This window comes from Deinococcus koreensis (assembly GCF_002901445.1).
GTDB classification, from domain to species: Bacteria; Deinococcota; Deinococci; order Deinococcales; family Deinococcaceae; genus Deinococcus; species Deinococcus koreensis.
In genome coordinates this window covers 1-43,937 of the sequence record NZ_PPPD01000006.1, presented here as the reverse complement: position 1 = coordinate 43,937, position 43,937 = coordinate 1, and the positions used below count along the sequence as shown (strand labels likewise).

The following is a 43,937-nucleotide window of genomic DNA, read 5'->3' as shown; positions in this document are numbered from 1 at the left end:
GGCACACCAAGCGCCCTGCGCTCAGCTGCCGCGTCGTCGATCCAGACCTGGGCCTGAGCCAGCGTGCGCTGCCGGGTGGCCACGGCCTGGGCCTGCTGGACTCGAAGCTGCGCGGCGGCTGAGCGCAGGTCACGCTCTGCGGCTTCCAGTGCGGGAGCATCCACCGACCACCGTTCGGAGGACAGCGGCGTGAGCTTCTGGAGTCGGAAGGCGTCCTGGGCAGTGGTGCGCCAGTCCGCACTCCAGAACTCAACGCTGGCCAGGGCCCCCCTGTATCGGCCATCGCCCGTTCCAGCGCGGCCGTGTCAAAGCCGGTGACCTGGCTCAGGTCGTAGCCGGTGAGTTGGGACAGGTCATAGCCCTGCACGGACTGCACGTCGTAGCAGTCCTCGGCCTCGGCGGCGTTCTTGAGTAGGGTCTGGTGGTCTATGTACAGGGCGGCCAAGTCTTGTTCGAAAAGGGCCGCCGCCGACTGCAGGTCGCGCACGGCCCGCTGGGTCAGCTCCCGCCACACCGTCTGGGCGCGCCGGAGCAACTCGGCGGCGGCCGCGTTGATCTCCCGAACGGCGCTGGTCTGGGCGTCCACCTGGGCCTGGAGCTCCGCCACCGCCGCGTTGTACGCCTCGACAGTGCTCTTGGTCAGGGTAACGCGCTCTATGCCGGTGCTCAGCGGGCGGTTGAGCGTGAGGTTCGACCCCGCCAGGGTGCCCGTCCACACGGCTGTGTCGGTGCTGCCGAACACCGTGGTGGAAAACCACAGGGTAACCGTGGAGCCCTGCCGCGTGCCACTGAACGTCGCGTTGCGGCTGGCAATCTTTTGAAGGGTTTCGCCAGCTAACACGACCTGGTAGGTGCCGCTGAGCCGCCCGTTCGTGTCTGTCCACTGCACGATCTCCGTGCCGTTGCTGTAGAGCTTGACGTGGGCCACCGGGGCGGCGAGGGCGGACGGGGACAGCAGCAGGCTCTGAACAAGGAGACGGGGCACGGGTGTGAGTTTAGGCCAGGGGTCTGGTCTTCCAGACCGCAGGTGCCTGATGCCCCGGTACGAGAGCGAGCACAAGATAGTTGCTTAAACTATTTTATATTTTTATAAATAGTCACTGAGTTTTCAAGAAAATCGAAGCTGACTTTTTTGAACCCTCCTTCATTTTTCGTAAATGCAACAAATTCAATGTAATTGGTTTTTGTCGGCAGAGTAAAAGGATGGTACTCTTCTTTGTAAAAGTAGGCGTGATACTTTGTCTCATCATTTATACGGTAACCTATAGCATCATCTGAAAACAACTCTAGAGCCTTGTCTTTAAATGGGTAAAGCAGATCCTCAAACGCATTATCATATATGCTGTAAGATAGTTGAATTTTCGCGTTTAAATCTACACCGTCTTCGGAAAACTTTCTTGAAATCATGGGTATTTCAATATATTTCCTATTGCCAAGTACAGCTTTCATAACATCAATGATTTTATTGCCCTTAATTTTGATTGCGTTTCCATCAAACAGGATGTTCAAGTTGCATGCAGAGATGTTGAAACTCCTATCGAGATTAATCACGCGTTTTGAAAAATCTAAACCATCTAAGTCTTCATCTATAAGTATGCCGGAGTCTTTCAAATCTTGTCCAAGAGATACAGTCACTCTTTCACAGGCCGCACTTGCCTCACCTAAACTTGAAAGAATAACCAAATCAATCAAAACAATTTTGAGATTGTATCTCATGTTCTCCTTTAAGGCCGCCACAGACGCAGAGATCAGCGTTCAGTGCTGTTCGCCTCCTGTGCATATCAGACGCAAGGAGCCGTAGCAACGTCAATCCACCCTACCAGAGCAGACGCTGGTCAAGGGCGGAATACGAGGCGGCCGACCACATCAGGGCGGCGCAGAGCGCCCCGTGGAACATGGCTGACCCTCGACCCACCCAATCCGGGTTCACAACCACCAGCACAGGTGTCCTGCGGGCACCAAAGACGTCACCAGGAAACACTCTTAAAACATTTAGGCTGAAAAAATTATTTGATGTTTTCATGTTTATATGAAAGACTGAATTCATCAGATGAAGGTGCGGAAAGCGTCCATGAAGAAGTACGTAAGAGTGAGAGACCGCGCCACCGGACGGGTGCAACTTGCTCACCGCGTAGTGGCGGCCGCGATGCTCGGCCGACCCCTACTGCCCGGTGAAGTGGTACACCACCGCGACGGCGACAGCACCAACAACGTGGCGGCCAACCTGCTGGTGTTGCCGAGCCAGCGGCTGCACGCGCACCTGGAACACCGGCTGCGCCGCGAGCGGCAGGGCATGCCGTACCTCTTTCCTGAGCTCTTGACCGGCGTTCACGAGAACCGGCAAGGCACACTATTTGAAGGGGTATGGTAGGGCCGCCGAACCCCTGAGGCCTCCAGTGGTGAACCGCCCGCTGCGGCCTGCCAAGAGCCGCCCGCACCCGCGCTTGACACCTCGGTGCCAAAAGTCGAAAATACGACTATGCCGCCGACGGCCCAGCTCAACCGCAACGCCATCCGGGTGATGGCGCTGCTATACCACGGCACCGCCGGGCAGCACTACGGCCTGAGTATTGGCCGCGCGCTGGAGATGGGTAACGGCACCCTGTATCCGATCTTGGACAAACTTGAGACCTGGGGGCTGATCGGGGCGCAGCTGGAGGCGCTGGAAGGGGAGGGGCGCCGGCCCCGGTGGTACTACCACCTCACGGCCGCCGGGATGCGCCGCTATGAGGAGGAGCGCCACGTGCTGTTTCCAGGTGGGGCCGAGGTGCGCCGTGCGTGAGGTCAATTGGCCGGAACTCCTGATCGCCTGGGTGCTTGGTATGGTCGCCGTGGAACTTGGGGGGTGGCTGCCCCGGGTCGCTGCCTGGATCGTTCGCCGGCTGGCCCGGAACCTTCCGGCGCGGGCGTCGCGGCGGGAGGCCGAGTGGCTGGACGCCGTCGAGGAGACGCCAGGCCAATGGAGCAAGGTCATCCGGGCGCTGGGGTTCGTGCCGGCGGCCATCGCCATCCAGCGCGCCGCGCCGCGGTCCCTGGCCCCGGTGCCGGGGGGGTCACGGGGGATGCGGTTGCTCTTGCGTCTGACCCGGGCTCAGGCAATGCTCGTGTTCGTCCTCGTGGGGTTCCTTGACGTGTCCTGGGTGCTTGTCGGCGCCCTGAGCACGTCGCCGGTGCCGCTCGGCGGGCTTCTGGGGCTGCATCTGCTTGCTGCCTTCCTGTACGCCCTGAACTGGCGGGGCCTCGGCGTGGACTGGCCCTGGCTGCGCACGTCGCCGCAGGGGGCGGCCCTCATGCTCGCGCTCGCCTTGTGGCCGTTCATATACGTGCCGTTGGTGGGCGAAGCGCCGCCAACGTGGGCCGGCGCGGCCTGGTTCGCGACGCTGCATGTCCTGTGGGCCTGGGAGGGGTACTGGGACGGCAGGCGGCCCCTGGTCAAGCGGGGCGTCTTGGGCTGGAAGAGCAATTCGGCCGGGGGGTAGGGGCCACCGCCGACGCGTCATGGGCCACCACGTGTACGAGAACCGCCTGGCCGGCATCCCATGGGTCAACGCCTGACTTCAAGGCCAGAGGCAAAGCCCGGCAGGAAGCGGGCCAACAACCTGGAACCCCGCCGAACCACACAGGGCCTTGACTATTTCCTATATAGGAAATAGTTTAAGGCTGTGGCACGCGCAACAACAACCTCGGACGTGTACAACGCGGTAGCGGAGCCCCAGCGGCGGCGCATCCTCGCGCTGCTGCGCACCGGGCAGAAGGCGGCCTCCGAGATCGCCGACGCGCTCGCGCTCGCGCCGTCGCCCACCTCCAAGCACCTGCGGGTCTTGCGCCAGGTGGGCCTGGTGAGCGTGCGGGAGGATGGGCGCCACCGCCACTACACGCTCAACGCGCAGCCGCTGCGGGAGGTGCACGCCTGGACGGGGGGCTTCGAGCAGTTCTGGAGCGAGAATTTCGATCGGCTCGAAGCGTACGTGGAGGAACTTGGACACCTGGAGGACGACCATGCAACCGACTGACGCCGCAGAACCCGAGCAAAGCCGCCAGATCGAGACCACCCGCCTGATCCGTGGCCCGAGATCCCTGGTCTTCCGGGCATGGACCGAGGCGCGCCACCTCGACCGTTGGTTCGGGCCGCGCGGGTTTACGACCACCACGCACGCGCTCGAGTTTCGCGTTGGCGGCGTCTGGGCCTTCGACATGCGCGGGCCGGACGGCACGGTCTACCCCAACCACATCGAATGGCGGGAGATCGTGCCAGTGCAGCGGATCGCATTCCGGCACGGCGCCCACGCGCACGACCAGGCCGCGTTCGACGTAACTGTCCGGTTCGTAGACCGGGGGGAGCAGACCGAACTCACCCTGCGTACCGTTTTTCGCAGCACGGCAGAGCGCGACGCGGCGGTGGATCGCCACGGCGCGGCCGAAGGTGCCCAGCAGACTCTGGAGCGCCTGGAACGCTTTGTCGATGAGTTTCAGGCCCCCTCTACGTGAGCGCGAGCGACAGTCCGCACCCATGCCTATGCCCGGCCGCCCCACTTGAAGCTCCACGGGTGGTGCTCGCCGCAACCGGACCATCAGCCCATTCAATAAAGGAAGACCCATGAGAAAAGTCGTCTTATTCGTACACGCGTCGCTGGATGGCAAGGTGCAGGGCCCCGCACCGTGGGATCTCGGCTGGATCCGTTACGGGCCCGACCTCGAGCACTTTGCGTCGCAGACGCTTGCCGATACCAGCACGGTGATCTGGGGCCGTGTGACGTACGAAGGCATGCTGAACCACTGGCCGAAGGTCGCGGCCAATCCCGGTAGTTCCGATTACGAGCGCCAACACGCTGCCTGGCTGGACGCAACCGAGAAGGTTGTGGTGTCCACCACTACAGACCGCAGCGACTGGAGCAACACACGCTTTGTCGCGCGTGACGTTCCAGAAGAAGTATTGAAACTCAAACAAGAGGAGGGCGGCGACATCACGGTGGTGGGTAGTCCGAGTGTTGCGCACCTGTTGATGCGCCGCGACCTCATCGACGAGTACCGCCTGACCGTGAGCCCCATGGTGCTGGGCCGGGGCACCGACCTGGCCGCGCCGGAGATGGATCGACAGAACCTCCAGCTCGCCGGATCCGAGGCGTTTCCTTCGGGCCTCCTCGGGCTGACGTATCGCCGCGGGCGGTAATGCCCGCAGGGTCTGGAACCCTGACGCCCACGCCTGTCCTGGAAGCGCTTCGCCGCAGCCGCGAAGGGCCGCACATGAAATTCCCCGAGCGTCCGGCCATGCACCCACACGTTTTCGCGTTCCGGCCGGCTCACATCCACAGGAGGTCAAGATGTCCACATCTGTGCTCTACATGTCCATGTCGCTCGACGGCTACATCTCCGGATCCAACGACGCACCGGGCAACCCCGGCGGCGACGGCTTCATGCGGCTGCACGATTGGTACGAGATGCGCTGGGACGGATCGCCTGTACCGACCACGCGGATGCCGACCGCGCATTCCACTCTCGGCAAGCAGTTCATGGAAGAGACCAACGCCACGGGTGCAGTGCTGGTGGGTCGTCGCACCGCGGAACAGGTGGATCATTGGAGCGGCGACCACCACGGTGTCCCGATCTTCGTTCCCAGCCACCGGCCTCCCGGCCCATCCGTCGCACAGTACCCGCTGGTAACGTATGTCCTGGACGGCATCGAGAGTGCGATGGCACAGGCGAAAGCTGCCGCCGGTTCTCGGAACGTGATGGTGCATGGCGCGTACACGGCACAAAAAGCGCTTGAGGCTGGGGTGCTGGACGAGGTGCAAATTCACCAGATTCCAGTGCTGTTTGGCGGTGGCCGTCGGCTGTTTGAGGTGCTGCCCTCACGCCTCGAGCTGGAGGTGGTTCAGGTCATCGACACCCCCGAAGCCACGCATATTCGCTACCGCATACGCCGCTGAAATTCCACCGGACGGGCCGCGCCGGACATAGATCGCCACGATGTCCAGCCCACCCGTTCGGTGGCGGCTCCTTCCGGTGTTGAACCGCTTCACAGAACCCCAACCAGCCCACGAGGTCATCCTCAAGGTCATCGACCGCCAGCGCCGCGTAGTCCTTGCGCGTGGTGTCCACACGCTCGTGCCCGAGGTGCACCGCGACCCGCCCGATGTCCTTGACCTGCTCCAGCAGCCGTATCCCTGTGTCCGTGCGCTCTTGGATGGAAGCCCCAGAAGGTGACGCCTGCCTCCAGGAGCGCTTTTTTCAAAGCGAGCACGCACGTCCCGGATGGGACGTGCTGGAGGCCAGGCCACCGTACCACTGGCACACCGTGAAGGGTGGCAAGACGTCGCGCTGGCTGGTCATACGGGCACGCATCGCCAACGGTGTCGAGGACGCGCGTGGACGCCATCTCCCAGGCAAACTGGTGTGGATGGTTGGGAGAAACGCCGAGCGGGAGAGATCAAGTACGACGCCACCAACTACCCGGCAAGCACGTCAAAAGCGCAGATCGTCGGCGGTATCAAGTCGCGCTGGTCGTGCGGGACGGTGCACGCGCAGGCCAAGGAGGAATGGGGGCTCGATCATTGCGAAGGGCGGCTATGGCGAGGTTTGACTCATCACGTGAGGTTGGTGATGTTGACGATGCTGTTCCCGCAGACCGTCCGGGCAGCGATCAGCGCTATGGGACGGCTCATGACCCTGCCGCAGGCCCGACGAGAGGCGAGCCGAATCCTTTCTGGGATTCGGCTCGGTCGGTGTCCACGCTGCGGGGAATCCGTGCGAGGCGCATCTCCATGAGCCGGACGAAAAGTGACAAAGTCCTGCTAGCGGACGGTTAAGAACCTGTCCCTTCTTCGCGACTGTGGCTAGTTGGTGTCGTCTCAGGCGCCCACGCCACCGCTAAGGTACGTACTTGATCCTCAGCGAACGCGGCGTACGCATGCACCTCCACCTCGTGCCGCTTCCAGCCGACGAACAGCAGCGCCGTGTCGTCCTCGACCAGGAGACCCGCGCGCGCCTGCTCGATCAGGGGCTGTTGGGTCGCCCGGTCGGCCGCCAGGGTATCCGGGAAGCTGAGCCAGGTGCCCACCCAGTCGATCGACGGCCCATGCACGGTGCGCAGGGCGTCCGTCCACCCCAGGACGTACCCCGGATCCAGCGTGAACGGCTGGGTCGCATCGTGATCCGTCCAGCGCAGGTAACCGGCGGGGGCCGCGTAGGCCACGTGCAGGATGCCGTCGTCCCGGTGGCCGAACAGTGGCCCACTGCGGAAGGCGCCGGGCACAGACAGCTGGCTGTGGAGGCACTGGGCCGCCTGCACGCTCAGTCTCACGGCGTCGATGGGCATGACGCTGTTCTCCAGGTCGGGCGACCATTCCCCGGCCAAACCCAGGAAGCGGCGGTGGGCGCGGCCCAGCCGGAAGAGCATGGACACCCCGGCCTACCGGACGCGGGGGAAGCGGCGGTCGAGCTGGTTCAAGAGGGCCTGCGCGCTCACCTCGTAGGATTTGCTGTACGTCCCGGTCAGGGTCGTCGTGCCCGCCGAGCTGATGACGGTGAACAGCATCTCGTACGGCAGGGTGCGGACTGTGCTGCCAAACGAGAAGGTATTGACGGTCTCGGCCCGTGAGCGCAGCACGACCTGATTTCTCTCGATCTCCTCCGCCTTCCAGGGCATTCGACCGGGCAGGGTGGGAATGGTCGGCGCGGTGGCCACCACCGCCGCGAGCACCGGGTTGTCGTCACCCGCCGCCACGACTCCGGTGCGGTAGGTGACGACGGTGGTAACGCGGGTAGGCGACGGCAGGCCCGTCGTGGGGGCACAGGCGGCCAGGGCGGGCACGAGCAGCAGGGACAGGCGCAGTGGGTTCATCGGGGGCCTCCAGGGGCGTCAGGGCTGGGTCTTGTAGTTCTTGACATTGACCGGCAGGGTGGCGATCACCGTGAACTCTTTGCCGTAGTCGTCCGGCTGCATGCTGGTGCGGAGGAGCAGCCCCGGCCTGGCCTTGAGATCGTCGGTGAAGCCGCCCTCCGGCACCCCGTCCATCCGGAAGGTCAGGCGGGCAGCGCGTGCCGGGGTGCCGGGGATGATGTACGGCACGTCCGCGTCAGCCGTGATCGGCTGGGCGTCCGGGACGGCCTCCACCTTGAGGAGGGTCGGGGTGCCGAAACAGAAGTTCTTGAGCGCCCCCTCTCCCAGCCAGTTCTTCTCGTATGGCGAAATAGGCGTCAGGACGACCTTCTCCTGGCCGGATGACGTGGCCGAGCGGGTAAGTCGGGCGAGGCGATGCTTGTCTACAAAGTCCACCAGCGTCTTGGAGTCACCGAACAGGCCACCCAGCAGCGTGTTCTCGAGGTTCAGGGCCCGCAGACAGGGGCGGGTGTACGGCCGTGCCTGGGTGCTCACGACGGTCAGGCCGCCGTTGTCGAGGAAGAACTGGGCGGAGGCGTCGAGGTTCACTGCACCCGGCCCACTTTTGCAAGCCGTGAGGATGAGGGCGCTGCACATGACGAGCAGGCGAAGGGTCATCGGTCGCTCCTGGGCAGCCACTGGTCGAGCAGCACGGTGAACTGGTGGTAGAGGGCGAAGCTGGCGTCTGAACGGGTGACGACGCCGATCCGCACGGTGGACGGGTTGACTTGGAAGTCGAAGGTCTGGTCGAGGTACGGAAGGCCACTGAGGTCGGGGTCGCAGGGCAGGCGCAGGAAGAGCGTGTCGCTGGTGTGCCCGTCGATATGCCAGTGGTGTCCATGAACTGGCGGGAGTTGCTGGAGGACACGGTCGGCGGCGAGTAGAAACAGGGTCAGGGACGTGGCGTAGGTGGCGGTGTCATGGAGGGAAGGCAGGGCAGTGGGCGGGCGGAAACGCCAGGGTGCTTCCGTGGAGTGCTGGAGGGAGGAGGCGGTGGGCGGACTTGGGGTTGGGGGCATGGCGCTCCAGACGGGTCAGGGCCGTGGGTGCGTGGGGCGGCACGACGAGAGAACGGGGCGGAGGCATCAGCGTGTGCATGGAAGGAACGGTCATCACGATAACATGGCTTTAATCGATATGGCTTTAATTGCATGGCCTGACTCTGGGAGCGTCGCCACGCTACACGGGTGGCGAAAACGCAGAAAGACCCCACCGAGTCGCGCTTGACGTTCGGGAGGCGCCTTCGGGAGGAGCGTCAGAAGCGGGGCATGACGCTGGAGGATCTGGCGGAGGCGAGCGGCATCACGTGGTCGTACATCGCTCAGGTCGAGGTCGGGCGGCGCAACATCTCGGTGGACAACATGCATCTCCTGGCAGCGGGCGTCGGTGTGGCTCTTAGGGAGCTGTTGTAGATGATGTGTGGCGTCAACTCTGCGTTTGCTTGGCTATGGGCGTACAAGCTACGTAGGGAGCGGTTGCGAGCCAAGCGACGGCCAGGAAGATATTGGAGACGCTATTGCCTGAACCTGGGTCACGGTGATGGAGCGGAACATCGGCATCGACAACATGGCGGCTCTGGCAGACGCGTTTGGGCTTTTCCTTGTCTCACTTCTTACGTTAGGGCGTATTCCTCAGCATGGCGCCAGATTTTGTACCTGGCAAAGCTCCAGTGTCGTCTATCAGGGTGCTTGAAACTCGTCACGGCAATTGCAACAGCAGCATGGAGATCAGCGACGCTGGCTTGGGACAAGGCATTGAAAGAAGCGGAGTTGATTGACGAAACCATCGTGGCTGTAAACAAAGTGTCATCCAATCAATGGATGCAAGATTGCAAACAATACTACCAATACTTTTCCCAACTGTATATCAGGCAGTTTTCTCACCAGCCATATGGGGTGGGGAGCCCTCCAGGCACAACGATACAGAGGAAGAAGCAGACGACTAGGAAGGCCAAGAAGCCTGCCAGGCTCCTGCGCGAGGTTCTCGGCGCGAACTCGCGCCTAGTAAAGATTGGCAAGGACTTGTCCATCAACGATGCTGCTGCGAAGGCAAACATAGACTGGTCTTATTTTGCGCAGATAGAGCGTGGCGAGCGGAGCGTCGGCCTGGATGTCATGGATGCGCTCGCACAAGCAGACGGCGTACTACTATTTGAATTGCTGGATCCTAGCTTTCAAAAATTGAACGAGTTGGAACAGTGACCAAGCGAAATCGTTCTGCCCGAAGTCGGCTTGGGCTAACAACAGAGAACGTCACCGGGCAGAATATTCGCCGATTGAGGAAGGAAATATTAGGATATTTAAGCGATAGGGAGTTTTGTGAGTATTTTTTCTCAAAGACTCATATGAAACTATCTAAAGTGACTCTTTCCCGAATTGAAACGGGAAAGAGAGCTGTGTTTGATTATGAAGTTGTTAGATTTGCTGATGTAATTGGAGTAAGTATTGAAGAGATCTTCAGGCCTTAATGGACGTTCGCCGCTTATCCATAAGCCTTCTAATTCTAAGATTAATATTGTTCCTTACATAATGATCTCGCACGGTTGATGCACTATCGACAAGCCTCACTTCGGCTTCTTCTGGATTACCGTCATTAATACATTGGGTTGCAATTAGCTTACGGAACATGTGTGGCTTCATAGGTGGTAGGCCGGGGATCCTACTAGGGTAGATCGAATCTGATGATAAATACTTTTTTGTCCAAGCCTCGGTTAAATTCTGAATATATGTCGTGGATGGTTGGAGACCTGTGGTTGTTGGAAACACGTATACGGTGTTGGTAAGTAGAGGACGATAGATCTTCAAATACTCTACGATTGTGTCCTTGTATGAAGATGCTCTCTCATCGGATGTTAGTGGGAAAATTATTTCTTCCTCGTCTGCAAGCGCTTTGCTGTTACGCCTGTTTTTCATTTCGTGAACAGGGATATGTAAACTAATTTCACCTGATGCATCAACCCGGATGTGCTTCCTATTGAGCGCTTGGCTGCATGTCATAAGTGAGAGATTTATACTTCTCAGAGGAAAGGATGCAAGTATTACAATTAGTATTATAGGTTCCAGCTCCCTCGCGTAAGCGATAGGATTGCTCCTAAGCGATTGTATGTCTTGATAAGCCACTGCAATTGCGTTCCATACAGGTTCAATAGGATTATCGAGCTTTAATATCGTACTATATTTCTCCTTATGATTGGTTATAGCTCTTTTATTCCGCCTGATTTGTTTTCTTAGATAACCGCTGTATCGTTCCAGTGATAAATCCAAATACTTATCCCATCCCCCAACAGATTCTATCTCATCTTTCACGTGTTCTGGCAATATAGAGTAGGATAATTCACTGTTGCGCAACCATCCTACTTCTTTGCGGCATAGAGATAAGGCGAAACGCAGTACACCATCAACGCCTTGACCTGCGCCGCCTGTAATTGCAATTCTCTTATCAATATATTTCAATAGGTAAGCTGGGACGCCAAATAGAGCTAAACTAAGATTTTTGTCATCAATTATGAGGCCTTCGTGAATTAGATACTTATAGTACGCTGAACACATTGAACGATAACTCAACAGTGTATTCCTCTTTCTATCTTTTCTATCCCCCCAGCCATCTCTAGGCTGTTGCTCTCCAATACCGTCTTTGTATTCTGACATATGATTAAAGTCGTAAAACACACTATCAGATAGAGAAATTTTAGAAATTCCCTCCTCATTGAAGAATTTCCTCCATCGACCACTTTTTAGAATATATGAATCATTTGAAATAACATCTTCACAGATGGAAAGAAATAATTGTTTTGGATCTAAATCGCTGCGTTCAAATACTTCTCCCTCCCATTTATATCTGATTGACTCTCTGACTGTTTGCCAGTAGGGAGACGAGTCGGGAATTTCGTCAGGCCACCAGTCTGCTCCAATAGCAATTTGTATCCCCTGACTAATATTGAGATTACTCAGGCATCCTTTAGGCAACTGGAAATACGTTTCAATGTCTCGAGTGGTTATACGTCCCTCTCCCAAAGCGGCATATATGGACTCTGAAGACGCGAAAGGAGGAATGTTTTCGTCGTTATGAGCTATTCTATATAGCTCGTCAATGACTAATATCGGATTTTGCATAAGATTTTCTATATTGTACTTGAAATACTCACCATAAAAGTACTTAACTGCACTGATTTGACTACCATTAAGTTTGTCATCCCGCAATATCTCACCAAAATGCGAGCTCGAAATAGCATCTTGAATGGATATATTCTGACTTTTTAGGGCATTTAACATGTAAGATGCGTACACTCGAGAAGATTTAGACTTCTGGGCTTTCAAGCGGTGTAGTTGAGTCAAGTATGAAGTCATGGAATTAAAAACCTCATTTGGGAGGGGAGTTCGGAAAACCAGGTTATGCCGTCTAGATCGAGAAATTTCTTATTTTAATCCATATACCTCCTGCGATAAAAACGAGGGCACGCGCATCCCGCGCTGACAGGGACTGCATATACATCTGTTGACTATTTATCAACAGGATATCATAGTAAACTATGGGTAGTTTACAGGTCATATTTTTAAACATCCTGTATTCACGCTGGTTTACTACAGCAAGAATCTATTCCTATTGTTGTATATTTGCATGAAAAGTCACCTCCCTATGATTTGAGGCTTATCGTCTCCGCATCATGTAGATTCCGCTATAATGTAAAAACCCTAAGCGTTAGCGCTTAGGGTTATTTATGTGTTTTTCACCGCCGCTTGTAGCGGAGTTTTTAACTTATATATGATCCAGAGTGGTATTTCAAGTTCATACTGCACCCGCTCACCAAGCAGTTTGGCGGAAGCGCGAGGCCGCTGGCAGGGCGGGGCGCTCCTCGGCACGTACGTGGGAACGGAACTCCGGGTCTCGCTCGTCTTACCCACTGCCTGCCAGGCCCATCTCTATCCCCCCTGGACATCTGCCTGCCCTACCTCATTGGGATCGGGGACGCCCTCTCCAGCGTGCATTCCGACGCCGACTGGACTGGAACGTGGATCGCCGCCCCAGACGGCCGCCTGCCGAGTCAGCGCGACGACCTCTTGTGGCTCCGGCTGGGGGGCCGGCGCGGCCTGTTCAGCGACCGCCACCCCCTGGTCGTGGCTGGAGTCGAAGACGGCTACCTGGGGGCCCGCGCCTACCTCTGGGACGAAGGCGAATCGCTGGAGATCGACGTCAGGGTCGGCCCGCCGGGTGACAGCTAGCATCTGTTTGCCGATCTCCTCCAGAGCGTGGATGACCACCCAGGTTCAGCCTCAGCGTGCCCGATTCTTCGCCCAACGGCTGTCGCGAAAGATCGAGCAAGTGCCGCGCCGCTGTTCTGGGCGCCCGCTGCCCTGCGAAGGCGAGATCACGCTCCTAAGGTCAAGCGCCGACGAAATTCGCCAGTGGAAGCGGCTGCAACATCAGCGCTGATGTAGCGCCCCAGCCAGGACAGCCTCTTTCTGACCAGGACGGGCAATTGAGCGCGCTCTTATCTTGCCCTCTTCGCCACCCTCACCCTGGAGCGTGCCGGGACTGCCTTCCTGGGACGCCAGCGAAGAGGGAATAGGGACGAGGATTTGAATCCCGCCCGCCTGAACTGGGCACACTGGTGTATGAACCTGATGCTGGAGAATGCCTACTGGCCAACGCACCTGCCTGTCCCTCAGCGCTGGCTGTGGCAGTCGATGTTCGACCTGGGCGTCACAGCTGCCTGGGAGGATCCCTATAGCCTTGCCGTCAATGCGCTCAGCCAACGATTGGGTACAGAGTCCCGCACCATGTTCGTCGTCCGGTGGCAAGGCAGAGAACTTTGGCGTGGGATGCGCACCGGTCAGGTTCGCACCTGATGGAGCAGGCGGCCGTAGTTACCTCGGCGCTCAAGCTCGAGCAGCGGCATGGCTTCAGGGGCCTGCTGCGCTTCTGCTGACCCCCCAGAGGTTCACCTTTAGGCACACTCCCAGTCTCCAATACCTATAGAGGCCCCTCGCTTTTCACCGTCAGATTTGCCCTCGTGCGAGGCGTGCCACGTCCGTCCAGACTTTCCCGCACCATGGGCACATGACGAACCCAAGTGTCGAACTGCCACGCTCTGGCCGGTGCATTCAGCCGGGCGACCTGCTTTCCGAGTCCGAGGCACGTGATCTTGTGATCGTGCAGAGAGGTGAGCACCCACTGATGCTCGCTGTGATGGAACCCCGGAGGCTGGGCGGCGTATGCATGTACCGTGTCGAACTCCCAACACCGGTCAACGTTCTTGATGGGCTGATGACAGGGACACGCCGACCGGACTTCACCGTCGATGAACTCGAAGCGGCGGGCAGGTGTGAAGTTGAACTTTACGTCACGGTCTTCGTCCCGATTGGAAGCGGCCAGATGGTTGCACGCCCACTGGTGGAGGCGACGCCCAGCGATTTCACGGCCTACTGGGCCTGGCGCAGTGCCATGGCCAGGATGAACTGATGACAGTGCTGGAGCAGCAGGACGTCCAACCAGCCCACTGGACGCCAGCACAGCGCACCCGCAACGAGCGCATGAGTGCCTTCCTGCGGGCGCTGCATGTCGAAGGGATGCTGACGGCGGCCTGTGCGGCCAGCGGGGTCAGCCTGCCGTCGGTACGGCGCTGGCGAAACGACTTTCCCTCCTTCGACGAAGCGGTCACGGAGTTCCTTACCAGGATCCGGCTGTCAGCCGTCGAGGACAACATGTACCGCATCGCCACCAGCACCGACCCTAAGATAGCCAACGCTACGGTGAAGGCCGGCGAATTCCTGGCCCGCGCGTGGGATCGGGAACAGTACGGGGAAAGACAGCGCATCGACCAGACCATCACCGTCAACGGTCAGGTACAGATCGTCCACGAGGCCAGAGACACCATCCGCCAAGAGCTGCGAGCCAGCCGGCAGCAACGCCTGCTGGCCCTGCAGACGATCGACGCTCCACCCAGCAGTGGCGACCGTGGATCCTGAAGAGGTCACCCGGCGCGCCCTCGACCTCCGGGTTCCCCGCCTCACGCCAGTCACCAACCACCCGCGCCACCTGGCCTCGCCTGCCCGCCTCATCAGGTGCCCTGGGCCTACGCGGCGGCAGATGCAGCAGTGACTCAGGGACGGCCGTTGGGCGAGGCGATCGCCAACCTGCTGGACTACCTCAAAAAGCACTCAATGCACACTGAGGCGGGGGCGTGGGCTGTCCTGACGGCCCAGCTCTGAGACCGGGGGCCGAAAGCTTTGAATGGGAGAACGCGCAGGGGGGCAGAGCTAACCTGTAGCTTGGGCAGATGCGCGCTTTTCACCTCATTCTCCTGGGAGCCGTCGTCGCTGCAGTTGGTGCAGTGCTGGGAGCTGTGAACCCAGTGCTCGGTGCTGTTTTGGGCGTTGGTGGGGCACTCACATCAATCGCAGCTGCAGTGAAACAGGAGAAAGAGTCTGTGGCTTACATACGTGACTTCTCCACTGCCGATTGGTATTCGCGGCCAGAAGGAGATTACGAGTTAGCTATACCTCGCATCACACACCAGAAGGCACATCCTCAAACTGTTTTTATGCTGCCAGATGGTGAAGGGGGTTTTGAAGCGGCGCTGACCGACATCGTTGTGAAACAGGATGGTGCCGTAGTGGTAAGAGTTGCACAACCAATGGAGGGCCGAGTACAGATCAAGTAGTGATTTGCCGGCCCTACCCTCTTCACCCTCACACGCCCCCGCGCGACCTCAGCCCTCTCAAAAGCCTGACTCCAGGCTTTGAATGCGGTTCTCCAGGCTATCTAGATCGACGTAGGCCAGCCCTGAGGTCACTACGCTGCTCTCTGTCTCAAACAGTCGGTCGGCCATGTCGGAGATTTCACTCTCGATAGCGTCCAGCCGGCTTTCGATGTCGCTGAGGTCGGTCGCCTCAGGCATGCTACGCACCGCGTTCACTGCGATGGCCCTGGCCTCGCGGACGTCCAGGGTCAGCTTGACATTCCAGAGGGCCAGGGCCACGAGGGCCACGCTCAGCAGGATGGTGGGGGTGCGCATGCTGCTGCTCAGGCTACCTGTGCGGTGGAGCCGGTGGGAAAGATGTATGGCGCCCTTCAGGCCTGCAACTGGATTTGGGAATTCCTGCGGGGCCTGACGACCTTCACCGGCACCCCGTGCATCAGCAGAGCGATCAGAGCGGCTACCTCCTGTTGCCCGCGGGAACCGACACCACCCTGCAGCTTGGTCACGACATGCTGCACGACCGAACCCTGGTGGGTTGCGTAGGGAGCCAGGAATGCGCCGGCGTGCCTGAGCACCGTATTGACAGCTTCACTAACCTCGGCGCCCTCATCCAGGTAGCCGAGCTCGGCGGCGCCAATACCGGCGTGCAGGTGGCGACTGGCGTCGATCAGGCAGATCTGATGCCCGGGTGTGCAAGGCGCGCCGTCGGCGAGTTCTTGGGTGTGGTTGCGGGTGACCTCGATGTCCTGACGCCGGGGCGCACTCTCCCCTTCAGGGGAGGCGAGGAAGTGGGCGTAAAACGCCAGCAGTTCGGCGTACAGGTGGTGGAGGTAAGCGTCGGCGGGAGACTTCGACATGGATTCCACCCTGGGATTGAGAGCGGTGCGGATGGCGTGCTCAGTCGGCTCATCAAATCCTGTGCGAGTGCAAGACTGGTTGAAGTGATGTTGCCACATCGGATTAAGCCCAGTTCAGTGGCCATGACCAAGGCCTCTCCCTGTGACGTGGCGCCCTCCCATCTGGCGTTCGCCGCGAGACTGCACGCCTGACAGTACTCCGGGCTGTCACGAAGCAGACTACGAGCTTAGGCATTGAGGACGGCCCAAATCACGCCATTGGTGGCGAAGCTGAAAGGTGGTTCCTCCGTACTGATCGGTATATTTGTGTCCATATCCCATGGTGCAGGAAAGTCAGATCGGACATAGCACGGTTCAGAAGGTGAGATGAATTGCGCCTATACCGCAGTTCTTTGCCGTGTAACTTGATCTATGACTGTTACTGACTGGCTTGCGATCGCTGCCATTCTCTCCTCCCTAGCTGGGTGGTTCGCGGCGTCGCGCTCTGCGGGAGCAGCGGTTCAAAGTGCTGAGGAGGCTAAACGCAGTGCTGATGCTGCAGTCATGCAGGCAATCACCGCGGATTCGCAGCTCAGGCTCATGCAGGAACAATGGGATGAAGAGAGACGAGGTCGAGAGGAGGCAGAGAAACCCAGGATCGACCTTTTGGTGCAGAGCCTACACTACGGCTCCTTCGTAACACTGTTCAACAGGGGAACTCAGGTAGTCGTCCTGAGGCGTGTTTGCATGAACGAAGAACCCATCGACATCCAGGAGTTTCGTTGGGATAAAGTTGGCACTCCGAAGTTGCTGTCAATTCCTCCTGAAAAGGAGTCGTTTCTATTTCACGGCGTCTCAGATAAAGTGTCTTTCAACGGAACTAGGTTCGTCGCCTTCCCCGAGATGGACATTGAGATCGAATTCAACTACGGCAAAGAGACGTGGCGCTGGGCGGGAAAAATCTCCTTGGATACTGATGGAATTTTTCATCTGAGTGGGCGACTCGCAGGTCTTGTCGAGGGGTCATAACCACTCACAGCTGGTTCGTCGGCGCATCTGACGCCGACTACCGACGGCCGAATCCTGGCCCAAGGCATCTGGATCAAGCGCTTGCACCAGCTCGAAGGTGCCGCGTGTTGGAAACCACTTCACGACCCATTGCCGGGGAGCCTCACCCTCGCGGTTCTTCGTCAGATCGTTTAACCCCGCTCGGAGCCAGCGCTCTGCGAAGGATGGGACACGGAGTATTTCTGCACCGCCTGCCGGATGGACGGCCCGCTATGATGGTGTTACCGCAGTCCAGGGACGAAGCCGTACACCCCGTGGAAAGTCTTGATCTGAGCCTTACCTTCGACAGTTGTCCAGAGGTCGTGCCCAGCTTCTTGGAACGGGAGCTGGAAGAACATCTACTTGAGGTTCAGGAGCTAGAACAAGTCGAACTTGCTGGAGGAGACCTTTGCGCCGCAGCGCCTCCGAGACCTGACCCCTAAGCAGTGCCAGACCTTTTTTGCAGGCCCTGGCTAGGGATGAGCTGGATGCCATGACGCGCCGCGACCAGGAGGAATGCTGAGGTTCCGTGCGCTGCCACAGGAGCTCTTTCACCTCGGTGTGTTGACGCTGCCCGCCTTTGATGACCTGCCTCGCCAAGTGCATAAATCGGACGGCAGAACTGGCCCCATGCGCGCCGGCGCGCAACTGCTGATGACGCTCGACTCCGTACAATGGCGGCATGCCCCGGCAAAAAATGCCAGCCGCCGCGGAGATGGCGCTCCTCGTGCAGGCGTCCTCCAGCCGTTTCGGCCGGGAGATCAACCTGCCACATCCCCTGCCAGAGCGGGGGCCAGCCTTCGAGCAGCTCAAGGCCCTGTACCAGGGCTGGGCGGCCGTGAAGTGGGTGGAGGAGCACGGAGAACGCGTCGATGACATCGCCCCCCTCCTGGACGGGAGCAAGGTTCGCGCGGGGAACAGCCTCGATAAACGCTTGTGGCGCGAACGCATCCTCTACGTGACGCCGCTGAATGGCCACTATCGACTGCCGACCCGCCTCTGGCAGTGGGTGCTGCGGGCCGGCGTGGCTGCCGGGCATTTCCCAGCGGTGGTCGCGCCGGAAGCGGCGACACCCCTGGCCGAGCCGGCGGCCCACCCCTACCTCATCACCCTGGCGAACAAACCCAGCGTACTGATCGACCGGGCGACACGCGGCCCCGATGGCTGGAACGACGCGACCCTGCAATACCGTGAGGTCTTCGAGGAAGGCCTCGTCCTGAATTACTTCGAGGAGAATGCCGGCAAGGACGCCTTACGTCAGCAGCTGATGACCCTGGATCCGCGCACCTCCGACGTGTGGCGCCTCCTGACGGCTAAGGCGCTCGAACACGAGCAGGATGACCTGTTCACGCCCATCACCATCAAACCGGGCGAACTCGCCAAGGCCCTGGGTCTGAAACCACACCCGAACGGCAGCGTCCGTCCCAAGGATCTGCTGCGCTGCACGCAGAGCCTGTTCCACCTCGAGCGTCTCTGGCTCACCCTGCCCGACGCCGGCCCGGACGATGACGAGGGTACGCGTCAACGCGTGCTGGCCGTCATGGCCCGGGGCCGCTCCCGCAAGATCGACGGGCAGTCTGTGCCCAGTTCCTGGACGATCGTGCTGGGTGACTGGGCGAAGTACTTCCCACGCTCCTTCGCGCCCATCTTCCGGGGTCTGGTGGAACTTCCCGCCAACTCCGCCACGAACCTCTGGGCCAAACAGATCGGGACGGAACTGTCGTACTGGCTCCGCGAGACCGCCAGTGACGCCACGACCACCCGCTTCATTCCCGTCAAGACGCTGCTCCTACGGGCCAGCCTGATGCAGGACGTGCTCGATCTGCGCGAGCACAAGAACCAGAACCGGGCCATCGAACGCTTCGAGGCAACGCTCGAACTGCTGGGCACCCTCGGATTACATGAGCGCTGGTCGTATGAAGCGCGCAGCTCTGCTGCCATGGACGCCGTGGTCGGCAGGCCGGAGTTCTTCGAGACGTGGTTGGGGAGTCTGGTCGAGTTGCAGGTGCCAGAGCCTTTCCTGCGATCCATCGCGGAACTGGCGAAAACGGAGCAGGCGCCGGGACGTTCTGCGAATCGACACCTGACTGCCGAACGTTGGACGTAAAAACCACTGTTTGCGCGGAAGTCAGCTGTGTGGCGTCGTTTCTCCGACACCTGAGTGCCGAAGGCACTCCGATAGAGCTGATGCGTTTTCCGACACCTGGATGCCGAACGCCGGGCGTTTGGCGACACCTGACTGCCGAAGTGAGAGCGTTATTCCGACACCTGACTGCCGTTCGCTGACGTTTCGGCCGACACCTGACTGCCGAAGTGAGAGCGTTACTCCGACACCTGACTGCCGAAGCAAGAGAAGAAGCAGCGGACGGAAGCTATGTGCAGCACGTCGAATGAGCTTTCGCGGCGCACAGAGCATCTGGGCTCTCGATACGGTCAGGTCGCCTCCCGGAAACGAAAAAGCGCACGGTACTGTGGTCAGCGACCCCCTCGCATCCAGTACATGTGTCCGCTCCGGGGGTGGAGGTTGATCGGTTTCATCCAGAGCCCACGCGAGCCCCAGTTCCAGAACTGAAAAATCCCGCTGGCGGCGGGATGTTCAGAATTCACTCTGTAGGCGACCAGCACCCGGAAGTGCGGTCAGTCTACCGAGGGCCCTCCTGTGTTGCAAGTGGAGCGTGCATGACTGCGCCGACGAGTTTCTCCCCTCCCCGATCGTTTTCCGAACTGGAGCTGGCGCTTCGACAGCAGGCACAGCAGCAGCTGGTGCAGAAGCGTCTGAATGCCCAGCAGCTCTCCGCTCCCTCCTTCCGGGCCGCTCTTAGGAGCAATGAGCAGCCCCGCCTCCTCGAGGCCGTGCCGCGACCCACCGATGACGTTGATCCCGCTCCGGTACGCCCTGCCCCCGCAGAGGTCATCCCTGCCTCCCTGGAGGCCACGCTGGAACGCATCCGCCATCCCAGGCCAGGCACGCCAGCCGCGAGGGCTGTGGAGGCCATAGAGCGTGTCCGTCCTGCGATCGAGGCGCACATCAAACGTCGGGACGCCCGACACAACGCCCTGATGGTCATGCGCGTGCTCACCCAGGCGGCATACACCCTGATCGAGCTGCGTGGTCAGAGCAGTCAGCACACCACCACGTACACCTTCTTCACGGTGCTTGACCTGCTGCCGGTCGTGACGGGTCTCTCCAGCGATCAGTGCGAGCGGGCGACCCGGAAGCTCCAGGAGCTGGGCCTCATCCACAAAAGCTCTGGCGCCCTGCCCACACGCACGCGGATCACCACGAAGGACACCAAGGGGCGAGAGTGCGAGCGGCAGGTCTACCGGGGCGGCACCTGGACGACCACGACGTTCCTGCACGCCGAGACGGGGGAGCGCACCGAAGCCCGGGTCTGCGCCGGCACCTGGGTGGCTGTGGTGCTGCGGCCGGCGCCGGGGCTCGCCGCTCGGGTCATCGCCCACGAGCTGCCCCCCTGTCCACGGGATCTCACAGCAGATCGCAAGCGGGGACGCACGGCGTGGCAGGCCAGACAGGAGTCCGCTCTGAAAGTGCGGGAGTCATTCCTCCTTTCAGGAGATAAGTTTGAAATTACATCCCTTATAAGCTGGTCGTTACCTGAAGAACAGAAGAAATCCCTGGGTACTGTAGATACCCGCAGTTCGCTGTTCTCCGATACCACGACCCCTCAGGAACTGGTTTGGAGCCTGAGCCGGATCGTCAGCACCCACCCGCAACACCGCCGCGAGGCTGTGCAGCAAGGGGCAGTCGAACTGATGAAGCTGCTCAAGGACGAGGGTTGGGAGCGCCACTACTACCGAATCCTCTGGCGGGCGACCGATGCCGAATTCCGGGGCGTGCCTGCCTACGCCCAGCTGGCGAGCGCGTTGGAACGCACCCTGATCGCTGTCCGCGAACTTGGCCTTGCCCGACCTGGGGCGTGGTTGAGTCGCCAACTTACGGATTGCGGCTGGATGGAGGCGGTTTACCATCTAAAGAGTGCTGACTCTGCTAAAGCATGATCGGTACCCTGGTGCGCCGGGTATCACGCTGCGTAGGCAACCACATCCTCACCGACCTGTCGGGCCTGTCCCATGATGACCAGCATCTCCAGCACCTCATCGACGGTGGCCGCCCGCACTCCTGTAAATGACCTTGCCACCTGCTCAGCGGACAGCGGCCGATCCGCGAGCAGCAGCACCTGCCGCACCGCCGTGGCGCGCTCTGCGAGCCGCTCCGGGCATGCCGGTTTCGCTGCCACGGCCACCGTCGGCGCCGCCACGTCCAGGCCCAGGTCGGCCATGACCGCGCCCTTCGGGTCTTGATAGGCCGGGCGCTGGAAATCTACCAGCATCCGTCGTTGGACGCCGTGGATGCTGCCTACCAACAAGCTGCCCAGTTCATTAACCTCTAGCCCCCGGAATGTGGTGCCCTCCATTGCGGGAAATACGTGCTGGGCGCATCCCCATGAGCCTGACGGGAGGTGACCAAGTCCCAGTAGGCTATGTTGCTTCGCCTAACTCTTCTTGAAAGGCGCTGCGAAACGATGCGGCAAGCTCCAAAAATGCCTCGAGATATTGAATTCGCTTTTCGATTGCCTTTTTAGACAAATCATCTGGAAAAGAGTCAACCGATTCTTGGCTGTCATTCTCGACACTATGATTACTTCGTTCATCATCCAGGTCAAGATTCCCAACCAATTTCATAATGACTTGAACATCAAAATCTCGAGAAGGATCGGGGGTGCGCTCAAGCCAAGCCTGGACATCTGAATCCGTAACACACAGGGCAGCTTGTCGCAAAGTAGTTTCGATTAAAACCCTGGCTGTTCTATCGATGCTGAGCGCCATTCGCAGCCAGGATTTCGCGTCGCCCGAATCTGACGGGTTTTCATCGTCTAGGTTGTCCCAATGGTATTTCCACCCAATGTAAAAGGATTTTTGGTTTTCCGGGTTCAATCGCTGAAGGGTTTCAAAAATCGACGCGAAGTCCTTGAACGGACTGCGTTCGTTTGGCAGCGCGTACCGACGCTGCCAAAGCTGCATGATACTGTCGAAGCAGCGTTCCTCTGCCTTGGCTTTTTCTTCGCCCGTCGCACTCTCGGCAATGGCAATTTGCTCGGTGATGTAGTGCGCGATCCACCGCGAGAGCGTGTCAACGCCCGGCTCGAGATTAAGTTCCTGCACCAACGCTTTCCCTAAGTTGATAGCCCGTTGATGTCGTTCGGAGTGTTCCGTCTGCTGAAAGGAGATAAATCCTGTTGGCTGGTGATCTGTACCCATCGTGATCCTCCCTCCGGCGGTAAGAAGATCGCAGGAACGTCCGCTGAATTTGAACTTCGAAGATCAGAACACGGTCGAGCGTCTGGCACAGCGTTTTGAGGAACGCCAGTGAAGCGAGCATGCGCGACCCTTTGCGCTCACGAATGTCTTGCTCGCTGCCGTGCTGACTCTTGTACTCACCCCAGAGCTCGCAGACGACCGCCTCGGAGCCATCGCTCGAGATCCACACCCGGTTTTCTTGATCGGCGACTATTCCGCATCGATCCAGGATTTCGCTGGCAACAGTATAGGGCGGATAGTCAATGTTCCCCGCGTGCGGGTCGAAGTCGTCCAGTTTGTTGGATGTGTGGTGCCTTGTGATCCAACCTTGGAGTTCAAACGGGGGTGATTTGAATTCCAGCCGGTCTTCGTCGAGGGCTGGGAGTTTGAAGTCGTGTGGATCAAGGCAAGTACTCAGGGCGTTGAGCAGCGATTGAGCGGTGGATGGGGCGACCAGCGCGCTGGCGACCCGAAAGGTCTCGTTGCGCTCGCGGTCGCCATCCTCCCAGCGGCCGTCGGTACAGAGCCAGGCGCGGCCATTTCGCCCCGTCAGTAGCCCTTCAATGAAGTCGGCTTCGTCGGCCCCGGCTTTGTCCCGCCAAGAGTCAGTCGCGGCTTGCCGTAGCCAACCGGGGCGCTTGAGTGGGGCTGGGTCGCGCCGATCCGCGAGCCAACGACCGTCGGCGCGGGTGAGGTCGTGCCTCTGGAGCCATGAGGCCCAAGCGTTCTCGCCGTCCTCATAGTCTTTGTCCACGACAGGCAGTTCGCTGAGCATCATCCCCGCACTCTGGAGAAGCGCGTGGTACGAAAGGTAGAACGTGTAGTTGTCGGCGTTGGGGTAGTCCATATGGCTGTGCCACGTTTCGCGTTCTCGGTGTGACTGATCCCATAGCCCGCGTCTAGGGTCAACAATGGATCGGTCGTTGACCTTGATCTTCCATCGGTTGAAGATCAGATCGCATGCCAACTGTTGGGTTTGGCCATTTTGAACCCCGAACACGTCATCAAGAGGCGCGAACCAGTAACGGTCGAAGTCATACCCAAGGTAGAGATCAAGTGTAGGATCTACCTCGCCTCGGACATGCCAAGGGGTTTGGGCCGTGTTGTCCGAGTACCCTTTGGTCTTCCGCAGCGGGAATGGACTGACCCCCACGGCGCTCAACGCCGCAATCGTTTGTTCCGGGTACGTACCGGGATAGGCTGCTTCGATCGACAGTGCGGTTCGGGCCGCGTACTTCTGGATCAAGATGTGCGGTTCGCAAGTGAGCGCATGGTGTTCAAACAACGCCGCGTGTGCTTTCAGCAGACCGGCACTATCCAAGGCAACGCGAGACAGGGCGATGATCAGGTAGAGGCGTGCGTGGAGGATGTAAAACGGGTACGAAGGGCTGCCAAAGGCACCGACATCCTCCCGAGCCATCCATGTGACAAGGGCGTCAAGTTCCAGCATGCAGCCAGTCGCGGCCAACCGCCGCACGCCGTGCGCCGCCTGCCACCGCTCCGCCGCGCGCGGCGAGCCGAGCGCCGACCACAGGAACCCTGCCAGCGTCTCGACCATGCTTGTCGGGGGCTCCATGGATGTCTTCCAGGGGCCATCCGCGTGGGCGTCCATCACGTGCAGTTCAAAGCGCCCGATGGCGAACCCAAGTACCTCGTGCGCTTCTTCTGACGTGACGAAGGACGCGATCACTTCGCAGAAGCCGAATAGCGTGCCTGCCCCGTTGAGATCGTTAGAGTCCGCTATGCCTTCTACGACACCGTCACATATAAGCTTTGAGTAGCTTGGATCAGACCCCAGGGCCTCAACGAATCGCTTTCGTCTCCAATGCACGCAGCATTCGGCGGCGAAGCGTTTTCCAAGCCCTCGCGCCAAGTCGGGCCAGTGCTGTTGCACGCTCACCTTTTGCCTGTACTGCGAGGGCAAGCTTTGGATTCCCTCTGCTACGTCGTGAGAATCCAATTTCTCAGCTAACAGCAATTCCTCGAGCAGGCGTTTGATGTTCGTCTCGGGAACGCGGGAAAAAACTTCATTCCAGAAGGCTGCGCGCACATGAGGGTATGGCGTGGCCTCAAACCGCTGTATGGCCTCGTTGAGGCCGACACTGCTCGACAGATCGAGACCAGCGAGCAGCGTTGACCAATCCACTGCCTCTGCTTCTTCCCTTAGATGTGGGTAGTTTGGAAGACCGTCTGAGCCTTCCCTTACCAGGGGCTTTACTTGGAAGTCAAGCACCTGGCGGACTTCCGTGGCGTCCAGAGAAAACCGCTGGGCGGCGTCACCGAGCTTCTGCCAATCCCCCAGATGATTTTGGAGCCTCAGATCCCGAACCGCCGTGTCCAGGATAAACTGTTTGTTCGCTCGGTCGGGTTCGCGCTCGATGCATAGCAGCGCAAAATCTAGGTAGCCGTCTTCCCAGGAGAAGGCCGACAGCGACCACCCCGCCGCTGGTGAGACCGCACCCGAGTCCACCGCCGACTGGCATAGACGGGGCAACAAGCGGTCGAAGTAACCAACTTGCCGATCCCGCCACCGGCTCAACGCCGCGAAGCCGGACGGCGCGTTCAGTCGGAAGCAGACCTCGATTGCCTCCATCCGATCCCAGTACTTCTCGCGAACCACCGAATCGCCCACCAATTCGGCGCACCGGATATACCGGTAAGCCGTCTCTGGCGAGGTTTGCCCACCTTCGCATGTGCGCTCCGCCATCGCCGTCAAGGCGCGCCAGCGATCCACTACCTCGTCCCCAAATTTCGAGACGGCTTCGAGAGCGCGACGAAAATACTCCGCCGCGTCCCCGTAGTCTGTGACCAGCACCGCCCGGGCCAATCGGACGTAGAGGTTCGCCATCTCCTCCGGGGTGTCCTCGGTGGAGTGCTGCACGGCGTCACGGCAAGACTGCTCGAGCGGCATCCTGATGCCCTTGAGGTGTTCGAGACGGTGTGAAGCCCTGAGGGCGTAGAGCTGATCTCTCAATCTCAGGCGGAATTTCCCCTCGAGTAAGCCTTGGGCGAAACCTTCGCCAGGTTCTACCGTTGGGCGGGCGAATGTCCAGCATTCGAACCGGACGCGGGCGATTTCAAACGGCAGTTGCTGGTGTAAACTTGTCCCCACTCGATAGCCTGTTTTCGCATGGGCCTCGGTACGCTGTAGAAGCGTTTGCGGATCGTTCGCGGGGTCGACGATAATCTGTGCCCGCGCCAGATACCACGGAAATAGGCAAGCGAACACCTCTTCGAACTCCTCTTTCTGTTGCCGTTGTTCATGGCCCAGCTTTTCAGAGAGCCATTCTTCGGGAAGCCATTGTTGGAGGTCGGGCTTGAGATTCTGTTCGAGAACGGCTCTAATCGCCAAGAACCTCAGAAACAGCCAAAGTTCGTCGAGTGAGTGCCAACTGGCGATGTAGCGCGAGATTCCCTTGGCGAAGCGCGTCTCGAGCATGTGCAGGACATGCTTTTTGGCTAGCCCGGAGGCTGCGCACGATTCGGCCAAGGCAAGCACAGCCGATTGGAAGCTGTCCCGCCCGTTGTCCAAACCTCCGAGCTCGGGAGTCGGGATGATGGATGGTTCCTCGACCAGTGCGGCCAAACATCTGCGCAGCACTTCGACCTCCGGACGCCTGCCTACTGCGACGAGTTCATTGCAGAGGGCCAGAACGATGAGCGGAGAGTCACGGCCCGCTCGAGCGAACTCCTCGATGACTTCAAAACGTCCGGCATCGATTAGGCGGCGGGCGAGAAAGGTCGTTGTTTTGAAGATGGTTGAGGGAGGCCGCCAATTTACGGTAAAGCGCACTGCGTCTTCAGAACCGTCGAGATTCAAATTGGTGATCGCCATCTCGCCTATGTCGCGAGTTTTAAGAGCGTCTTCGTAAGCATGCGGTTTCTTCTTGCGTTTTTGCTCGCGTTCCTCGAAGTGCAGTGTCAACCACGCGCTCCCCGACCGTCGGAAGCTTCTCGCGTCGCCTTGAAATTCCTTAACGTATGAAAGCAACGAGGCCGAATAGACGTTCTCGGATCCGGCCCAACCGCTTCGCAGCATCCTGCGAAACGCTAACTCCTGAACCCGCTCAGACGATTGCAAGAGTGGGATCAAGTCGAGGTTCTCGGTCAAGAGCTCGAGTTCTCGCTCCTTCCCAGCCGTTTCCTCGCCCGCGCGGAAAGCCAGCTTCGCCGCGTCCTTATAGCGCTGCCGTTGCAGTGCTGCCTTGAGGGCGTATTGAAGCCGATATACGCGGATGTTTCGGGCATCAATCGGCTTGTTGTGCGGCAGCGACCCGTCGGAAAGCGCCAACTGGATCAGCTCGTCGTATTGCCCGGACTGTTGCAACAGCGACGGCAAAACCGAGGCCACATAGGGGATGTCTTCCGCTAAAGGATTGAGGCGAATCGTGTATTGCTTGATGACGTCAGGCGAGGCCGCGAACTGCTGACGGAACCACGTCTCTGTCGGTTCGTCTCGGAAGTGCACGCTGCTCTCCGAGAGGTACAGGGGTCGTCCCAGGTCGCTCGCGAAGCTCGAGATCAGCTCGGGTTCCACGCCTGCGGCCTTGGCCAGCACCTCGATGGGAATGAAGGGTGGCAGGTTGGCCAACCCACGGCAGATAGCTTCAATCTGATCCTGGTGTTGCGCGGGTAGTCGGTCACGCACCGAAGCCACCGCAAACTTGAGTTGCTGCTCAATCTGCTGATCCACGGTGGTTGGAGACGGGCCGAGGCCGGCCAGCACGGACTCAACCGTGGCCTCGTCTCCTCGAATGCTGAGAGCGTTGGCCTGCACTCGGGGGTTTTTGCTGGAAAGGCGGTGGAACTCCTGTCCCTCGGGCGCTGTCGCGTCGTCAAAACGGGTTCTCAGATGTCGTAAGGACTCCGCTTCGCTGAAGGGCCGCAACTCGATTTGTGACACTGTGCTTTTGGGTTGGAGCAGGTGCCTGCGCTCGGTGCGGCACAAGGCGATGATCCGGCAGCCCTCCGGGACAGCCTCCCTCAGCAGTTCGTGCACGAAGCAGGACTCGCTGAACTCTTGGGCCGCCATTTCCGCGTTGTCAGCCGCGTCAACGAACACCGCCAACACCGCATCGGCCTGCGCTCTTCGCAAGGTCGCAACTGCCACCTTGAGGCGTTGCAGCAACGCCCTCATCCACATATCGTTGCTCGCACCCGTAATCAAGGGCTCGCACAAACCCCTGGTCGCCAGCTCATTGGCGATCTGAAGGCAGGCGGCCCGGTGCGAATGCCGTGGTTCGCTCCGGCTCCTGTATCGTCCAGCGCCGAAACAGTCGTACAAGATGCCGACAGAGCCGTCCGGCAACGACTGGGACAGTTGAAGGGCCACAACCGATTTGCCAACTCCGCCGCTTGCGTGGACGATGATCGGCTCGCGGGCTGCGATTATTGTTTGAAGCAGTTGATTGTGCTGCTCTCGACGGAACAGATTTGGCGAATTTTGAATCTCCGCAGGCGCAGGAAACAGGTCAAGATCAGAAGTGACTCCAAAGCGCTGCAAGACCTCTTCGCGCTTGACCTCGCCGTCGGAGTCGGGCATGACCTTGCTTTGGACAAGCGAGATAATTTTATCCACCTCATCCACGTCAACCGGGTCTGCGCTGATCCTAGCGATTTCGGCACGCAGCTTGTAATGTTGCACCCCATAATCACCCTCGCTGTCAACGAACTTGAGAGAGGCACAGAATCCCTTGAGCGTTTCTCCATCGAGACCTGAGTATTTCTCAAGAGTCTTTCGAAATTGCCGTGGAATCTGATTTCCAGCGACAAGAGCTTTAAAGCTCGATTTGACGTTTTGACAAACCGGGCGATTGGAAATTAACGTGAATGTATATCTCTGATTATTGTTTGAGTCAACACAATGCTCGCAAAATCGAGCGGCAAAGCCTTTAATCATTTCCTGTAATTCACTCAATTTGAAAGGCTGATCTAAGCGCTTTGTTGAATGTTTCAATTGAAAATACGATACAATTTCTTGATTGTCCTGATGTGAGTACTCCGCAATGTCTATGACGTATTCGCCTGCTTTGTGTCGGTCTCGCGAACCTTCCACAAAGAATTGCTGGAGTGTTGTATTGGGATAAATCAGCCGAAGGCATCTGCGCGCAGCCCATCGGTAGTGAAAGACATCCCCTGCTCTGGAATATCTGACAAGATTTTGTGGTAGTTCTGCAACCTGTGGCATAGTTAGTGACTCAATCCTCAACCGTCTCTTTGATACACAGAAGGGTTACCTTGGTAACGCGTACGTGGAGTTACGCCACTGCGCGGTTCCTGCGCTGCTCAAATTCTATCGAGGGGCACCACATTTTGGGGGCGAGGGCCGCCTGCCACGAAAGAATTGTCTTCTCTGACTGGCTGGCAACACGTTCCATGGCCCTTCCACAGCGCTCTGGAACAGGGCCGCCCCCGGAAATTGGTGGCCTCAAAAAATAAGTCACCGACGAATCGGCTCGATTTGTGATGGTTCAACTCCCGAAGTTCGCCTCGCTCTGAACGAGGCCCAATAGCCTCCCTGAGGTGCTCTTACGAGGTCGTTCGCAGTCGGCGAGAAGTTCGTTCTGAACCTAGCGTACCCAAGTGCGCCATTGTCCCCCTCAAGGATTGGCCTCCTTCCTGCAATTTCAGAGGCCACGCAGGTGCTCTTTAAGCCGGTCGTCTGCCCACTTGCCATACGTCCTTGCCGTTTGCACGTCGCTATGCCCCAGGTGCTCGGCGACGTCTTGGAGCTGAAAGCCGGCCCGTACGAGGCGCGTGCCCGCCGTATGCCGAAGTGCGTGCAGCCCCAAGTACGGCACGTTATTTTGGGTACAGAGCGTTCGTAGTCGAGCCCGGGCCGCTTCCGGCGTGCGGCCGATCACGAGGAGGCTGCCGTCTTTCACTCCTAGCTGACGCAAATCCTCGATCAATGATGTAGATAGCAGCACCCGGCGGGTCTTGCCCCCCTTTCCGTTCACGACGGTAAGTGCCCCGCCATCGAGATCCACGCTCTCCCATTTCAGGCCGGTGATCTCAGACGCTCGCAAGCCCGCGATACCTCCCAGCCTCAGCAGCACCCGCATTTCCACCGGGGCTACGTCTAGGAGTCTTTGCACGTCTGCATCCGGGTAGGGTTGGCGCTTGTCCCAGGGCCGCCGTCGATCCTTCTTTGGTCTGACATCCGTAAACGGCGTGTCTTTCGTAGCCTTGGCCCAGCGTAGCGCCTCGTAGAGCGCCCGTGCTCCGGCGAGCAGGACACCCACGCTGGCCGGGGCCTTGCCCGCCGCCTCCATCGATCGCACCCACAGGTCGGTGTCCTCCGGCTCCGGATGCAGCACGTTCACGGCCTGCGTGGAGGCGTACGTCAACCAGATGCGCGCCCCCAGTCGGTACTTACGCAGGGTCTCACCGCTGACGTGCCCGTGTGTGCGGACGTGGTGCGCGTCTAGCAGGTCAAGGAGGGTTCCCATATCTTGCCCAGCGACTGCGGCAACAGCCCGCCGCCGGCGTTCCTCTGGTGAGAGGCTGACCCAGCTGCGGGACAGCGCGAGGTGGTCATGCCGGTAGAGTTCCAGGGTCACGCGGACTCCTCATCGTCCTTCAAATTCTCCTTCAAGCTCGCTACCCGCTCAAGCAATTCGGCGTAATGAGGGAGCGCGTTTACGCTATGTCCTGCGAAGAGCAGCGCGGCGACCACACCGTAAGCAAAGAGGACGGTCGCGATGACGCCCGTGGCCGTCACAGGCATGTTCAGCCAGGGAATGATGATCTGCATGTCCTGAAGGTACTTCCCGGCTGACAGGGCTCCGAGCAGCACCAACAGGCCGCCCATCAAGCCACCGGCCCGGTTGGCTCCCAGGAAGAGGGTGAGCCGGGAGCCCACGCGGCTTTCTGCAGCACGGGCTGTGGCGGCCGCATGCAGGAGGCTCGCCCTGGAAAACGGGAAAAGTGCGCGGATCAGCGGGCGTTCGGCCGCCGCTGCCCCGATCAGCTGCTTCATCGTGTCCACGTCCCGCCTCGTCCACTCGCGGGCGGCGTTGACCATGGTGTACAGCGCGCCGATGAGGACGGCGAGGGCCAGTACGACGACCAGTTCGAGCGGAAGCTGTGGCCAGTACACGAGGAGGGCGACGCAAGTCGCGATGGAGCCGAGCACAGCGAGACCCTCGATCCAAGCGGAGCGGCGGGACTCGAGGCGCTTGAGGGCAGCACGGTGCAGCACCTGGTGGATCGCCTCGACCTCCCCCAGCACTCGGGTGGTGACAAGAGGGCCCTGGGCTATGACGCAGGGGAATTCAGAGGGGGAGCCAGTGGAGCTGCCCTGGGTCTCCCCTACCGGGTCTGGGGATAAAGTGGTCATTGGTGTTCAGTGTACACAAAGACTTTCTGGTAAGACTGCTTACCAGAAGGGTGAATATGGAACTGTTTGAAAGCGTAGGAAGGTAAGCTTATACTTCCTGCAGTTATGAACATCACGACCACAGGCGCCCTGGAGGTGCTCGACCTGTTCACGCAGGGGGGTGGGGTGCTCACGGCCCGGGACGCCGCGCGGGCGGGGGTGCGCAGCGTGACCCTGACCCGGCTGCTGCGCCAGGGGCTGATCGAGCGCGCCCAGCGGGGGGTGTACCGCCTGGTGGATGTGGGGGACTTGCCGGTGGCAGACGGGGCCGCCGAGGATCTGTTGGAAGTCCAATTGCGCGCGCCGTACGCCCGGCCCTGCCTCGTGAGCGCCCTGCACCTGCACGGCCTGACCACGACCCGGCCCACGGTGCTCCAGTTCGCTGTGCCTTCCCGACACCGGCCCCCCGCGGTGGACACGCCGGCCATTGAGATCTTTTACTTCGGCCCCCGGGCCTACGGTGAGGGCCTCGTCACCGTCCACGTTCGTGGGCGGATTCTGACTACCTACAGCGTGGAAAAAACGCTGACCGACCTGCTGCGCTACGCCCCGAAGTTCGGGCGAGATCTGTACCTCGAGGGCTTGAAGAAGTACCTGAAACGCCCTGAGGCGCAGGTGCAGGCCCTGATCGAACTGGGCCGGGCCCAGGGCGTTTGGACGCTCCTCTCGCATGACCTGGAGGTGCTCTTACATGACCAAGATCACTGAGCCCAACCCCGCGAGCATCCTCGCGCGGCTGCGCGCCCTCGGGCGCACGCGGTACCCCAACCTGCCCGCCAACGCCATGCTGCTCCTCTACGCGCAGCAGGGGTTGCTGGCGCGGCTGGACGCCAGTCCCTATGCGGAGCGCTTCGTACTCAAGGGGGCCCTGAGCCTGTTCGCACGTTTTGGGCAGGCCGCCCGGCCGACCGAAGACCTCGACTTTGCATCGCGAGGCCTGCCGCATACACCAGAGGACGTGCGGGCGGTGCTGGGCGAGGTCTGCGGCTTGCGCTTCGGTGACGGCCTGACGTTCGACGCCGCGACCATCTCGGTCATCCCCCATCAGCTCGGTCACGCGTATCCCGGCGTCAAGGCGCATGTGGTGGCCCGGCTAGGGGCGTCGCGCGCCGACCTGAAAATCGACGTGTCGTTCGGGAACGCGATCACGCCAGCGCCGGTGGTCTGGACCTTCCCGCCCCTGCTGCTGGAGCAGGGCGTGGCGGTGCCCATCTACCCGCTCGAGACGGTGGTCACCGAAAAGTTCGCGGCCTTGGTCGAGATCGGCGAGGCCACCACCCGCATGAAGGATCTGTATGACCTGCACATGATCCTGACGCGCGAGGCGCTGGGGGCCAGGGACACGTCGCTGGCCCTGCGCCGCAGCTTCGCGGCCCGGGGCACGCCGGCGGCGGCCGTGCCGCTGGTACTGGACGAGGCCTTTGGCCGCTCTGAGGTGCTGACGCGCCGCTGGAACCAGTACCTGGCGCGCACCCGCTTTTCCGCGCCGCCCTTCGAAGGGATCATGGCGCTGCTGCGCACGTTTTACCGCCCCCTGCTCATGGAGGGGCGAGACCAGGGCACCTGGTCGCCCGCCGCCGCCCACTGGCAGGACGCTTCAGGCGAGTAAACCGGCTCCTGAGGTGCAGACGCCGCGGCGCGTGCGTGCGAACAGGAGGGCCGGTTCGCAGGAGGACTCCATGGAAGCTGGAACGACGATGCTGAGACTGGTTCCACATGGCGCGTCGCAACGGCCTCACGCAGCGTCTGTCTCCTGGTCTGCCGCGCCGCGCCTGAACAATTGAACATTTGGCCGTTGATACCCCATCCATTCACTCTGACCGTATTCCACACCTGGGTTCTGTTGTGAAAGAAGCACAACTTGGTAACATTGCCGGATGGATCCCGTCTCCACCGCCCTCAACCTCGCGTTCAATTTCGCCGGGCGCAAGCTCCTGGAAGCGGGGTACAAGAAGCTGACGACGGCTTCCGTCAGTGACGAGGAGTACGCGCTCCTGACCGCGCTGACCACCCTGCACGACGGGCGGCAAGCTGCTGGCCGGCTGGCCTTGCAAGACTGGCTGGCCTCGCCCGAGTGGCGAAGCGGCGCCGTGCTGGAAGGTCTGAAGCAGGGCAGCGGCGTCACGCCCGCCCTGCTGGGTCTGTTTGAGGATCGCGAGCACGGACTGGAGGCCCGGGATCGGCCCAGGGTGGTGGCCGAAACGTTTCTGGCCGCCTACTGGATCCTCTACCTCAGGGGGCAGGGCCATCAGGTGCTGCTGGATCAGGGCAGGGTCACCCAAGAGGTGCTGCGCGACATGCAGCGGAGCGTCGGCGACATGGCAGCGATGGTTCAGCAGCTCCACGCGCAGCTTGTTCCCGGTGGCGAATCTGCGGCCCGCGTTCCCCTGCCCGGCACGCCACTGTCGCCGACCGACCCCCACGCCCCGAAACTGGAGCGCATTGACCACAGCCTGGAGGACTTCGCGCTCGCGGCCGCCGGACGCCGCCTGAGAGCACTCGAGGGCGAGGTCGACCAGATGTCTGACGCGGCCCGGGCCAAGTACCTGCGGTTGTGGGGCAACCTGGAGAACAACCTCGGCCACCGGGACGAGGCGGCGCGGCGCTATGTGGCGGCCTTCGAGTACGACAGCACCTCTCCCGGCGGCCTGACCCTGCGGGGCTACGCGGCCTTGCTGGACGGGGAACCCGAGAAGGCACTGGGTTACCTGAACCGCGCCCTGGGCAAGCAGCGCCGCTCCGACACCTTGGCCCTCAAGGTCTACGCCCTGGACGAACTCGGGCGGCACGGGGAGATCGAGGCGCTGCGGGCCCAGGAGGGCGCGCCGGGGAACCTGGAATTGTCGCTGGCCCTGGCACAGACGGCCATGCAGCAGGAGCGGTTTGATGTGGCGAGCGCCGACCTTCGCCCATTGCTGGCTACCGAGCACGCCCAGGATCCACGCCTGCACCTAGCCCTGGCCCGCGTCAAGATGAAGCCGCTCGAGCTCGAGTTGCGGGGCGCACCCCGGGCCATCACGGAGGTGCCCGCGCTGCTGGAAGGCCGGCCCGAAATTGCCGAGGCGCTGAACCTCGTGGACGGCGTGCTCGCCGAACCGGGCGGCCTGGCCCCGCCGCTGCTGAATCAGGCCAGCAACCTCAAGCAGGCCATCTTGTTCTGGCACAACCGCTTTCCTGAGTTGCTCGAGGTAGCGCAGGCGGCCCTGAAAACCGATCCCGACGACGTGGCCTCGCTGCGGCACGCCGCGCTGGCCCAGATGGCGCTGGATCGTCCTGAGGACGCCTGGCAAACGTTCACCCGAATTTCCGAAGGCGAGCGCGACGTGGAGGTGCGCATGCTGGGTGCCAGCGCGGCGGAGCGCACGGGCCGGGCGCCGGAGGCCACCGAGCTGCTCACGGGCATCCTTCAAGAAGACCTGGATCCGCGCGCCCGGGACAACGCCCTGCTCATGGCGACGCGGGTGCTGCTGGCCCAGAACCGCGCTCCGGCGGCGCGGGTGCTGCTGGACGGAGAGGCCGACGACCGCGCCCTGGTCTGGCTGGCCCGCGCCGAGGTGGCCGAGGCCCTGGATGACCACCAGGCGGCGCCGGCGGCGTACCGGCGGGCGGTGGCGCTGGCGCAGGGGGAGCGCGTCGTCGGCCTGAGCGTGCAGCTCGCCCAGTACCTGCGCGTCCGGGGGCAGCTCGATGAGGCGGCTGAGGTCGTCACCGCCGTGGTGGAACAGACGCAGGACGCGGAACTCCTGCACTGGATGGGGCCGCTGCTGTTGCAAGCCGGCGCTTTTCCCGCGGCGCAGATGGTCGTCGACGCGCTGGACGCCCAGCAGGACGTCAGCTTCGAGACGCACGCCCTCAGCGCCGCCCTGCACGCCAGCCTGGAGCAGTGGGACGCCGCCGCCGAGCGCCAAGTTCGCCTGCTCGAGTTGCGGCCCGATGACGCGCACGAGTTGTGGAACGCCGCAGTGGTGCGTCGCAAGCAAGATCAGCCTGAAGAAGTCCTGAACCTGCTGCGCCGCTATGTGGCGCGTCCAGACGTGAGCGCTGCCGAACTCATGAACGCGGCCGACGTCGCCTCGCAGCTCGCGCCGGGCCGGGAGGCACTTGGGTGGGCCTACGAGGCCAGGCGCCGATCCCACAGCGATCCAGGCGTACACAGTCGGTACTTCCAGATCGCGCTGCGCTGCCCGCACGAGCACAACCTGCCCGAAGTGCAGCCGGAGAGCGCCGTCTTGCTGGCCAACGACGACACGCAGCGGTGGCTGGTTCTGACTGGCGACGGGGCCCCAGCCCCCGAGCGGGGGGAGTTTGCCCTGGACAGCCGGGAAGCCCAGGTGCTGCTGGGCCAGCGTCTGGGCAGCACGGTCAAACTGCGGGAGGGTGAGGGGGGCACCTTTGAGGTGCGGGGCATCATCACCAAATTCGCCAACGCGGAGCGCTCTTTCCTCCAGGATTTCCACCAGCTGTTTCCTGCAGACAACAGCATGGTCAGGCTGCGCGTGCTCGACCCCAGCCCGGAGTTCGAGACCGGGCTGCCCGAGGAGTGGCGAAACCTCAGGGCCGCCGCCGAGAAGACCGCCCGGCAGCGCGACGAGGCGCGCCAGATTATCGCCCGCAACCGCTACGCCCACGTGCTCAACGCCACACTGGCCACCGAATCGGCCACGGCCTTTTGGCTGGGGGTGTTCCGCCGCCCGGAAACGTACCTGAGCTTTCTCGGTGAAGAGGCCGACGCCCAGGCCGCCTCGGTGGCCCTCGGCGCCCCGGCGTGGGTGGTGGACGTCAGCGCCCTGTTGGGCCTCGCCATGACGGATCAGTTGGAACTGCTGTTGCTCGCTGGCATCCCCCTTCAAGTGACGACCCAGACCGAGGCACAACTTGAAATGCTGGCCCCTCAGCAGGAACCGGTGGCCCGGGCGCTGCACTTCGTTCGGACGCACACGGCTGTCGTCGTCGCCCCGCCGGCCATCGGCGCCTTGGGGCACCTGTTTCCGGAAGAGGCGGCCAGCGCCATGGCGCTGGCCGCGGCCCAGGCATTGCCCCTGCTGACCGAAGACGCGGGACTGCGCCACAGCAACCGGGAAGGTACGCTTGGCCCGGTGCTGACCGCGTTCGGCGTTGTGGACGCCCTGCTTGCCGTGTACCGGGCCGGCACACTGAACCAAACTGCCCTGGAGACCCATCTTCTGCCGCTGTTGCTGGCCGGCCGGCTGTTCTTGCCCCTCAGCTCGGGGCTGCTGCAACATGTGATCGCCCACGACTCCGGTCAGGTGGGGCCAGGACTTCAGGCGCTGCTACGTCTGTTGCTCCACCCCAACATCACCGTGCAGTACCAGGCGGTGATGGCGGGCGAACTGCTGAAGCTGCTGTGGGCCCAGCCGGATCTCTCTGGACGTCGGCAGGCGGTGGTTCGGCAGCTCGTGGGCGGCCTGGGCGAGGTGGTCGACCGAACACAGCGCTTCAGGGAACTCTACAGAGTGGTTCAGCACCTGTTTCGCCTGATGCCGCAGCAGGCCAGGGAGGTTACGGCCGAGTTGCAAAAAGCGCAGGCCACGTGGCCGCAGAGGTAGTCGGGGCGGCCCGGTCGTGAAAGGCACGCGCTGACTTGACCAAGTACACGATGACGATTTGACTCAGGATCATCAGATGGCGGTTCAGCGGCTGGATAATGTCGGCATCGTCGTCGAGGATTTGGGCACGGCGATTGAGTTCTTTCGCGAACTTGGCCTCGAGCTGGAAAGCGATCCACCATCGAAGGCGAATGGGTCGGATGGGTTACCGGACTGGGCCACCAGCACGTCGAGGTCGCCATGATGCGCACGCCAGACGGCCACAGCCGGCTGGAGCTGTCGCGCTTTCTCGCACCAAGTGTGGTCGCGGATCACCGCACCGCGCCGGTCGACGCCCTCGGCTACCTCCGCGTCATGTTCGCCGTGGACGATCTCGACGAGACGTTGGAACGGCTCACGAAACACGGCACCAAACTAGTTGACGAGGTGGTTCAGTATCAGGACATGTACCGGCTGTGTTACATCCGCGGGCCGGAGGGGCTGCTCATCGGGCTCGCTCAGGCGCTCGGCTAAGCGCATCGCAGGTTTACAAACAAGGTTTCTGGGTGCCAGCCCGCATCTGCCGGCTTGCTTCACCAGCTTCCAGCGCTAACCCCACTCACAACCCACAGCGTAAATATTCTGTGCTGATTGGAATGGAGACTTCAGGCTGCTCAGTGCTCCGAAATCATTTTCCCATGCAATAATTTTTTCATGCCAAAGATTATCAGTGTGGGCAATATGAAGGGGGGAGTGGGGAAGACCACCACCGCCGTCCACCTCGCGCAGCAACTCGGGCGCAAGGGCAAGACGCTGCTCCTTGACGCCGACGAAGAGCTTCAATGTGCCATCTACTGGCGAGAGGGCACCTTCGATGGCTGGACCTTTGACGCCGCGCAGTTCAAGACGGCCACCCCAGAAGGGATGGCACCGTATCAGTACGTCGTCATCGATACCAAAGGCAACGAGCAGGGGAACGACTTGGTGCAGCTCGCTCAGGACAGCGACCTGCTGGTAATTCCCACCAAGCCCGATGGCCTGTCCGCCACCGGGCTCATTCGCACGTTGCGCCCGATCATTGAGGCAGGCGTCAAAAACTACCGCGTGCTCATCGTCGCCAACGAGGGTGGGCGCGGCGACGAGCTGCGCGAGGCCCTGGCCGACGAGGGCGTGCCTGTCATGACCACCATCGTCCGCAAGAGCACGGCTGTGGGGGACGCGGCCGAGAAACAGATCCCGTTGGACGCCTACACCAGCAACCGCTACGCCCGCCTCGTGGCCGTGGACTACGCGAGCGTGACCCGGGAGGTACTGGCGCATGTCGGCTGAACCCAAGAAGTCGGGCCGCTTTGGCATGCTCAAGGGCATGAAGGACGCTGTGCCGGCCTTGGAACCAGCTGCCCACATCCCCCCTCCGCCGGCTGAACCCCGCAAGGACGACGCCACCCAGGAGCCCTTCAGTTGCACCCTCAGCCGCGGCCTGAAGCGCCGGCTCAAGAAGGCCAGCGCGGACGAGGGGCGCAAGCAATACCTGATCGTGGAGCAGGCGCTGGCAGAATACCTGGCGCGACATCATAAAAACATTGAATAATTTTTACATTATTCAATGTTGTGTTCGCTCTTGTGGATGGGGGGTGCGACCAGGCGTTGCCGTAGCTCCTTTGCCTCCAGTTGCCGGAACTCCTTTGCGTCCGGGCGAATGTCCAGCAGACGGTCGAACATGATTCTCGCCATCACCTCGTCGGTCGCGGCCAGACCTTCGACCTCTGGAACCAGCGGCTCCAGACGTTCCAGCAATTCGTCCATGTCCACGACCTCTTCCAGCATCAGGTACTGCTCGATGCTGAACCGAGACGGTAGCGCTCCGGCTTCCACACGCACTTGCCTCGCCAATGCCAACAACCAGCGCTGCGCGTGGTCTGACCGTTCGCCAACGAAGTCCAGCACAAGGGCGTGCGTCAGGCTCCGCCCATGGCGCTCGGCGAGCAGCCGCAGGGCAGACACCAGAATGGCGCGGGGTTCTTGCATGAGCTGGGTTTGGTGCCGGTGCAGAAGATCGGCCAGCCAGTCCCGCAGTGGCTGGGCCACCGCTTCCCTGCCTGAGCGCGACTCCCGCGCCAACAGGGACGAGCACGCCTCGAAGAGATCGAGCGACATCCACCATTCTGGCAAGTCTTTCAAAAGACGCTCCAGAACCTCCCAGCGCTCCCCGCTGGATTCGCGGCCCACACCCTGTTCCAGCACCTCAACCACGGTGTCCCGCACGGTCAGCAGGGGCATGGCGTGTGACCCGAACGAGACATAGCTCTCATAGAAGTGCCCAGCCAGCACGAGTGTCAGGGCCAGACGTTCCTCCGATTCCAGGGGCCGTGCGTACAGGGCAATCTTCCCGAGAAACCGAGGAAGCCGCTTGGCGTCGAGCGCGCCAAGAGTGGCCTCCGCTGACGCCTTCCGGTGCACCGTGTCCTGGATGAATTGTCGCGTGAGTGCGTCTTCCACGTCGTCGCTACCGATGGCGTATTGCAGGTAGCGCTTCAGGTATTCCGGCTGGTGGGCGGCGTATGGGCCGGAATAGCGGCCCGGCTCGTGCAAGTCGAATGCCAGGGCGGCGTTGGGGAAGGCCATGCCCAGAAGCTGCTTGGCTGCGGGTGGGAAGCCTCCGAACACCTCATGAAGCGGCCCCGGTGGTGGGACGGGCAGCGGCCCACCGATGGGGTTCGCGCCGCCGTCGCGCAGAAGCATCCTGCGGTAGGTGTGGCGCGCCAGGAATCCGGTGTCTGTGAGCAGATCTGAATGCCGCAGCACCTGCTCAAACAGCTCTGGGAAGAGTACCCGCAGCGCCTCAACCCGGCATACGTCCACGGGGTTGGTTTCGCCGCGCAAGATGGGCAGGGCGAAGCGAACGGCGTTGCCCAGTCGGCGGATCTCCCGCGGCGTGGCCAGGTGGGTGGACAGCACTTTTGCCAGCCGCCGCATTTCCACGATTTCCTCGGCACTTTGCGGCAGGCCGTTGTCCTCGAAGGCCCCCACCAGATTGGCGAACAGATCCTCCTCCAGATCCAGGGGGTCGAGCCTGGGAAGGGCCAGGGGCAGTTGAACGATCTTCTCCAGGTACCGCCGGCCTGACAGCGCGCCGCGCGACTCGAAGTGCGCCTCCAGGGCGGCAGCGATGATGTCTGGGTCGTAGGCGAGGATGTAAGTGAACGACGGCAGGTCGAAGACCGCTTTGAGCAGGCGGAACACCGACCGGATCGCCTCGTGATCCAACCGATCCAGATCGTCCACGAGCACGACCACTTGCGTCTGCGCCGTGCGGAGCTTGGCCTCCAGCGCCGCTTTCTGTTTGGGGAAGCTGTCCTCCTGGCCCAGGGCGTCGGCGAGCTTCCTGGTTGCCGCGCCACCTTTTTCAAGGTGGCCCTGACCGCTGACGCTCCCGGCAAGTTCCGCCGCGCTGCCCACCAGCCCCAAGACGCCGGCGGCCAGCTTCCGCACCGATTTGCGTGTGTTCTCCCGCAGGCGTTCGGCCACGAGCTGTACGAGGCCAAGCAGCATCTGATCTTGTGAACCGTAGGCCCACGGATTGAAGCGCACCAGCACCACGTCGCGGTGGTTCGCGTGGAGTTCCTGGGCCATATACTCCAGCACCGTGCTTTTGCCCTCGCCCCAGGCCCCCTCAATGCCGATGATGAATGGTGAGGTCTGTGTCCGGCGCGCCACCGCCTGCGTCAGGCGCCGCACGAAGGTTCGGCGGTGGTAGAGGTCGTCGCCACTCGCGCTGGGCCGGTCGTCGTGCAGTTTGAGCCGCGGGTCGTGGTTGGCCATACCCCATCCTGGCAGGGGTTTAGCCGCCGCGATCCACAGGTTGCCCACGGCCAGGGGCCCTGACCCGGCTGCGCCAGAACAAGCCTGGCAGCTGTATCAACAACATCCAAATTAAATCAGGAAAAACATAAAAAATTATTTTAAACAGAATGAGGTGACGTTTGGCTCATCTTGCTGAGGGTCAGGCGTCGGCAATCTGGTCACCGTTCCTCCCCGTGCCAGTGCAGTTCCTGGGACAGCAGCGCCAGTTGGCGCAAGTACACGCCCAGGGCCGCGTGGTCCTCTTCAGTTGTCGCTGGCCGCCGCCCCAGCAGCTCAGCCGCGAGGCGCGCCACCTCGAACACCGTACTTGCGGTCACGCACTTCCTGCACGGCCCGCAGGTGGTCGGCGTACTCGCCCACGCGGCGCGACAGGGTAGATCGGCTCACGCCTGAGCCACTTGAAGGATGCGCGGCTACCAACTGGACTGGGCCACCGCGCTGTGCGGGCCTGGGCCAGGGGGCCTGAAACTACGTCCGGAGATCCTTGCTCAGCAGCCGTGCTGGCATACGGTTATGCATGTCGATCAGACTGGTGTGGGAGGCCGGGTGACGAGGGTGCAAGAGCGCAGGAGGCCGTCTGACGTGTCGGTGGTGCTTCACAGGCCAGCGACCAGCAGCGGTTTGTCATCGCGTCTGAAAATGTGAACTCTCCCCCTCTGTCTCCCGCTCGCCGGCCACTCCCAGACGGCCGCGAGGGAAATGACGCAGCGCTGAGCTTGGAACGCGTTGGCGAAGAGGGGCTCGTTCTCCAAGGTTTCTACGCGAGCATTCAACGTCGCATATTTCCTGGCTTCCGCCAACGCCATGCCCGGCGGCACGAGGCCCAGCGCCCGGTATCGAGGGAAGGCCCCCGGCCCTCCCTGCGGACGAAGCTCAGCGGGTCGGTGGGCTGAACTTCGGGACGGGCCTTGCCCAGATGCCAACGGGGCAGATCGGAGGTGAAGCGCATGGTTTCCCAGCCGGCAGGGCCCAGATCGTCGTCGGCGCGGCCACACATCCTACCGACGCCTTCCTTGGACTGTCCAGACCGTAGAGCACCGTATCGAAAATGTCACGTGACATACTCTCCACGCTAGAGGCCAGCTCATGGTTGGAAACCTTTCTGTCTTCCAGGTTCAGCGTGCTGCCATCAGACGCAGGGCCAGGTTTAACGTCGCTTGTTGACGCTGCATCCAATGGTCGATGAGGTCAGGCAGTCGCAGGTTGAGCTTGTCTTCGTGTGCAAAAAACAAGAGGCGGTTGACGCGTTGAACCGGCCGGCCCGCTCTGAGGTCGGGCATAAGCACGAACTTTTCGACGATCTGTCCATGTTCGTAACGAATATAAACGCGGGGATGCTCGTCCAGTAGCCCGTTGTGAATGATGTGGTTGCGAACCGTTGCGACCTCGGCGACCAGCGGGTGATCCTCGAGCAGGGTGCCTTGAATGTCTGCCGGCGTCAGCGCCAATCTAGTCCACTGCCCGTAGAGGATGTTCTTGGAGTGCATGCGTGGATAGCGGTCAAAAGTGGTGTGCAGGTGCCGCACCTCGTCCAGCAACTTGACGTTGTAATCCAGCAGGCTGTACAGGCGGACGTACACCATATTGGCGAAAGTCCAAACAGCCGATGCTTGAGAACCCGTATGAAAAATGATACCCCCGGGCGGCGCGCCGCTGTGTTGAATCGGAACCAGTGCATTGAGCACACGGTAAAATTCGCCCACCAGCAGGTGGATTTGCAGCCAAACCTCCTGAACTCCTCCAATGAGCCGCCGACAGTCTTCCAGATACAGGCGGGCGTGCACCTCTGGCCGAGCTTCGACCGGAATCTCATTCAACAAGCGCTCGAACGTTTCGGCAGACATGGCACAGTCTGCTGAATGCCCAGCATTGGTCAACCACTGCGGCACCAGCAGGTCACTGAGCTCCTCACCCAACCGGCGGCCCAAGATGGCGCGCTCAAATGCGTCATGCAGACTCAAGCAGCTGTTCTCAATGGCGAACTGCTGCTCCCGACTTGGGCCGTTCCACGTCCAACCGTCCAGGGGTTGATGCGAGAATGTGGCCCGCGGGTTCGTGGGCTGCGCCGTTGGCACGCCGTGCAACGTCAGGTACTGCGATTCATCCACAGGCGCACCGTACACGTTGCGGGGGCCACTTGCGCCTGCAGCTAAGGTTCCCGCAGCCTGGCGTCGCCCATCCTCAACGTTCACAAGACCAGCCGTTGCCACCAGTTCCGGACACCGGCCGCAATTCACCGCCTTTGAGGAGCGCTTTTGACCACTGATCTCGACGCTGTGTACAGGGCTCTGGGCGAATTCGTGCTGTGCTTCCTGGCCCTCGAACACGAAATTCAACAGCTCGGCGCAGTCGCCTTGAATGTCAATGACCAGTTCACTGAGATTCAACGGTTGCGTGACTTTACATTTAGCAAGCAGGTGCAGCGCGTGCAGCGGGCGGTGGAAGAGCAGGTGCGCCGGTACGTTCCGGCACATGCCGAGCCCCACGTTGAGCCTTACCTCGCCCGGGTGGCCACGGTGCTGTCTGACTGCCAGCGCCTCATTCAAAAGAGAAACGAGTTGATGCACTCGTCCTACCACTACGCCGAAAGCTTCGACACCTTGCTCGGGATTCTCCGCTCGTATCAGGGGCCAGCAACAGGGGCGCTGCACCAAGAATGGGTCTCGCCCGCCAACTTCGTGCAGGTCAGTCGCGAGGTGGCCGCCGCCGCCTTTCAGGTCGGGCACCTGCGGACGCAATTGATTCACTGGCTTCCTTAAAGGGTCAGGTTCAGTCTCACTCGACCACTTGAGATCACTTGTGTGACACGCCGTTCAGACGGGACACCTCACACTGCGTGTCCATGCGTCGCATTTCCCTGTTCGGCCTGCTTGCCTTCACCCTGTCGAGTTGCACCCCCGCCGCCATGGAAGGCCTGGGACGAGGCCTCGCGCAGGGGGCGGGCCAAAGTTCTTCACCCCGCACGGTGGGGCTCGTGTGCGAGGGCACCACCGCCGGCACCCTGACCCACGCTGCGGCGTCCCTGTCCTTAACCGTGGCCTCGACGGGCGCGGCGAGCGGCAGCTTCACCAACAACGGCACGCTGTTCCAGGCCACCGGCACCGCCGCAGTGCGCGACGACGGCCAGACCCTGTATTTCAACACCCTCAACCTGAACCTCGACAGCCGCGTCGAGGGCAGGGCCACGGCGCTGCTGGGGTTTCGCTCCGCCGGCCTCTCTGCCCAGCGCGGCTCCACTGGCCTACTGACTGGTACGCTGAACGGTCAGGGGCGCTTTACCGGCACCTTTAAGGGTGTTCAGGGGAACTACCGGGCCGACCTGACCTGCCGCGGCGCGTAGGGCCGGCCCCCCTCTACGGCTCGGCCG

At 61.1% G+C, this 43,937-nt stretch carries 43 protein-coding genes; 26 read left to right on the top strand and 17 right to left on the bottom strand.

Annotated features, from left to right (window positions below):
* Both CVO96_RS20620 and CVO96_RS20935 read right to left on the bottom strand, forming a co-directional pair.
* Positions 1 to 985 (bottom strand): hypothetical protein (locus CVO96_RS20620; protein ID WP_133161922.1); only part of this gene is annotated, 985 nt, incomplete at its 3' end.
* A gap of 89 nt (positions 986 to 1,074) precedes the next feature.
* Positions 1,075 to 1,716, bottom strand: coding sequence for a hypothetical protein (locus tag CVO96_RS20935; protein ID WP_133161921.1), 642 nt, complete (start codon positions 1,714 to 1,716; stop codon positions 1,075 to 1,077).
* Positions 1,717 to 2,071: 355 nt separating this feature from the next.
* On the opposite strand from CVO96_RS20935, the gene CVO96_RS20615 reads away from it, so the two are divergent.
* The 7 genes from CVO96_RS20615 to CVO96_RS20585 all read left to right on the top strand — a co-directional run bounded on the left by CVO96_RS20615 (position 2,072) and on the right by CVO96_RS20585 (position 5,927).
* Entirely contained in the window at positions 2,072 to 2,371 is a 300-nt protein-coding gene (locus CVO96_RS20615; RefSeq protein WP_243398541.1) for an HNH endonuclease, read from the top strand.
* A gap of 108 nt (positions 2,372 to 2,479) precedes the next feature.
* On the top strand, positions 2,480 to 2,782 hold the full coding sequence (locus CVO96_RS20610) for a PadR family transcriptional regulator (RefSeq protein ID WP_103314354.1): 303 nt from the start codon (positions 2,480 to 2,482) through the stop codon (positions 2,780 to 2,782).
* Complete coding sequence (locus CVO96_RS20605) at positions 2,775 to 3,479, top strand: hypothetical protein (protein ID WP_133161920.1); 705 nt, start codon at positions 2,775 to 2,777, stop codon at positions 3,477 to 3,479. Before CVO96_RS20610 ends, CVO96_RS20605 begins: the two co-directional genes overlap by 8 nt.
* Positions 3,480 to 3,689: 210 nt before the next feature.
* Positions 3,690 to 4,013 (top strand): ArsR/SmtB family transcription factor, encoded by a 324-nt coding sequence (locus CVO96_RS20600; RefSeq protein WP_207795401.1) that lies wholly within the window; start codon positions 3,690 to 3,692, stop codon positions 4,011 to 4,013.
* Positions 4,000 to 4,488 (top strand): SRPBCC domain-containing protein, encoded by a 489-nt coding sequence (locus tag CVO96_RS20595; protein WP_103314351.1) that lies wholly within the window; start codon positions 4,000 to 4,002, stop codon positions 4,486 to 4,488. The genes CVO96_RS20600 and CVO96_RS20595 overlap by 14 nt, the downstream gene beginning before the upstream one ends.
* A gap of 109 nt (positions 4,489 to 4,597) precedes the next feature.
* Positions 4,598 to 5,170 carry a dihydrofolate reductase family protein gene (locus CVO96_RS20590; RefSeq protein ID WP_103314350.1) on the top strand — a complete coding sequence of 191 codons (573 nt, stop codon included), beginning with the start codon at positions 4,598 to 4,600 and terminating at the stop codon, positions 5,168 to 5,170.
* Between the two features lie 151 nt (positions 5,171 to 5,321).
* The gene (locus CVO96_RS20585; protein WP_103314349.1) at positions 5,322 to 5,927 is read left to right on the top strand and encodes a dihydrofolate reductase family protein; all 606 of its coding nucleotides are present in this window, start codon (positions 5,322 to 5,324) and stop codon (positions 5,925 to 5,927) included.
* Positions 5,928 to 6,802: 875 nt separating this feature from the next.
* Here the strand turns inward: CVO96_RS20585 and CVO96_RS20575 are convergent.
* Genes CVO96_RS20575 through CVO96_RS20560 form a run of 4 tightly spaced genes read right to left on the bottom strand, consistent with a single transcriptional unit; the run spans position 6,803 to position 8,898 of the window.
* Positions 6,803 to 7,396 carry a hypothetical protein gene (locus tag CVO96_RS20575; protein ID WP_103314348.1) on the bottom strand — a complete coding sequence of 198 codons (594 nt, stop codon included), beginning with the start codon at positions 7,394 to 7,396 and terminating at the stop codon, positions 6,803 to 6,805.
* Positions 7,397 to 7,408: 12 nt separating this feature from the next.
* Positions 7,409 to 7,840 carry a hypothetical protein gene (locus CVO96_RS20570; RefSeq protein WP_103314347.1) on the bottom strand — a complete coding sequence of 144 codons (432 nt, stop codon included), beginning with the start codon at positions 7,838 to 7,840 and terminating at the stop codon, positions 7,409 to 7,411.
* Positions 7,841 to 7,858: 18 nt separating this feature from the next.
* Positions 7,859 to 8,497, bottom strand: coding sequence for a hypothetical protein (locus tag CVO96_RS20565; protein WP_103314346.1), 639 nt, complete (start codon positions 8,495 to 8,497; stop codon positions 7,859 to 7,861).
* The gene (locus CVO96_RS20560; RefSeq protein ID WP_103314345.1) at positions 8,494 to 8,898 is read right to left on the bottom strand and encodes a hypothetical protein; all 405 of its coding nucleotides are present in this window, start codon (positions 8,896 to 8,898) and stop codon (positions 8,494 to 8,496) included. The genes CVO96_RS20565 and CVO96_RS20560 overlap by 4 nt, the downstream gene beginning before the upstream one ends.
* A gap of 168 nt (positions 8,899 to 9,066) precedes the next feature.
* Here CVO96_RS20560 and CVO96_RS21535 point away from each other — a divergent pair, with 168 nt between their 5' ends.
* Positions 9,067 to 9,291 carry a helix-turn-helix domain-containing protein gene (locus CVO96_RS21535; protein ID WP_103314344.1) on the top strand — a complete coding sequence of 75 codons (225 nt, stop codon included), beginning with the start codon at positions 9,067 to 9,069 and terminating at the stop codon, positions 9,289 to 9,291.
* Between the two features lie 276 nt (positions 9,292 to 9,567).
* Positions 9,568 to 10,080, top strand: coding sequence for a helix-turn-helix domain-containing protein (locus CVO96_RS20930; RefSeq protein ID WP_133161919.1), 513 nt, complete (start codon positions 9,568 to 9,570; stop codon positions 10,078 to 10,080).
* Positions 10,081 to 10,335: 255 nt separating this feature from the next.
* On the opposite strand, the gene CVO96_RS20925 is transcribed toward CVO96_RS20930, so the two are convergent.
* On the bottom strand, positions 10,336 to 12,150 hold the full coding sequence (locus CVO96_RS20925; protein WP_133161918.1) for a site-specific integrase: 1,815 nt from the start codon (positions 12,148 to 12,150) through the stop codon (positions 10,336 to 10,338).
* 708 nt (positions 12,151 to 12,858) lie between these two features.
* Between CVO96_RS20925 and CVO96_RS20550 the strand changes: the two genes are divergently transcribed.
* From CVO96_RS20550 to CVO96_RS20920, 5 genes are all read left to right on the top strand, one after another.
* Positions 12,859 to 13,098, top strand: coding sequence for a hypothetical protein (locus tag CVO96_RS20550; RefSeq protein WP_103314343.1), 240 nt, complete (start codon positions 12,859 to 12,861; stop codon positions 13,096 to 13,098).
* Between the two features lie 393 nt (positions 13,099 to 13,491).
* A complete protein-coding gene (locus CVO96_RS20545; protein ID WP_103314342.1) occupies positions 13,492 to 13,725 on the top strand; it encodes a hypothetical protein in 234 nt (77 codons plus the stop codon).
* Between the two features lie 211 nt (positions 13,726 to 13,936).
* Positions 13,937 to 14,338, top strand: coding sequence for a hypothetical protein (locus CVO96_RS20540; protein WP_133161917.1), 402 nt, complete (start codon positions 13,937 to 13,939; stop codon positions 14,336 to 14,338).
* A complete protein-coding gene (locus CVO96_RS20535) occupies positions 14,338 to 14,844 on the top strand; it encodes a hypothetical protein (RefSeq protein ID WP_103314340.1) in 507 nt (168 codons plus the stop codon). The genes CVO96_RS20540 and CVO96_RS20535 overlap by 1 nt, the downstream gene beginning before the upstream one ends.
* Positions 14,845 to 15,155: 311 nt before the next feature.
* Complete coding sequence (locus CVO96_RS20920) at positions 15,156 to 15,539, top strand: hypothetical protein (RefSeq protein WP_133161916.1); 384 nt, start codon at positions 15,156 to 15,158, stop codon at positions 15,537 to 15,539.
* Positions 15,540 to 15,596: 57 nt separating this feature from the next.
* Here the strand turns inward: CVO96_RS20920 and CVO96_RS20530 are convergent, their stop codons facing one another.
* A complete protein-coding gene (locus CVO96_RS20530; protein ID WP_103314339.1) occupies positions 15,597 to 15,893 on the bottom strand; it encodes a hypothetical protein in 297 nt (98 codons plus the stop codon).
* A gap of 56 nt (positions 15,894 to 15,949) precedes the next feature.
* Complete coding sequence (locus CVO96_RS20525) at positions 15,950 to 16,435, bottom strand: hypothetical protein (protein WP_133161915.1); 486 nt, start codon at positions 16,433 to 16,435, stop codon at positions 15,950 to 15,952.
* 411 nt (positions 16,436 to 16,846) lie between these two features.
* Between CVO96_RS20525 and CVO96_RS20520 the strand changes: the two genes are divergently transcribed.
* From CVO96_RS20520 to CVO96_RS20510, 3 genes are all read left to right on the top strand, one after another.
* A complete protein-coding gene (locus CVO96_RS20520; RefSeq protein ID WP_133161914.1) occupies positions 16,847 to 17,443 on the top strand; it encodes a hypothetical protein in 597 nt (198 codons plus the stop codon).
* Positions 17,444 to 18,143: 700 nt separating this feature from the next.
* On the top strand, positions 18,144 to 19,568 hold the full coding sequence (locus CVO96_RS20515; RefSeq protein ID WP_133161913.1) for a hypothetical protein: 1,425 nt from the start codon (positions 18,144 to 18,146) through the stop codon (positions 19,566 to 19,568).
* 572 nt (positions 19,569 to 20,140) lie between these two features.
* Positions 20,141 to 21,481 carry a hypothetical protein gene (locus CVO96_RS20510; protein ID WP_103314335.1) on the top strand — a complete coding sequence of 447 codons (1,341 nt, stop codon included), beginning with the start codon at positions 20,141 to 20,143 and terminating at the stop codon, positions 21,479 to 21,481.
* Positions 21,482 to 21,504: 23 nt separating this feature from the next.
* Here CVO96_RS20510 and CVO96_RS20505 read toward each other — a convergent pair whose 3' ends face one another.
* The 5 genes from CVO96_RS20505 to CVO96_RS20485 form a co-directional block, all read right to left on the bottom strand.
* On the bottom strand, positions 21,505 to 21,849 hold the full coding sequence (locus CVO96_RS20505; RefSeq protein ID WP_133161912.1) for a hypothetical protein: 345 nt from the start codon (positions 21,847 to 21,849) through the stop codon (positions 21,505 to 21,507).
* Between the two features lie 112 nt (positions 21,850 to 21,961).
* Positions 21,962 to 22,645 (bottom strand): hypothetical protein, encoded by a 684-nt coding sequence (locus tag CVO96_RS20915; RefSeq protein ID WP_133161911.1) that lies wholly within the window; start codon positions 22,643 to 22,645, stop codon positions 21,962 to 21,964.
* On the bottom strand, positions 22,632 to 28,697 hold the full coding sequence (locus CVO96_RS20500) for an ATP-binding protein (protein ID WP_133161910.1): 6,066 nt from the start codon (positions 28,695 to 28,697) through the stop codon (positions 22,632 to 22,634). Before CVO96_RS20500 ends, CVO96_RS20915 begins: the two co-directional genes overlap by 14 nt.
* A gap of 709 nt (positions 28,698 to 29,406) precedes the next feature.
* A complete protein-coding gene (locus tag CVO96_RS20490) occupies positions 29,407 to 30,342 on the bottom strand; it encodes a tyrosine-type recombinase/integrase (protein ID WP_133161909.1) in 936 nt (311 codons plus the stop codon).
* A complete protein-coding gene (locus CVO96_RS20485) occupies positions 30,339 to 31,121 on the bottom strand; it encodes a hypothetical protein (RefSeq protein WP_103314331.1) in 783 nt (260 codons plus the stop codon). The genes CVO96_RS20490 and CVO96_RS20485 overlap by 4 nt, the downstream gene beginning before the upstream one ends.
* 105 nt (positions 31,122 to 31,226) lie before the next feature.
* Between CVO96_RS20485 and CVO96_RS20480 the strand changes: the two genes are divergently transcribed.
* The 7 genes from CVO96_RS20480 to CVO96_RS20455 all read left to right on the top strand — a co-directional run bounded on the left by CVO96_RS20480 (position 31,227) and on the right by CVO96_RS20455 (position 38,297).
* Positions 31,227 to 31,868, top strand: a complete 642-nt coding sequence (locus tag CVO96_RS20480; protein ID WP_103314330.1) for a type IV toxin-antitoxin system AbiEi family antitoxin domain-containing protein — start codon at positions 31,227 to 31,229, stop codon at positions 31,866 to 31,868.
* Positions 31,852 to 32,769, top strand: a complete 918-nt coding sequence (locus tag CVO96_RS20475; RefSeq protein ID WP_103314329.1) for a nucleotidyl transferase AbiEii/AbiGii toxin family protein — start codon at positions 31,852 to 31,854, stop codon at positions 32,767 to 32,769. The genes CVO96_RS20480 and CVO96_RS20475 overlap by 17 nt, the downstream gene beginning before the upstream one ends.
* 268 nt (positions 32,770 to 33,037) lie before the next feature.
* Entirely contained in the window at positions 33,038 to 36,727 is a 3,690-nt protein-coding gene (locus CVO96_RS20470; protein ID WP_103314328.1) for a tetratricopeptide repeat protein, read from the top strand.
* Positions 36,728 to 36,803: 76 nt separating this feature from the next.
* Positions 36,804 to 36,971, top strand: a complete 168-nt coding sequence (locus CVO96_RS21345; protein WP_207795400.1) for a VOC family protein — start codon at positions 36,804 to 36,806, stop codon at positions 36,969 to 36,971.
* Positions 36,968 to 37,240: a VOC family protein gene (locus CVO96_RS21340; RefSeq protein ID WP_207795399.1), complete on the top strand. Its 273-nt coding sequence runs from the start codon at positions 36,968 to 36,970 to the stop codon at positions 37,238 to 37,240. The genes CVO96_RS21345 and CVO96_RS21340 overlap by 4 nt, the downstream gene beginning before the upstream one ends.
* A gap of 180 nt (positions 37,241 to 37,420) precedes the next feature.
* Positions 37,421 to 38,035 carry a ParA family protein gene (locus CVO96_RS20460; RefSeq protein ID WP_103314327.1) on the top strand — a complete coding sequence of 205 codons (615 nt, stop codon included), beginning with the start codon at positions 37,421 to 37,423 and terminating at the stop codon, positions 38,033 to 38,035.
* Positions 38,025 to 38,297 (top strand): hypothetical protein, encoded by a 273-nt coding sequence (locus tag CVO96_RS20455; RefSeq protein ID WP_103314326.1) that lies wholly within the window; start codon positions 38,025 to 38,027, stop codon positions 38,295 to 38,297. The genes CVO96_RS20460 and CVO96_RS20455 overlap by 11 nt, the downstream gene beginning before the upstream one ends.
* 8 nt (positions 38,298 to 38,305) lie before the next feature.
* On the opposite strand, the gene CVO96_RS20450 is transcribed toward CVO96_RS20455, so the two are convergent.
* The 3 genes from CVO96_RS20450 to CVO96_RS20440 all read right to left on the bottom strand — a co-directional run bounded on the left by CVO96_RS20450 (position 38,306) and on the right by CVO96_RS20440 (position 42,678).
* A complete protein-coding gene (locus CVO96_RS20450; protein WP_103314325.1) occupies positions 38,306 to 40,528 on the bottom strand; it encodes a KAP family P-loop NTPase fold protein in 2,223 nt (740 codons plus the stop codon).
* A 638-nt stretch (positions 40,529 to 41,166) separates the two neighbouring features.
* Positions 41,167 to 41,388, bottom strand: a complete 222-nt coding sequence (locus tag CVO96_RS21755; protein ID WP_165795481.1) for an SOS response-associated peptidase family protein — start codon at positions 41,386 to 41,388, stop codon at positions 41,167 to 41,169.
* Between the two features lie 297 nt (positions 41,389 to 41,685).
* A complete protein-coding gene (locus tag CVO96_RS20440; protein ID WP_103314323.1) occupies positions 41,686 to 42,678 on the bottom strand; it encodes a hypothetical protein in 993 nt (330 codons plus the stop codon).
* Between the two features lie 147 nt (positions 42,679 to 42,825).
* Between CVO96_RS20440 and CVO96_RS20435 the strand changes: the two genes are divergently transcribed.
* Together CVO96_RS20435 and CVO96_RS20430 are read left to right on the top strand one after the other, a co-directional pair.
* Positions 42,826 to 43,329: a hypothetical protein gene (locus CVO96_RS20435; RefSeq protein ID WP_103314322.1), complete on the top strand. Its 504-nt coding sequence runs from the start codon at positions 42,826 to 42,828 to the stop codon at positions 43,327 to 43,329.
* Positions 43,330 to 43,412: 83 nt separating this feature from the next.
* Positions 43,413 to 43,910 carry a hypothetical protein gene (locus CVO96_RS20430; RefSeq protein ID WP_133161908.1) on the top strand — a complete coding sequence of 166 codons (498 nt, stop codon included), beginning with the start codon at positions 43,413 to 43,415 and terminating at the stop codon, positions 43,908 to 43,910.
* The last annotated feature ends 27 nt before the right edge of the window (positions 43,911 to 43,937 follow it).

Coding starts and splice junctions, on each gene's coding strand:
- CVO96_RS20935 (WP_133161921.1), bottom strand. CDS start 1,716: ATGAGATACAATCTCAAAATTGTTTTGATTGATTTGGTTATTCTTTCA.
- CVO96_RS20615 (WP_243398541.1), top strand. CDS start 2,072: ATGAAGAAGTACGTAAGAGTGAGAGACCGCGCCACCGGACGGGTGCAA.
- CVO96_RS20610 (WP_103314354.1), top strand. CDS start 2,480: ATGCCGCCGACGGCCCAGCTCAACCGCAACGCCATCCGGGTGATGGCG.
- CVO96_RS20595 (WP_103314351.1), top strand. CDS start 4,000: ATGCAACCGACTGACGCCGCAGAACCCGAGCAAAGCCGCCAGATCGAG.
- CVO96_RS20590 (WP_103314350.1), top strand. CDS start 4,598: ATGAGAAAAGTCGTCTTATTCGTACACGCGTCGCTGGATGGCAAGGTG.
- CVO96_RS20585 (WP_103314349.1), top strand. CDS start 5,322: ATGTCCACATCTGTGCTCTACATGTCCATGTCGCTCGACGGCTACATC.
- CVO96_RS20575 (WP_103314348.1), bottom strand. CDS start 7,396: ATGCTCTTCCGGCTGGGCCGCGCCCACCGCCGCTTCCTGGGTTTGGCC.
- CVO96_RS20570 (WP_103314347.1), bottom strand. CDS start 7,840: ATGAACCCACTGCGCCTGTCCCTGCTGCTCGTGCCCGCCCTGGCCGCC.
- CVO96_RS20565 (WP_103314346.1), bottom strand. CDS start 8,497: ATGACCCTTCGCCTGCTCGTCATGTGCAGCGCCCTCATCCTCACGGCT.
- CVO96_RS20560 (WP_103314345.1), bottom strand. CDS start 8,898: ATGCCCCCAACCCCAAGTCCGCCCACCGCCTCCTCCCTCCAGCACTCC.
- CVO96_RS20925 (WP_133161918.1), bottom strand. CDS start 12,150: ATGTTAAATGCCCTAAAAAGTCAGAATATATCCATTCAAGATGCTATT.
- CVO96_RS20545 (WP_103314342.1), top strand. CDS start 13,492: ATGAACCTGATGCTGGAGAATGCCTACTGGCCAACGCACCTGCCTGTC.
- CVO96_RS20540 (WP_133161917.1), top strand. CDS start 13,937: ATGACGAACCCAAGTGTCGAACTGCCACGCTCTGGCCGGTGCATTCAG.
- CVO96_RS20535 (WP_103314340.1), top strand. CDS start 14,338: ATGACAGTGCTGGAGCAGCAGGACGTCCAACCAGCCCACTGGACGCCA.
- CVO96_RS20920 (WP_133161916.1), top strand. CDS start 15,156: ATGCGCGCTTTTCACCTCATTCTCCTGGGAGCCGTCGTCGCTGCAGTT.
- CVO96_RS20530 (WP_103314339.1), bottom strand. CDS start 15,893: ATGCGCACCCCCACCATCCTGCTGAGCGTGGCCCTCGTGGCCCTGGCC.
- CVO96_RS20525 (WP_133161915.1), bottom strand. CDS start 16,435: ATGTCGAAGTCTCCCGCCGACGCTTACCTCCACCACCTGTACGCCGAA.
- CVO96_RS20520 (WP_133161914.1), top strand. CDS start 16,847: ATGACTGTTACTGACTGGCTTGCGATCGCTGCCATTCTCTCCTCCCTA.
- CVO96_RS20515 (WP_133161913.1), top strand. CDS start 18,144: ATGCCCCGGCAAAAAATGCCAGCCGCCGCGGAGATGGCGCTCCTCGTG.
- CVO96_RS20510 (WP_103314335.1), top strand. CDS start 20,141: ATGACTGCGCCGACGAGTTTCTCCCCTCCCCGATCGTTTTCCGAACTG.
- CVO96_RS20485 (WP_103314331.1), bottom strand. CDS start 31,121: ATGACCACTTTATCCCCAGACCCGGTAGGGGAGACCCAGGGCAGCTCC.
- CVO96_RS20480 (WP_103314330.1), top strand. CDS start 31,227: ATGAACATCACGACCACAGGCGCCCTGGAGGTGCTCGACCTGTTCACG.
- CVO96_RS20475 (WP_103314329.1), top strand. CDS start 31,852: ATGACCAAGATCACTGAGCCCAACCCCGCGAGCATCCTCGCGCGGCTG.
- CVO96_RS20470 (WP_103314328.1), top strand. CDS start 33,038: ATGGATCCCGTCTCCACCGCCCTCAACCTCGCGTTCAATTTCGCCGGG.
- CVO96_RS21345 (WP_207795400.1), top strand. CDS start 36,804: ATGGCGGTTCAGCGGCTGGATAATGTCGGCATCGTCGTCGAGGATTTG.
- CVO96_RS21340 (WP_207795399.1), top strand. CDS start 36,968: ATGATGCGCACGCCAGACGGCCACAGCCGGCTGGAGCTGTCGCGCTTT.
- CVO96_RS20460 (WP_103314327.1), top strand. CDS start 37,421: ATGCCAAAGATTATCAGTGTGGGCAATATGAAGGGGGGAGTGGGGAAG.
- CVO96_RS20455 (WP_103314326.1), top strand. CDS start 38,025: ATGTCGGCTGAACCCAAGAAGTCGGGCCGCTTTGGCATGCTCAAGGGC.
- CVO96_RS20450 (WP_103314325.1), bottom strand. CDS start 40,528: ATGGCCAACCACGACCCGCGGCTCAAACTGCACGACGACCGGCCCAGC.
- CVO96_RS20430 (WP_133161908.1), top strand. CDS start 43,413: ATGCGTCGCATTTCCCTGTTCGGCCTGCTTGCCTTCACCCTGTCGAGT.